This is a genomic window from Serratia sp. FGI94, assembly GCF_000330865.1.
Classification (GTDB): Bacteria; Pseudomonadota; Gammaproteobacteria; order Enterobacterales; family Enterobacteriaceae; genus Serratia_B; species Serratia_B rubidaea.
The window spans coordinates 4,470,732-4,523,741 of the sequence record NC_020064.1 but is presented as its reverse complement, the minus strand read 5'-3'; the positions used below and the strand labels follow the sequence as shown (position 1 = coordinate 4,523,741).

Annotated in this window: 70 protein-coding genes, 1 tRNA gene and 2 rRNA genes (1 of these 73 cut by a window edge); 61 read left to right on the top strand and 12 right to left on the bottom strand. The window is 55.0% G+C overall.

Annotation, left to right across the window (positions count from 1 at the left end; translation table 11 throughout):
- Positions 1–34: 34 nt before the first annotated feature.
- Positions 35–667, bottom strand: a complete 633-nt coding sequence (crp, locus tag D781_RS20710; protein ID WP_004090925.1) for a cAMP-activated global transcriptional regulator CRP — start codon at positions 665–667, stop codon at positions 35–37.
- Between the two features lie 380 nt (positions 668–1,047).
- On the opposite strand from crp, the gene D781_RS20705 reads away from it, so the two are divergent.
- Positions 1,048–1,455, top strand: coding sequence for an OsmC family protein (locus tag D781_RS20705; protein WP_015962173.1), 408 nt, complete (start codon positions 1,048–1,050; stop codon positions 1,453–1,455).
- A gap of 32 nt (positions 1,456–1,487) precedes the next feature.
- On the opposite strand, the gene D781_RS20700 is transcribed toward D781_RS20705, so the two are convergent.
- The 3 genes from D781_RS20700 to D781_RS20690 form a co-directional block, all read right to left on the bottom strand.
- On the bottom strand, positions 1,488–2,357 hold the full coding sequence (locus D781_RS20700) for a phosphoribulokinase (protein WP_015962172.1): 870 nt from the start codon (positions 2,355–2,357) through the stop codon (positions 1,488–1,490).
- A 153-nt stretch (positions 2,358–2,510) separates the two neighbouring features.
- Entirely contained in the window at positions 2,511–2,744 is a 234-nt protein-coding gene (locus D781_RS20695) for a YheU family protein (protein WP_015962171.1), read from the bottom strand.
- 1 nt (position 2,745) lies between these two features.
- Positions 2,746–3,720 (bottom strand): hydrolase, encoded by a 975-nt coding sequence (locus tag D781_RS20690; RefSeq protein ID WP_015962170.1) that lies wholly within the window; start codon positions 3,718–3,720, stop codon positions 2,746–2,748.
- Between the two features lie 119 nt (positions 3,721–3,839).
- Here D781_RS20690 and D781_RS20685 point away from each other — a divergent pair, with 119 nt between their 5' ends.
- The 6 genes from D781_RS20685 to tauD all read left to right on the top strand — a co-directional run bounded on the left by D781_RS20685 (position 3,840) and on the right by tauD (position 8,800).
- On the top strand, positions 3,840–4,442 hold the full coding sequence (locus D781_RS20685; RefSeq protein ID WP_015962169.1) for a LysE family translocator: 603 nt from the start codon (positions 3,840–3,842) through the stop codon (positions 4,440–4,442).
- Between the two features lie 10 nt (positions 4,443–4,452).
- Positions 4,453–5,238: a PhzF family phenazine biosynthesis protein gene (locus D781_RS20680; RefSeq protein WP_015962168.1), complete on the top strand. Its 786-nt coding sequence runs from the start codon at positions 4,453–4,455 to the stop codon at positions 5,236–5,238.
- A gap of 112 nt (positions 5,239–5,350) precedes the next feature.
- A complete protein-coding gene (gene tauA / locus D781_RS20675) occupies positions 5,351–6,346 on the top strand; it encodes a taurine ABC transporter substrate-binding protein (RefSeq protein WP_015962167.1) in 996 nt (331 codons plus the stop codon).
- A 14-nt stretch (positions 6,347–6,360) separates the two neighbouring features.
- On the top strand, positions 6,361–7,128 hold the full coding sequence (gene tauB / locus D781_RS20670; protein ID WP_015962166.1) for a taurine ABC transporter ATP-binding subunit: 768 nt from the start codon (positions 6,361–6,363) through the stop codon (positions 7,126–7,128).
- Positions 7,125–7,955: a taurine ABC transporter permease TauC gene (tauC, locus tag D781_RS20665; protein ID WP_015962165.1), complete on the top strand. Its 831-nt coding sequence runs from the start codon at positions 7,125–7,127 to the stop codon at positions 7,953–7,955. Before tauB ends, tauC begins: the two co-directional genes overlap by 4 nt.
- Positions 7,952–8,800, top strand: a complete 849-nt coding sequence (gene tauD, locus D781_RS20660; RefSeq protein ID WP_015962164.1) for a taurine dioxygenase — start codon at positions 7,952–7,954, stop codon at positions 8,798–8,800. The genes tauC and tauD overlap by 4 nt, the downstream gene beginning before the upstream one ends.
- Positions 8,801–8,849: 49 nt before the next feature.
- On the opposite strand, the gene D781_RS20655 is transcribed toward tauD, so the two are convergent.
- The gene (locus tag D781_RS20655) at positions 8,850–10,769 is read right to left on the bottom strand and encodes an ABC transporter ATP-binding protein (RefSeq protein ID WP_015962163.1); all 1,920 of its coding nucleotides are present in this window, start codon (positions 10,767–10,769) and stop codon (positions 8,850–8,852) included.
- A 183-nt stretch (positions 10,770–10,952) separates the two neighbouring features.
- Between D781_RS20655 and kefG the strand changes: the two genes are divergently transcribed.
- The 4 genes from kefG (at position 10,953) to slyD (ending at position 14,241) form a co-directional block, all read left to right on the top strand.
- Positions 10,953–11,504, top strand: coding sequence for a glutathione-regulated potassium-efflux system ancillary protein KefG (gene kefG, locus D781_RS20650; RefSeq protein WP_015962162.1), 552 nt, complete (start codon positions 10,953–10,955; stop codon positions 11,502–11,504).
- A gap of 2 nt (positions 11,505–11,506) precedes the next feature.
- Positions 11,507–13,312, top strand: coding sequence for a glutathione-regulated potassium-efflux system protein KefB (gene kefB / locus D781_RS20645; RefSeq protein ID WP_015962161.1), 1,806 nt, complete (start codon positions 11,507–11,509; stop codon positions 13,310–13,312).
- A 15-nt stretch (positions 13,313–13,327) separates the two neighbouring features.
- Positions 13,328–13,531 (top strand): YheV family putative zinc ribbon protein, encoded by a 204-nt coding sequence (locus tag D781_RS20640; protein WP_015962160.1) that lies wholly within the window; start codon positions 13,328–13,330, stop codon positions 13,529–13,531.
- Between the two features lie 125 nt (positions 13,532–13,656).
- Positions 13,657–14,241: a peptidylprolyl isomerase gene (slyD, locus tag D781_RS20635; RefSeq protein ID WP_015962159.1), complete on the top strand. Its 585-nt coding sequence runs from the start codon at positions 13,657–13,659 to the stop codon at positions 14,239–14,241.
- Positions 14,242–14,307: 66 nt separating this feature from the next.
- Here the strand turns inward: slyD and D781_RS20630 are convergent, their stop codons facing one another.
- Positions 14,308–14,535: a SlyX family protein gene (locus tag D781_RS20630; protein WP_015962158.1), complete on the bottom strand. Its 228-nt coding sequence runs from the start codon at positions 14,533–14,535 to the stop codon at positions 14,308–14,310.
- A 327-nt stretch (positions 14,536–14,862) separates the two neighbouring features.
- Here D781_RS20630 and fkpA point away from each other — a divergent pair, with 327 nt between their 5' ends.
- The 42 genes from fkpA (at position 14,863) to D781_RS20430 (ending at position 38,470) form a co-directional block, all read left to right on the top strand.
- Complete coding sequence (fkpA, locus tag D781_RS20625; protein WP_015962157.1) at positions 14,863–15,684, top strand: FKBP-type peptidyl-prolyl cis-trans isomerase; 822 nt, start codon at positions 14,863–14,865, stop codon at positions 15,682–15,684.
- 313 nt (positions 15,685–15,997) lie between these two features.
- A complete protein-coding gene (locus D781_RS20620; protein WP_015962156.1) occupies positions 15,998–16,720 on the top strand; it encodes a transcriptional regulator in 723 nt (240 codons plus the stop codon).
- 2 nt (positions 16,721–16,722) lie between these two features.
- On the top strand, positions 16,723–17,109 hold the full coding sequence (gene tusD / locus D781_RS20615; RefSeq protein WP_041412257.1) for a sulfurtransferase complex subunit TusD: 387 nt from the start codon (positions 16,723–16,725) through the stop codon (positions 17,107–17,109).
- Between the two features lie 3 nt (positions 17,110–17,112).
- Positions 17,113–17,478 (top strand): sulfurtransferase complex subunit TusC, encoded by a 366-nt coding sequence (tusC, locus tag D781_RS20610; protein ID WP_102024989.1) that lies wholly within the window; start codon positions 17,113–17,115, stop codon positions 17,476–17,478.
- Between the two features lie 10 nt (positions 17,479–17,488).
- Positions 17,489–17,773 (top strand): sulfurtransferase complex subunit TusB, encoded by a 285-nt coding sequence (tusB, locus tag D781_RS20605; RefSeq protein WP_015962153.1) that lies wholly within the window; start codon positions 17,489–17,491, stop codon positions 17,771–17,773.
- Between the two features lie 143 nt (positions 17,774–17,916).
- Entirely contained in the window at positions 17,917–18,291 is a 375-nt protein-coding gene (rpsL, locus tag D781_RS23110) for a 30S ribosomal protein S12 (protein WP_004930426.1), read from the top strand.
- Positions 18,292–18,387: 96 nt separating this feature from the next.
- Entirely contained in the window at positions 18,388–18,858 is a 471-nt protein-coding gene (gene rpsG / locus D781_RS20595; RefSeq protein WP_004956203.1) for a 30S ribosomal protein S7, read from the top strand.
- 97 nt (positions 18,859–18,955) lie between these two features.
- A complete protein-coding gene (fusA, locus tag D781_RS20590) occupies positions 18,956–21,070 on the top strand; it encodes an elongation factor G (protein WP_015962152.1) in 2,115 nt (704 codons plus the stop codon).
- Positions 21,071–21,140: 70 nt separating this feature from the next.
- Positions 21,141–22,325 carry an elongation factor Tu gene (tuf, locus tag D781_RS20585; RefSeq protein ID WP_015344220.1) on the top strand — a complete coding sequence of 395 codons (1,185 nt, stop codon included), beginning with the start codon at positions 21,141–21,143 and terminating at the stop codon, positions 22,323–22,325.
- Positions 22,326–22,456: 131 nt separating this feature from the next.
- A complete protein-coding gene (bfd, locus tag D781_RS20580; RefSeq protein ID WP_015962151.1) occupies positions 22,457–22,651 on the top strand; it encodes a bacterioferritin-associated ferredoxin in 195 nt (64 codons plus the stop codon).
- Between the two features lie 74 nt (positions 22,652–22,725).
- Positions 22,726–23,205, top strand: coding sequence for a bacterioferritin (gene bfr, locus D781_RS20575; RefSeq protein WP_015962150.1), 480 nt, complete (start codon positions 22,726–22,728; stop codon positions 23,203–23,205).
- A gap of 354 nt (positions 23,206–23,559) precedes the next feature.
- On the top strand, positions 23,560–23,871 hold the full coding sequence (gene rpsJ / locus D781_RS20570; RefSeq protein WP_001181005.1) for a 30S ribosomal protein S10: 312 nt from the start codon (positions 23,560–23,562) through the stop codon (positions 23,869–23,871).
- 32 nt (positions 23,872–23,903) lie between these two features.
- Positions 23,904–24,533: a 50S ribosomal protein L3 gene (gene rplC, locus D781_RS20565; protein ID WP_015962149.1), complete on the top strand. Its 630-nt coding sequence runs from the start codon at positions 23,904–23,906 to the stop codon at positions 24,531–24,533.
- A 10-nt stretch (positions 24,534–24,543) separates the two neighbouring features.
- Positions 24,544–25,149, top strand: coding sequence for a 50S ribosomal protein L4 (gene rplD / locus D781_RS20560; protein WP_004956192.1), 606 nt, complete (start codon positions 24,544–24,546; stop codon positions 25,147–25,149).
- Positions 25,146–25,448 (top strand): 50S ribosomal protein L23, encoded by a 303-nt coding sequence (gene rplW, locus D781_RS20555; protein ID WP_015962148.1) that lies wholly within the window; start codon positions 25,146–25,148, stop codon positions 25,446–25,448. Before rplD ends, rplW begins: the two co-directional genes overlap by 4 nt.
- A gap of 18 nt (positions 25,449–25,466) precedes the next feature.
- On the top strand, positions 25,467–26,291 hold the full coding sequence (rplB, locus tag D781_RS20550; protein ID WP_015962147.1) for a 50S ribosomal protein L2: 825 nt from the start codon (positions 25,467–25,469) through the stop codon (positions 26,289–26,291).
- A gap of 14 nt (positions 26,292–26,305) precedes the next feature.
- On the top strand, positions 26,306–26,584 hold the full coding sequence (gene rpsS / locus D781_RS20545; RefSeq protein ID WP_015962146.1) for a 30S ribosomal protein S19: 279 nt from the start codon (positions 26,306–26,308) through the stop codon (positions 26,582–26,584).
- A 14-nt stretch (positions 26,585–26,598) separates the two neighbouring features.
- Positions 26,599–26,931 (top strand): 50S ribosomal protein L22, encoded by a 333-nt coding sequence (gene rplV, locus D781_RS20540; RefSeq protein ID WP_002223844.1) that lies wholly within the window; start codon positions 26,599–26,601, stop codon positions 26,929–26,931.
- 17 nt (positions 26,932–26,948) lie between these two features.
- Complete coding sequence (rpsC, locus tag D781_RS20535; protein ID WP_004956187.1) at positions 26,949–27,647, top strand: 30S ribosomal protein S3; 699 nt, start codon at positions 26,949–26,951, stop codon at positions 27,645–27,647.
- 12 nt (positions 27,648–27,659) lie between these two features.
- Positions 27,660–28,070, top strand: coding sequence for a 50S ribosomal protein L16 (gene rplP, locus D781_RS20530; protein ID WP_015962145.1), 411 nt, complete (start codon positions 27,660–27,662; stop codon positions 28,068–28,070).
- Complete coding sequence (rpmC, locus tag D781_RS20525; RefSeq protein WP_015962144.1) at positions 28,070–28,261, top strand: 50S ribosomal protein L29; 192 nt, start codon at positions 28,070–28,072, stop codon at positions 28,259–28,261. The genes rplP and rpmC overlap by 1 nt, the downstream gene beginning before the upstream one ends.
- Complete coding sequence (gene rpsQ / locus D781_RS20520; protein ID WP_015962143.1) at positions 28,261–28,515, top strand: 30S ribosomal protein S17; 255 nt, start codon at positions 28,261–28,263, stop codon at positions 28,513–28,515. The genes rpmC and rpsQ overlap by 1 nt, the downstream gene beginning before the upstream one ends.
- A 170-nt stretch (positions 28,516–28,685) precedes the next feature.
- On the top strand, positions 28,686–29,057 hold the full coding sequence (rplN, locus tag D781_RS20515; protein WP_000613954.1) for a 50S ribosomal protein L14: 372 nt from the start codon (positions 28,686–28,688) through the stop codon (positions 29,055–29,057).
- Positions 29,058–29,067: 10 nt separating this feature from the next.
- Complete coding sequence (gene rplX / locus D781_RS20510; protein WP_015962142.1) at positions 29,068–29,382, top strand: 50S ribosomal protein L24; 315 nt, start codon at positions 29,068–29,070, stop codon at positions 29,380–29,382.
- 14 nt (positions 29,383–29,396) lie between these two features.
- Complete coding sequence (rplE, locus tag D781_RS20505) at positions 29,397–29,936, top strand: 50S ribosomal protein L5 (protein ID WP_004956175.1); 540 nt, start codon at positions 29,397–29,399, stop codon at positions 29,934–29,936.
- A 14-nt stretch (positions 29,937–29,950) separates the two neighbouring features.
- Positions 29,951–30,256: a 30S ribosomal protein S14 gene (gene rpsN / locus D781_RS20500; RefSeq protein WP_004956173.1), complete on the top strand. Its 306-nt coding sequence runs from the start codon at positions 29,951–29,953 to the stop codon at positions 30,254–30,256.
- Positions 30,257–30,289: 33 nt separating this feature from the next.
- Positions 30,290–30,682 carry a 30S ribosomal protein S8 gene (gene rpsH, locus D781_RS20495; protein ID WP_004929753.1) on the top strand — a complete coding sequence of 131 codons (393 nt, stop codon included), beginning with the start codon at positions 30,290–30,292 and terminating at the stop codon, positions 30,680–30,682.
- A gap of 14 nt (positions 30,683–30,696) precedes the next feature.
- Positions 30,697–31,230 (top strand): 50S ribosomal protein L6, encoded by a 534-nt coding sequence (rplF, locus tag D781_RS20490; protein WP_015962141.1) that lies wholly within the window; start codon positions 30,697–30,699, stop codon positions 31,228–31,230.
- Positions 31,231–31,239: 9 nt separating this feature from the next.
- Positions 31,240–31,593: a 50S ribosomal protein L18 gene (rplR, locus tag D781_RS20485; RefSeq protein WP_015962140.1), complete on the top strand. Its 354-nt coding sequence runs from the start codon at positions 31,240–31,242 to the stop codon at positions 31,591–31,593.
- Positions 31,594–31,607: 14 nt separating this feature from the next.
- Positions 31,608–32,108, top strand: a complete 501-nt coding sequence (gene rpsE, locus D781_RS20480) for a 30S ribosomal protein S5 (RefSeq protein ID WP_015962139.1) — start codon at positions 31,608–31,610, stop codon at positions 32,106–32,108.
- A 6-nt stretch (positions 32,109–32,114) separates the two neighbouring features.
- The gene (rpmD, locus tag D781_RS23105) at positions 32,115–32,294 is read left to right on the top strand and encodes a 50S ribosomal protein L30 (protein ID WP_013573701.1); all 180 of its coding nucleotides are present in this window, start codon (positions 32,115–32,117) and stop codon (positions 32,292–32,294) included.
- 3 nt (positions 32,295–32,297) lie between these two features.
- Positions 32,298–32,732 (top strand): 50S ribosomal protein L15, encoded by a 435-nt coding sequence (gene rplO, locus D781_RS20475; protein WP_015962138.1) that lies wholly within the window; start codon positions 32,298–32,300, stop codon positions 32,730–32,732.
- Positions 32,733–32,740: 8 nt separating this feature from the next.
- Complete coding sequence (gene secY / locus D781_RS20470) at positions 32,741–34,072, top strand: preprotein translocase subunit SecY (RefSeq protein WP_015962137.1); 1,332 nt, start codon at positions 32,741–32,743, stop codon at positions 34,070–34,072.
- 34 nt (positions 34,073–34,106) lie between these two features.
- Positions 34,107–34,223 carry a 50S ribosomal protein L36 gene (rpmJ, locus tag D781_RS23100; protein WP_015962136.1) on the top strand — a complete coding sequence of 39 codons (117 nt, stop codon included), beginning with the start codon at positions 34,107–34,109 and terminating at the stop codon, positions 34,221–34,223.
- A gap of 146 nt (positions 34,224–34,369) precedes the next feature.
- Positions 34,370–34,726, top strand: a complete 357-nt coding sequence (rpsM, locus tag D781_RS20465; RefSeq protein WP_015962135.1) for a 30S ribosomal protein S13 — start codon at positions 34,370–34,372, stop codon at positions 34,724–34,726.
- 16 nt (positions 34,727–34,742) lie between these two features.
- Entirely contained in the window at positions 34,743–35,132 is a 390-nt protein-coding gene (gene rpsK / locus D781_RS20460) for a 30S ribosomal protein S11 (RefSeq protein WP_004929731.1), read from the top strand.
- Between the two features lie 30 nt (positions 35,133–35,162).
- Complete coding sequence (gene rpsD / locus D781_RS20455) at positions 35,163–35,783, top strand: 30S ribosomal protein S4 (protein ID WP_015962134.1); 621 nt, start codon at positions 35,163–35,165, stop codon at positions 35,781–35,783.
- 25 nt (positions 35,784–35,808) lie between these two features.
- Complete coding sequence (rpoA, locus tag D781_RS20450) at positions 35,809–36,798, top strand: DNA-directed RNA polymerase subunit alpha (protein ID WP_002919219.1); 990 nt, start codon at positions 35,809–35,811, stop codon at positions 36,796–36,798.
- 40 nt (positions 36,799–36,838) lie between these two features.
- Positions 36,839–37,228 (top strand): 50S ribosomal protein L17, encoded by a 390-nt coding sequence (gene rplQ, locus D781_RS20445; protein ID WP_015962133.1) that lies wholly within the window; start codon positions 36,839–36,841, stop codon positions 37,226–37,228.
- 146 nt (positions 37,229–37,374) lie between these two features.
- Positions 37,375–37,749, top strand: a complete 375-nt coding sequence (locus tag D781_RS20440; RefSeq protein WP_015962132.1) for a DUF1992 domain-containing protein — start codon at positions 37,375–37,377, stop codon at positions 37,747–37,749.
- Positions 37,749–38,189 carry a Zn(2+)-responsive transcriptional regulator gene (gene zntR, locus D781_RS20435; protein WP_015962131.1) on the top strand — a complete coding sequence of 147 codons (441 nt, stop codon included), beginning with the start codon at positions 37,749–37,751 and terminating at the stop codon, positions 38,187–38,189. The genes D781_RS20440 and zntR overlap by 1 nt, the downstream gene beginning before the upstream one ends.
- 74 nt (positions 38,190–38,263) lie before the next feature.
- Positions 38,264–38,470 (top strand): alternative ribosome-rescue factor A, encoded by a 207-nt coding sequence (locus tag D781_RS20430; RefSeq protein WP_015962130.1) that lies wholly within the window; start codon positions 38,264–38,266, stop codon positions 38,468–38,470.
- Between the two features lie 55 nt (positions 38,471–38,525).
- Here the strand turns inward: D781_RS20430 and mscL are convergent, their stop codons facing one another.
- The 5 genes from mscL to def form a co-directional block, all read right to left on the bottom strand.
- The gene (mscL, locus tag D781_RS20425; RefSeq protein WP_015962129.1) at positions 38,526–38,939 is read right to left on the bottom strand and encodes a large-conductance mechanosensitive channel protein MscL; all 414 of its coding nucleotides are present in this window, start codon (positions 38,937–38,939) and stop codon (positions 38,526–38,528) included.
- A 118-nt stretch (positions 38,940–39,057) separates the two neighbouring features.
- Positions 39,058–40,434: a Trk system potassium transporter TrkA gene (gene trkA, locus D781_RS20420; protein ID WP_015962128.1), complete on the bottom strand. Its 1,377-nt coding sequence runs from the start codon at positions 40,432–40,434 to the stop codon at positions 39,058–39,060.
- Positions 40,435–40,488: 54 nt separating this feature from the next.
- Positions 40,489–41,760, bottom strand: coding sequence for a 16S rRNA (cytosine(967)-C(5))-methyltransferase RsmB (gene rsmB / locus D781_RS20415; RefSeq protein ID WP_015962127.1), 1,272 nt, complete (start codon positions 41,758–41,760; stop codon positions 40,489–40,491).
- A gap of 73 nt (positions 41,761–41,833) precedes the next feature.
- The gene (gene fmt, locus D781_RS20410; protein ID WP_015962126.1) at positions 41,834–42,778 is read right to left on the bottom strand and encodes a methionyl-tRNA formyltransferase; all 945 of its coding nucleotides are present in this window, start codon (positions 42,776–42,778) and stop codon (positions 41,834–41,836) included.
- Positions 42,779–42,795: 17 nt separating this feature from the next.
- Positions 42,796–43,314 carry a peptide deformylase gene (gene def, locus D781_RS20405; protein WP_015962125.1) on the bottom strand — a complete coding sequence of 173 codons (519 nt, stop codon included), beginning with the start codon at positions 43,312–43,314 and terminating at the stop codon, positions 42,796–42,798.
- Between the two features lie 133 nt (positions 43,315–43,447).
- On the opposite strand from def, the gene dprA reads away from it, so the two are divergent.
- The 5 genes from dprA (at position 43,448) to aroE (ending at position 47,093) form a co-directional block, all read left to right on the top strand.
- Positions 43,448–44,569, top strand: a complete 1,122-nt coding sequence (gene dprA / locus D781_RS20400) for a DNA-protecting protein DprA (RefSeq protein ID WP_015962124.1) — start codon at positions 43,448–43,450, stop codon at positions 44,567–44,569.
- Positions 44,541–45,014 carry a DUF494 family protein Smg gene (gene smg, locus D781_RS20395; RefSeq protein ID WP_015962123.1) on the top strand — a complete coding sequence of 158 codons (474 nt, stop codon included), beginning with the start codon at positions 44,541–44,543 and terminating at the stop codon, positions 45,012–45,014. The genes dprA and smg overlap by 29 nt, the downstream gene beginning before the upstream one ends.
- 140 nt (positions 45,015–45,154) lie before the next feature.
- Positions 45,155–45,700 carry a type I DNA topoisomerase gene (locus D781_RS23095; RefSeq protein WP_015962122.1) on the top strand — a complete coding sequence of 182 codons (546 nt, stop codon included), beginning with the start codon at positions 45,155–45,157 and terminating at the stop codon, positions 45,698–45,700.
- A 7-nt stretch (positions 45,701–45,707) separates the two neighbouring features.
- On the top strand, positions 45,708–46,265 hold the full coding sequence (tsaC, locus tag D781_RS20385) for an L-threonylcarbamoyladenylate synthase type 1 TsaC (RefSeq protein ID WP_015962121.1): 558 nt from the start codon (positions 45,708–45,710) through the stop codon (positions 46,263–46,265).
- 9 nt (positions 46,266–46,274) lie between these two features.
- Entirely contained in the window at positions 46,275–47,093 is an 819-nt protein-coding gene (gene aroE / locus D781_RS20380) for a shikimate dehydrogenase (protein ID WP_015962120.1), read from the top strand.
- Positions 47,094–47,129: 36 nt separating this feature from the next.
- Here the strand turns inward: aroE and D781_RS20375 are convergent, their stop codons facing one another.
- Positions 47,130–47,672, bottom strand: a complete 543-nt coding sequence (locus D781_RS20375; protein WP_015962119.1) for a gamma carbonic anhydrase family protein — start codon at positions 47,670–47,672, stop codon at positions 47,130–47,132.
- A gap of 501 nt (positions 47,673–48,173) precedes the next feature.
- On the opposite strand from D781_RS20375, the gene D781_RS20370 reads away from it, so the two are divergent.
- The 3 genes from D781_RS20370 to D781_RS20360 all read left to right on the top strand — a co-directional run.
- Positions 48,174–49,715, top strand: a 16S ribosomal RNA gene (locus tag D781_RS20370).
- Between the two features lie 173 nt (positions 49,716–49,888).
- A tRNA-Glu gene (locus tag D781_RS20365) sits at positions 49,889–49,964 on the top strand.
- A 195-nt stretch (positions 49,965–50,159) separates the two neighbouring features.
- Positions 50,160–53,010: ribosomal RNA gene (locus tag D781_RS20360) — 23S ribosomal RNA — on the top strand; it runs 57 nt beyond the window's last position.
- The 16S and 23S rRNA genes sit together here with 1 tRNA gene alongside, the layout of an rRNA operon.

Genomic DNA, 53,010 nt, shown 5'->3' with positions numbered 1-53,010 from the left:
AAAAAACGGCGCGTATGCGCCGTTTTCTTATTAATTAACGCGTGCCATAAACGACGATGGTTTTGCCGTGTGCGGAGATCAGGTTTTGATCTTCCAGCATTTTCAGGATGCGGCCGACCGTTTCGCGTGAGCAGCCGACGATCTGACCAATTTCCTGACGTGTGATTTTAATTTGCATACCGTCAGGGTGGGTCATGGCGTCCGGCTGTTTCGCCAGGTTCAGCAGGGTCTGCGCAATGCGACCGGTAACGTCAAGGAAGGCGAGGTTACCCACTTTCTCCGAGGTGACCTGCAGGCGGCTGGCCATTTGCGCGGAAAGGCGCATCAGAATATCCGGGTTGACCTGGATCAGCTGGCGGAATTTCTTATAGGAAATTTCAGCTACTTCACAGGCGGTTTTTGCTCTCACCCAGGCGCTGCGCTCCTGACCTTCTTCAAATAATCCAAGCTCGCCGATGAAATCCCCCTGGTTGAGGTAGGACAGGATCATCTCTTTACCTTCTTCATCTTTAATCAGCACCGCAACGGAGCCTTTCACGATGTAGTAGAGCGTTTCGGCCTTTTCACCTTGGTGAATCAGCGTACTTTTGGATGGATATTTGTGGATATGGCAATGAGACAGGAACCATTCGAGAGTCGGGTCTGTTTGCGGTTTGCCGAGAACCATTCGCTATTATCCTCTGTTGTAATCGCTGCCTTGTAACACAGGGATCAAAGATCCCTGTTAAACGCGTTGATAACCGGTAATGCATGCGGGCTATAAACAGGTTTTGAGGCGTGCCGTAAAATACGCTATTGCCCTTAGCATATTAACTTGCTGACGGTGCTGCAAGCTACATTCTGTTAACATCTCGCTGAAGATGCGTTTCCTTGGGCAGATCCCTGAAAAATCGGTGTCCAAAAAAGAGTTATTGCGGATTGTTTGTAGCATAGAGTGAGGCGAGTGTCTTCTGTTGTCTCGCTTCAGCATGACCAGCATCAGGTTCCGTTGCCAGTTTTAGTGCGAAAGCGTAGTCTGATTTTAAGAAATTAACCGGAGTGAGCAATATGCAGGCAAGAGTGAAATGGGTGGAAGGATTGACCTTCCTCGGTGAGTCCGCGTCGGGCCATCAGGTGTTAATGGACGGGAATGCCGGGGAAAAAGCGCCGAGCCCGATGGAGATGGTGCTGATGTCGGTGGGCGGCTGCAGCGCGATCGACGTGGTGTCGATTCTGCAAAAAGGCCGCAACGACGTGCGCGACTGTGAGGTAAAACTCAGCTCACAGCGCCGGGAAGAGGCGCCGCGCACCTTTACCGCGATCAATCTGCATTTTATCGTCAGCGGTAAAGGGTTGAGCGACAAGGTGGTGGAGCGGGCGGTCAATCTGTCCGCCGAAAAGTACTGCTCGGTATCGCTGATGCTGAGCCAGGCGGCAACGGTGACCCACAGCTTTGAAATCCGCGCCGTGGAATAAGTTCACCCGGCGTGCGCCGGGTGCTAAGCCCGCTATTCGATCTTTTTCCCTTCCAGCAGGCGCTGCACCAGCGGCGCCATAATCAGTTCCATCGCCAGCCCCATCTTGCCGCCCGGCACCACCAGCGTATTGATATGCGAGATAAATGACCCCTGCAACATCGCCAGCAGATAGGGGAAGTCGATCTGATCCAACCCGCGGAAGTGAATCACCACAAAGCTTTCATCCAGCGAAGGGATGGCTTTGGCGGCGAACGGGTTGGAGGTGTCGACCGTCGGCACCCGCTGGAAGTTGATATGGGTGCGGGAAAACTGCGGCGTGATGTAGTTGATGTAGTCTTCCATCGAGCGCACCACCGAATCCATGACCGCTTCGCGCGAATGGCCGCGTTCGCCGGTATCGCGGATCAGCTTTTGGATCCACTCCAGGTTAACGATGGGCACCACCCCGACCAGCAGATCGACATGGCGAGCCACGTCGTGCTGGTCGGTCACCACGCCACCGTGCAGGCCTTCATAAAACAGCACGTCGGTCGGCGATGGCAGCGGTTCCCACGGCGTGAAGGTGCCGGGCACCTGGTTGTAGGGCACCGCTTCGTCATAGGTATGTAGGTATTTGCGCGAGCGGCCGCTGCCGCTTTTGCCGTATTCGATAAAGCTCTGCTCCAGCAGGCCGAAATCGTTGGCCTCCGGGCCGAAGTAGCTGATATGGCGGCCGAGGTCGCGCGCTTTACGGATCGCGGCGTCCATTTCCGGCCGGGTATAGCGATGGAAGCTGTCGCCTTCCAACTGCGCGGCGCGGATATCCAACTGCTGGAATATTTTGCGGAACGCCACGCTGGTGGTGGTGGTGCCGGCGCCGCTGGAGCCGGTCACCGCGATTACGGGATGTTTGGCGGACATACTTGGGTTACTCCGTAGTAATAAAGCGCGCGTATCAGAGAATAATTTTTAGTGTGGTTGATACGTTTTTGCCAGCGGCAAGCTGCGCGAGTTGGTTTGCAAGATGTCCATTGTTACCTGATTTTTGTCGCCAGTCATAGGGCGCCGGCGCGATTAACTCTCCTGCCGGCCGGCGCGCAGCTGTCCGCGGGGCATGATATTGACGGTTTCATGCAGCTCCGACCAAACCAGCACCACCTCGCCGCTCTGCAGCTGGCGGCGCACGTCGGCCACCTTCTGCTCCAGCGAGCGTTCATGCTCGCCGTAGTCGGTGCCTTCGCGCAGCACGAAGGCTTCAATCAGGTTATTCAACGTACTGCTGTCCAGTTCTTTCCAGGGAATAATCACGTTATTTATCCAGATAAGGTGTAAGCCAGGCGGGAATGCGCTGTTCCAGCCACATTTTCGGTTTGTGCAGCGTGCCGCCGACAAAGCCGACGTGGCCGCCGCACTCGGTCAGCTGATACTCGATATTGGGCGGCAGCGCGCTCAGATCGGGGATCACCGCGTCGGTCATAAAGGGGTCGTCTTTGGCGTGAATGATCAGCAGTGGCGTTTGGATTTCCGGCAGCAGCGGCAGCGCGCTGCAGCGCCGGTAGTAATCGGTGGCGTCGCGGAAGCCGTGAATGCGCGCGGTAATGGCGTCGTCAAAGTCGCGTATCCGGCGCAGCCCTTTGAGCTGCGGCAGCCGCAGCGGCAGCGACGCCGGGTCGCGCAGCAGCTTGCGGGTGGCGTTCTGCTTGAGCTGGCCGAGCAGGTAATGCTGATAGACGCGGGAGAAGCCCTGCTCCATACGCAGGGAGCACGGCTCCAGCATCAGCGGCGCGCTGACCACCACGGCGGCGTCCAGCAGGCTTGCCTGGCGCTGCTGCGCCAGATAGCAGGCCAGCATATTGCCGCCGAGAGAAACGCCGACCGCGGCGGTGGGGGCGGCGCCATGGGTATCCCGCAGCCAGCGCAGGAAAAAGCGCGCGTCTTCCGTTTCGCCGGAATGATAAATGCGCTGTTTGCGGTTGGGCACGCCGCTGCAGCCGCGAAAGTGCATCACCACGCCCAGCCAGCCCTTTTCACGCCAGGCGTGCAGCAGGCCGTGGGCATAGGGGCTGTAGAAGCTGCCTTCCAGGCCGTGGAACAGCACCACCCGGGGCTTATCGCCCGCGTTTGCGGGGTCCTCGCTCCAGGCCAGATCGACGAAATCGCCGTCGGGCAGCTCCAGCCGCTGCCAGTGTGGTTGCAGCAGCACGCGGCGGCGCACCAGCCGCGGCAATAGGGTTTGCAGATGCGGGTTGCTGGCCCCGCTCAGGGGACGAAAGGTTTCATGCATAAGGTGAATAAAAATCTTGTTGGCGACTATTGTGTGATCAATAGCGCACTGTTAGCTTCAATGTCATCTGTTAACCATCATACTGCAAAAATCGCGCATGGGTGAGGAGCGCCCGTTTCATGGAATTAAGTTTGTTTCTTTCGCTGCTGGGCTTCCTGTGGGTGGCCGCGATTACCCCTGGCCCGAACAACATGCTGCTCACCACCTCTGGCGCCAATTTTGGCTTTATGCGCTCGCTGTGGCTGATGATGGGCATCATGCTTGGCATGCAGAGCATTTTGCTGCTGGTGGCGTTCGGCGTCGGCAGCCTGATCCTGGTCTACCCTTCATTACACCTGATTCTGAAAATCCTCGGCAGCATCTACCTGCTGTGGCTGGCGTGGAAAGTGGCGACCGCCGCCTATGAGAAACTGGAGACCGATATTGCGCCGCCCAGGCCGGTACGGCTGTATCAGGGCTGGCTGCTGCAGTTTCTCAACCCCAAGGCCTGGCTGATGGCACTGGGCGCGGTGGCCAGCTTTAGCCTGGAGGGGGAGCGATATAACGCGTCGGTCGTGGCCATCGCGGTGGGGATTTTTGTGGTCAATATCATTGCCGGGATCGTCTGGCTTGGATTCGGCACCGTGATCGGCCGCCTGCTGCGCAGCAAGAAGGCCTGGGTGATCTTTAATGTTTCCATGGGGTTGCTGACCGCGGCCTGCGCGCTGCTGATCTGGCATTAAGGAGTAAACCATGAGCGAAAATTACTTTCACGTTGACGCCTTTACCGGCGCGGGGCTGCGTGGCAATCCGGCGGGCGTGTATCTGCTGAAACAGCCGCTGGAGACGGCGCAGCTGCAGGCGATCGCCAATGAGTTGCAGCTGCCGGAGACCAGCTTTGTCTGGGACGACGGTGATGTGCTGAGCATCCGCTGGTTTACGCCGCAGCGCGAGGTGGACCTGTGCGGACACGGCACGCTGGCGGCGGCGCATGTGATGTTCAACGTGGTGAACCCGGGGCTGAACGATCTGCGTTTTCGCTCCGCCAGCGGCGAACTGTATGTCAAACGCGACAGCGAAGAGGCTGAGCGGCTGATTCTGGATTTCCCCAGCCGGGCGCCGCAGCGCGTCGCGCCGCCGGCCGCGGTGACGCAGCTGCTGGGCGTTACGCCGCAGGAGACCTGGCAGGCCACGGCGCTGCTGGTGGTGCTGGAGAGTGAAGCGCAGGTGAGGGCGCTGCAGCCGGACATTCCGGCGCTGATTGCCGCCGCCGGCCGGGCGGTGATCGTCACCGCGCCGGGTGAGACGGTGGATTTTGTTTCCCGTTACTTCACGCTGGACGGTGGAGAAGACCCGGTGACCGGCTCCGCCCACTGTACGCTGATGCCGTATTGGAGCGCGCGTCTGGGGCGCCATACGCTGCGGGCCAGGCAGATATCCGCCCGTGGCGGCGAACTGTTCTGCCGCCAACACGGCGAACGCACCCTGCTCGGCGGCCACGCCAGGATCTTTTTACGCGGGGAAATTCTCAGCGGATAGTGCGATTTATATCGCGATAAGTAATAAAGAAGACTTTTTTATTCTTTTACGCCTGGATACGCTCAGATAAAACTGTTGGCAACTGAACAGATCGTTATCAACGGAGCAGAATATGGCGGGCAAATTCTTTTCTCTACGCGGCGCGGCGCTGTTGGCGCTGTCGCTGACGGCGGCCAGCGCACAGGCGGTCGATGTGACCGTCGCCTACCAAACCTCGGCGGAGCCCGCCAAAGTGGCGCAGGCGGAAAACAGTTTTGCCAAACAGTCCGGCGCCAAGGTCGACTGGCGTAAGTTTGACAGCGGTTCCAGCGTGCTGCGCGCGCTGGCCTCCGGCGATGTGCAAATCGGCAATATCGGCTCCAGCCCGCTGGCGGTGGCCGCCAGCCAAAAACTGCCGATTGAGGTGTTCCTGATCGCCTCGCAGCTCGGCAGCTCGGAAGCGCTGGTGGTGAAAAACACCATCGCTTCACCAAAAGATCTGATCGGCAAACGCATTGCGGTGCCGTTTATCTCAACCACCCATTACAGCCTGCTGGCTTCGCTGAAGCATTGGGGCATCAAGCCTGAGCAGGTGAAAATCCTCAATCTGCAGCCGCCGGCCATTGCCGCCGCCTGGCAGCGCGGCGATATCGACGGCGCGTACGTCTGGGCGCCGGTGGTGAACGAACTGGCGAAAAACGGCAAGGTGCTGGCCGATTCGGCGCAGGTGGGCGAGTGGGGCGCGCCGACGCTGGATGTCTGGGTGGTGCGTAAGGATTTCGCCCGGCAGCATCCTGAGGTGGTGAGCGCGTTTGCCGCCAGCTCGCTGGCGGCGCAAAAGGCCTACCTGAACGATCCCGCCGCTTGGCTTGGGGATAAAGAACATCTCGCCACGCTGGCGCGGCTGAGTGGGGTGCCGGAAGCGCAGGTGCCGGCATTGGTGCAGGGCAACCGCTATCTGCCGGCGGCGGAGCAGGTGAGTCAGCTGGGTCAGCCGGTCAGTAAGGCGATTCACGATACCGCAGAGTTTCTGAAGCAGCAGGGAAAAATCCCGCAGGTTGACGCGGATTACAGCGCCTATGTTACCGACCGTTTCGTGAAGCAGCTGCAGGCTGCGCCGCAGTCGTAAGGGGGGGGGGAGAGATGCTAAACGTCAGCCATCTGTCGGCGGAGTATCAGGGGCGTCCGGCGCTGCGCGATGTGTCGTTCCAGATCGACAGCGGCGAGCTGGTGGTGGTGCTGGGGCCGTCGGGCTGCGGCAAAACCACCCTGCTGAATCTGATTGCCGGCTTTATGTCGCCGGCGGCGGGCAGCATTACGCTGGACGGCCGGCCGGTCAACGGCCCCGGCGCCGAGCGCGGCGTGGTGTTTCAGCATGAGGGCCTGCTGCCGTGGCGCAACGTGGCGGATAACGTCGAGTTTGGTCTGCAGCTGGCGGGCATCGGCAAGACGCAGCGGCGGGCGGTGGCGCAGGATATGCTGCGCCGTGTCGGCCTGGCCGGCTATGAGCAACATTTTATCTGGCAGCTGTCCGGCGGGATGCGTCAGCGCGTCGGGATCGCCCGCGCACTGGCGGCGGATCCGCGTCTGCTGCTGCTGGATGAGCCGTTCGGCGCGCTGGATGCCTTTACCCGCGAGCAGATGCAGGAGCTGCTGCTCAACATCTGGCGTGATACCGGCAAGCAGGTGCTGCTGATTACGCACGATATTGAAGAGGCGGTCTTTTTAGCCAGCGAGCTGCTGCTGCTGTCACCGGGGCCGGGGCAGGTGGTTGAGCGCCTGTCGCTCGACTTCGGCCGCCGCTACGCCGCCGGTGAAGCGTGCCGTACGATCAAGTCGGACCCTGAGTTTATCGCCCGGCGCGAATATGTGCTCGGCAAGGTCTTCCAACAGCGCGAGGCATTATTATGAGCCTGCATTCCACCTTGAAAGCGACCGTGACGCCGGCGTCGCCGCGCCGTTTTACGCTGCCGCGCCGCGTCTGGCTCAGCGCATCAACGCTGCTGGCGGTGCTGGCGCTGTGGTGGGCGGTGACGGCGCTGGGGCTGATCGACCCGCTGTTTCTGCCGGCGCCGCAGCAGGTACTGCGCCAGCTGATAACCATCGCCGGCCCGCAGGGGTTTATGGACGCCACGCTGTGGCAGCATTTGGGCGCGAGCCTGGGGCGCATTTTGCTGGCGCTGCTGGCGGCGGTGCTGATCGGGATCCCGGTCGGCATTGCGATGGGGCTGAACGACACGGTGCGCGGCATCCTCGACCCGCTGATTGAGATTTACCGCCCGGTGCCGCCGCTGGCCTATCTGCCGCTGATGGTGATTTGGTTCGGCATTGGCGAAACGTCGAAAATTCTGCTGATTTATCTGGCGATTTTTGCTCCGGTCGCGCTGTCGACCGTGGCCGGCGTGCGCAGCGTGGCGCAGGTGCGGGTGCGCGCCGCACGAGCGCTGGGGGCTAACCGCTGGCAGGTGCTGCGCTTTGTGGTGTTGCCGAGCGCGCTGCCGGAAATTCTGACCGGGATCCGCATCGGGCTGGGCGTGGGCTGGTCGACGCTGGTGGCGGCGGAACTGATCGCCGCGACGCGCGGTTTAGGTTTTATGGTGCAGTCCGCCGGTGAGTTTCTGGCGACCGATGTGGTGCTGGCCGGCATCGGCGTGATTGCGATTATTGCATTTGGTTTAGAGCTGGGATTGCGCGCTCTGCAGCGCCGTCTGACCCCGTGGCATGGAGTACAACAATGAACGAACGTCTGGTGATTACCCCGTTAGGGCCGCATATCGGCGCGCTGGTGGAGAATGTTCAGCTGGCGCGGCCGTTGGGCGACGGGCAGTTTGAGCAGCTGTATCACGCGCTGCTCAAACATCAGGTGCTGTTTTTCCGTAATCAGCCGATTACGCCGCTGCAGCAGCGCGATCTGGCCGGGCGCTTCGGCGATCTGCACATTCACCCGGTCTATCCGCACGCCAGCGATGTGGAGGAAATTATCGTGCTGGACACCCACGATAATAATCCGCCGGACAACGATAACTGGCACACCGACGTCACCTTTATCGAAAACCCGCCGCTGGGGGCGATTCTGGCGGCCAAAACGCTGCCGGCCGCCGGCGGCGACACCCTGTGGGCCAGCGGCATTGCCGCCTATGACGCGCTGTCGGCGCCGTTCAAACAGCTGCTGAGCGGCCTGCAGGCGGAGCATGACTTCACGAAATCATTCCCGGAATATAAGCACCGCGGCAGCGAGGAGGAGCATCAGCGCTGGCAACAGGCGGTGCAGAAAAACCCGCCGCTGCTGCACCCGGTGATCCGCACCCATCCGGTAAGCGGCCGCCAGGCGCTGTTCGTCAATGAGGGCTTTACCACGCGGATTGTCGATCTGTCGGCGAAAGAGAGCGAGGCGTTGCTGAGCTTCCTGTTTGCCCATATCACCAAGCCGGAGTTTCAGGTGCGCTGGCGCTGGCAGGAAAATGATATCGCCATCTGGGACAACCGCGTGACGCAGCACTACGCCAACGCGGATTACCTGCCGCAGCGGCGCATTATGCACCGGGCGACAATGCTGGGCGATAAGCCGTTTTACCGCGCCTGAGGAACCGCGCGGCTCATTGCTATGTGCCGCGCGGTGATGTGGGTTGCGTTTAACTCTCGGCGTCGAACGCCTGGGTCAGCTGTTCCAGCTGTTCCTGCGCCTCCAGCCAGGTCATTTCCGTTTCTTCCAGCGCGGATTTGGCCTGGCTTTGCCGTTGCAGGCAGTCGGTCAGTTCGGCCTTGCGGCTGATGTCGTACAGCGCGGAGTCCGCCAGCTGTTCTTCCACCTGCGCCAGCTCGGCGCCCAGCTTTTCCATCTGCTGTTCCAGTTTGGCGATCTGCTTGCGCAGCGGCTGGGTTTGCGTGCGGAACTCGGCGGCGCGGCGCTTTTGATCCTTACGCGCCTGCGCGCTGTTGCCGCCATCCTGTTTCGGCGCGGCGTCCTGCTGCGCCTGCTGTTTTTGCAGATCGCTGAGCCACTGCTGGTAATCCTCCAGATCGCCGGCGAACGGCTCGACCTGGCCGTCGTGCACCAGGTACAGATCGTCGGTGGTTGAACGCAGCAGGTGACGGTCGTGCGACACCACCACCAACGCGCCTTCGAAGTCGATCAGCGCTTCGGTCAGCGCCTGACGCATATCCAGATCCAGATGGTTGGTCGGTTCATCGAGCAGCAGCAGGTTAGGGCGCTGCCAGACGATCAGCGCCAGTACCAGGCGGGCTTTCTCCCCGCCGGAGAAGCGGCCGGTCGCCTCGTTCACTTTGTCGCCCTGGAAGCCGAAGCCGCCGAGGTAGTCGCGTAGCTGCTGTTCCAGCACGCGTGGCGCCATGCGGCTCAGGTGCTGCAGCGGCGATTCGTCGGCGCGCAGGAATTCCAGCTGATGCTGGGCGAAGTAGCCTAGCTTGATGCCTTTCGCCAGGCCTATTTCACCGCTGAGCGGCGCCAGTTCGTCCGCCAGCAGCTTAATCAGGGTGGATTTGCCGGCGCCGTTGCGCCCCAGCAGGCCGATGCGCGAGCCAGGCACCAGGTTCAGTTTGATTGACTGCAGGATCACTTTATCGCCGTAGCCGGCGCTGACTTTTTCCATCCGCAGCAGCGGGTTGGGCAGGCTCTCCGGCTCGCGGAAGCTGAAGCTGAACGGGTTGTCGACGTGCGCCGGCGCGATCAGCTCCATGCGTTCGAGCATCTTGATGCGGCTCTGCGCCTGCTTGGCTTTGGTGGCCTTGGCGCGGAACCGTTCGATATAGCTCTGCAGATGTGCCACCTTTTCCTGCTGAGTCTGGTACAGCGACTGCTGCTGCGCCAGCTTGGTGGCGCGCTGGCGTTCGAACGAGGAGTAGTTACCGGTGTACTCGTTAATGGTCTGCTGTTCGATGTGCAGGATTTTATCGACGATCGGATCGAGGAAGTCGCGGTCGTGCGAAATCAGCACCAGCGTGCCGGGGTAGCTTTTCAGCCAGCGTTCCAGCCAGATGACCGCGTCCAGATCCAGGTGGTTGGTCGGTTCATCGAGCAGCAGCAGGTCGGAACGGCACAGCAGCGCCTGCGCCAGGTTGAGACGCATGCGCCAGCCGCCGGAGAACGCGCGCACCGGGCTTTGTAGCTGTTCGTTGGAAAAGCCGAGGCCGTGCAGCAGGCTGGCGGCGCGGGCGCGGATGGTCCAGGCGTCAATGGCGTCCAGCTTACCGTGCAGCGTGGCGATGGCATTGCCGTCGTTACGTTCGTTGGCCAGCTGCAGCTCCGCTTCCAACTGGCGGAATTCGCGGTCGCCGTCAATCACATACTCCAGCGCCGGTACATCCAGCGCCGGCGTTTCCTGGTTCACCCAGGCCAGCGCCCAACTGCCGGGGAAGGTGTAGCTGCCGCCGTCGGCGGAGAGTTCACCCTTTAGCAGCGACAGCAGGGTCGATTTGCCGCAGCCGTTTTTACCCACCAGACCGACTTTCTGCCCGGGGTTAACCGTGGCCGTGGCGTTGTCCAGCAAGACGCGGGTACCGCGTCGGATTTGTAACGATGAGAATACAATCATAAAGCGCCGTTCTCTGTGTGGTCCCTTACTGCGAATTATTGCCGCGTCGATGCGACTCGAATAATGTAGGAGATATGTTAAATTATCATCAACGTAACAGACCGCAGCGAGCGTGCTGTTTTAAACTATGCGCAGCATGGTAACGGAAAACCGTTGCTCTGACGACGCTATTGGAGGGGAACGATGTTGCAGCCGGCCAAGGTTTTGCTGCTGTATGCCCATCCGGAATCTCATGACTCGGTGGCTAACCGGGTTTTGCTCAAGCCGGCGCAGCAGATGGATAATGTCACCGTACATGATTTGTACGCGCACTACCCCGACTTCTTTATCGATATTCATCATGAGCAGCAGTTGCTGCGTGAACACCAGGTCATTGTTTTTCAACATCCTTTATACACCTACAGCTGCCCGGCGCTGCTGAAGGAGTGGCTGGATCGGGTGCTGTCGCGCGGTTTTGCCAGCGGCGTGGGCGGCGATGCGCTGGCGGGCAAATACTGGCGTTCGGTGATCACCACCGGCGAGCCGGAAGGCGCCTACCGCCTGGGCGGCTACAACCGCTATCCGATCGAAGATATTTTACGTCCCTTCGAGCTGACCGCCGCAATGTGCCATATGCACTGGCTGACGCCGATCGTCGTTTACTGGGCGCGTCGGCAAAAGCCGGAGGTGCTGGCCAGCCACGCCGCCGCCTACGGCGACTGGCTGCGTAATCCTTTGCCGCAACGGAGGGCCTGATCATGGAAGGTTCCGCATTACTGACCGCCGGGCTGCTGTTCCTGTTCGCCGCCGTGGTAACGGTGCCGATTGCCCGTCGTCTGGGAATTGGCGCGGTGCTGGGCTACCTGATTGCCGGTATCGCCATCGGCCCCTGGGGGCTGGGATTTATCCGCGACGTCGAAGAGATTCTGCACTTCTCCGAACTCGGCGTGGTGTTCCTGATGTTTATCATCGGCCTGGAGCTGAATCCCTCCAAGCTGTGGGCGCTGCGGCGCTCGATTTTTGGCGTGGGCACCGGCCAGGTGGCGATCAGCGCCGTTATTCTGGGCGCGCTGCTGTACTTCAGCCATTTTGCCTGGCAGGCGGCGGTGATCGGCGGCATCGGTTTGGCGATGTCCTCCACGGCGATGGCGCTGCAGCTGATGCGTGAAAAGGGTATGAACCGCCATGAGGGCGGCCAGTTGGGGTTTTCGGTGCTGCTGTTCCAGGATATGGCGGTGATCCCGGCGCTGGCGTTGATCCCGATTCTGGCCGGCGGCAGCAGCAGCGACGACTGGGCGAGAATCGCCATGAAGGTGGCGGCCTTCGGCGGGATGCTGCTGGGCGGCCGTTACCTGCTGCGGCCGCTGTTCCGCTATATTGCGGCCTCCGGCGTACGTGAGATTTTTACCGCCGCCGCGCTGTTGGTGGTGTTGGGCTCGGCGCTGTTTATGGATGCGCTGGGGCTGTCGATGGCGCTGGGCACCTTCATCGCCGGGGTGCTGCTGGCGGAAAGCGAGTATCGCCACGAGCTGGAGATCGCCATCGAGCCGTTTAAAGGGCTGTTATTGGGGCTGTTCTTTATTTCCGTCGGCATGGCGTTGAATATCGGCGTACTCTATACCCATCTGCTTGAGGTGGTCGTCGGCGTTCTGCTGCTGGTGGCGGTGAAATACGGCGTGCTGTACGCGCTGGCGCGCATCTTCGGCCTGCGCCGTTCGGTGCGGCTGCAGTTTTCCGGCGTGCTGAGCCAGGGCGGCGAATTCGCGTTTGTGCTGTTTTCGGCGGCGGCGACGCAAAAGGTGCTGCAGAGCGACCAGTTGGCGCTGCTGCTGGTGATCGTCACGCTGTCGATGATGACTACGCCGCTGCTGATGCAGGCGATCGACCGTATTTTGGCCCGCCGCTATAACGCCCGCGACGACGTGGAGGAGACGCCGTACGTCGAGGATGATGAGCCGCAGGTGATCATTGCCGGCTTCGGACGCTTTGGGCAGGTGATCGGCCGCCTGCTGATGGCCAATAAAATGCGGATTACCGTGTTGGAGCGCGACGTCAGCGCCGTCGCGATGCTGCGCCGCTACGGCTATAAAGTGTATTACGGCGACGCTACCGAGCTGGAGCTGCTGCGCGCCGCCGGCGCCGAGAAGGCGAAGTCGATCGTCATCGCCTGCAGCGACCCGGAAGACACCCTGGCGATTGTGCATCTCTGCCAGCAGCACTTCCCCAACCTGGCGATCCTGGCGCGCGCCCGCGGCCGCGTGGAAGCGCATGAGCTGTTGCAGGCCGGTGTGCAGTATTTCAGCCGCGAGACGTTCTCCAGCGCTCTGGAACTGGGGCGCAAGACGCTGATGACGCTGGGAATGCATCCGCATCAGGCCTTTCGCGCCCAGCAGCACTTCCGCCGGCTGGATATGCGCATGCTGCGTGAATTAATGCCGCCGCATCAGGGCGATGTGGCGCAGATTTCCCGTCTGAAAGAGGCGCGGCGCGAGCTGGAAGAGCTGTTCCACCGCGAAATGCAAAAAGAGAGCCGCCAGTTTGACGGCTGGGATGAATATGAATAAGTGGGAGCAACAAGCATGTCTGTAACTCGTAAGCGTTTTATCGCCGGTGCGGTTTGCCCGAGCTGTAATGCGATGGATACGCTGGCCGTCTGGCGCGAAGATCAGGTTGAAGTGGTGGAGTGCGTGAAGTGCGGCCATCATCAGCGCCAGACGGAGCAACAGGTGGAAAAACACGTGCGTCCGCAAGAGCAGGTTATCGGGATTTTCCAGCCGGAATAGCGCCGTTTGCCGCGATTTTTTATGCTGGAGGGTACAGCGGAGTAGATTTCCGTTACAATCTACCCGTTAGAGTTGCTGCCGGCGCAGGTTGGCGCAGCTGAAAGTATCCAACGGTAGGAGATATCATGAAAGTAGCAAAAGACTCGGTAGTCAGCCTGGCTTACCAAGTACGTACAGAAGACGGTGTTTTGGTTGATGAGTCTCCGGTGAGTGCACCGCTGGACTATCTGCACGGGCATGGTTCTCTGATTGCAGGTCTGGAAAAAGCGCTCGAAGGCCACGCGGTGGGCGATCGTTTCGACGTTCACGTTGGCGCTAACGAAGCCTACGGCAACTATGATGAAAACCTGGTGCAGCGCGTACCAAAAGACGTTTTCATGGGCGTTGACGAGCTGCAGGTTGGCATGCGTTTCCTGGCTGATACCGATCAGGGTCCGGTTCCGGTTGAAATCACCGAAGTGGACGGCGATCACGTGGTGGTTGACGGTAACCACATGCTGGCGGGCCAGAACCTGAACTTCAACGTTGAAGTCGTGGCTATCCGTGAAGCGACGGCGGAAGAACTGGCGCACGGCCACGTTCACGGCGAGCACGATCATCACCACGAGCACGGCGACGGTTGCTGCGGCGGTCACGGCCACGATCATGGTCACGACCACGCTGAAGACAAAAAAGGCGGTTGCGGCAACGGCGGTTGCGGCTGCCACTAAGCGCGCAGCGCGCTGCAGGAAAAGGTCGCTTCGGCGGCCTTTTTTTATGCTCCTGCGGTGCCGCGGTCAGTAGTGGGGAGGCGGCGTCTCTTCCGATTGCGAGGCAATCATGGAAGGCTGGGCGGCGCGCAGTTTATCGGTAAGCAGATGCAGATGCTCGCGCATTTTCAGCAGCTCCAGCTGCTGCTGGACCACCGTCTGGTTCAGCTCTTCGATGGTGACTTCCTGAAAAGCCTGGCGGCTTTCCAACTCTTCCAGCCGTTGTAACAGGCTTTCATTGCCGGCGTTGTGCATGGCGGTGACCTCTGACACTGTTAAATCTTGATTGCTGGCGTTATGGTAACAGCTGCGGCGCGTTTTGCGCTGTGCTATTTAGCTGAGGCGGGGTGTAAAAGCGCACCTGACGGGGCCGTTTTATGTCATGGTGCCGCAGTGGCTCAAGAAAAGTCTGATTTATCATGCGGGTAAAAATGAGAGGAAACTTCTCTTTGAATACGAAGTCACACTTTGACTCGATTGGTTACCTGTGCGACTGTCTTGTTTTCTTGCAGCCCGCTATAGTAGCCCGGTTATCTTACTTAATGATTGTTTGGGGCACCGCTTCAGACACTGGAGAAATGGATGAAATCTTTGTTTAAAGTCACGCTTCTGGCAACCACCATGGCTTTTGCTCTGAATGCGACTCAGGCTATGGCCGCCGATGCGGCAAAACCTGCTGATGCCGCCGCTGCGCCAAGCACCGGCAAATTCAAGAACGATGACGAACAAGCGGCTTACGCGCTGGGCGCGTCCCTGGGCCGTTACATGGACAACTCTCTCAAAGAGCAAGAAAAACTGGGTATCAAACTGGATAAAGACCAGTTGATCGCCGGCGTTCAGGACGCTTTCGCCAACAAGAGCAAGCTGAATGACGCGGATATTGAGAAAACCCTGCAGGGCTTCGAAGCGCGCGTGAAGTCTTCCGCTCAGGCGAAGATGGAGCAGGACGCGAAAGAGAACGAAGAGAAAGGCGCGAAATACCGTGACACCTTCGCCAAAGAAAAAGGCGTGAAGAAAACGGAATCCGGCCTGCTGTACCAGGTAGAGAAACCAGGTACCGGCAATGCGCCGAAAGATAGCGACACCGTGGTGGTGAACTACAAGGGCACCCTGATTGACGGTAAAGAGTTTGATAACTCCTACACCCGCGGCGAGCCGCTGTCATTCCGTCTGGACGGCGTGATCCCTGGCTGGACTGAAGGCCTGAAGCACATCAAGAAGGGCGGTAAAATCAAGCTGGTTATCCCACCGGCGCTGGCCTACGGTAAAACCGGCGTTCCGGGCATCCCGGCCAACTCCACCCTGGTGTTCGACGTTGAGCTGCTGGACGTGAAAGCCACGCCGAAAGCCGACGCCAAAGCAGAAAAACCTGCTGCTGCGGACGCTAAAGCAAAAGCGAAATAAGCGCTCCCTGTACGCCACCGCCGCGATTGTATCGCGGCGGTTTTCGTTTATTTCCCCGTCATCCGTTCTCATCGCGCCACAACTTTCTCTGCCTCCGCGCCCTGATCACTTGACGCCCGCCGGGCATGAGCTTAACGTCAATACCACGTGAAAATGAAAGGATTTGGTTTCGGTCGCGCTGACCGGATCGGATTCAGACAATTATGTCCTGCGTCTGCCCCTTTAGGGCGTGTATCTAAAACTGTTTTCGACCTGCACGAGCCGTTTTAGCTGCGCCCCCTGGCACAGGCGATTTATGAGGGTGGTATCTCCGATGTCTAATTCGCTTTTATCCAGCGAAGCCGGCGAGCTTGATTTGCTCAATGAGCGTCCGTTTAACCAGACGGATTATGAAATCCTGAAGTCTTATGAGGCGGTGGTCGATGGTCTGGCGATGCTGATCGGCTCGCACTGTGAGATCGTGCTGCATTCGCTGGAGGATTTGAAATGCTCTGCGGTGCGCATTGCCAACGGTGAGCATACCGGCCGGCAGATCGGCTCGCCGATAACCGATCTGGCGCTGCGTATGCTGCATGACATGGCCGGCGATGACAGCAGCGTTTCCAAAGCCTATTTCACCCGCGCCAAAAGCGGCGTGCTGATGAAATCGGTCACCATCGCTATTCGCAACCGCGAACAGCGCGTGATCGGCCTGCTGTGCATCAATATGAACCTCGACGTGCCGTTCTCTCAGGTGATGCAAAGCTTTATGCCGCCGGAAACTCAGGAGATCGCCTCGTCGGTGAACTTCGCCTCGTCGGTGGACGATCTGGTGGCGCAAACGCTGGAGTTCACCATTGAAGAAGTGAACGCCGACCGTAACGTCTCCAACAACGCCAAGAACCGGCAGGTGGTGCTGAACCTGTATGAGAAGGGGATTTTTGATATCAAGGACGCGATCAATCAGGTGGCTGACCGGCTGAATATCTCCAAGCACACCGTGTATTTGTACATCCGCCAGTTTAAAAGCGGCGATCTGCTGGGTAATGAACGGTGACGCTGAGTTATTGCCTGTTGGTCACCGGGCCGGCTTACGGTACGCAGCAGGCCAGCAGCGCCTATCAGTTCGCCCAGGCGCTGCTGGCGGCCGGACACCGGTTGAGCAGCGTGTTTTTCTACCGGGAAGGGGTGCTGAACGCCAACCGGCTGAGCGCGCCGGCCAGCGATGAGTTTGATCTGGTGCGCGCCTGGAGCGAGCTGGCGCAGCAGCATCACGTCACGCTGAACGTCTGCGTGGCGGCGGCGCTGCGCCGCGGCGTGACCGATGAACATGAGGCGCGCGAGCAGGGACTGGCGGCGGCGAACCTGCAGCCCGGCTTTACGCTCAGCGGGCTGGGCGCCCTGGCGGAAGCCGCGCTCAGCTGCGACCGCATGGTACAGTTTTAAGAGATGACGATGAAACGAGTGGCCTTTGTCTTTACCCAGGCGCCGCACGGCAACGCCTCCGGGCGGGAAGGGCTTGACGCTCTGCTCGCGACGTCGGCGCTGAGCGAGCAGCTGGGCGTATTTTTTATCGGCGACGGCGTGCTGCAGCTGCTGCCGGGCCAGCAGCCGGAAAAGGTGCTGGGGCGCAACTACATCGCGACCTTCGGCGTCTTGCCGCTGTATGACGTTGAGCAATGTTATCTGTGCGAGGCGTCGCTGCAGGCGCGCGGTCTGGCGCAGGTTGAGAACTGGGTGCTGGACGCCGAGGTGCTGGCGCCTGAATCCCTGCGACAAAAACTGGCCGCCTTCGACGTGGTGATGACTTTTTAGGAATGTCCCGATGCTGTTTACCCTGAGCCGTTCTCCCGCGCAGTGCGACCTGCCGACGCTGCTGCGTCAGGCGTCGCCCGGCGATGCGCTGCTGCTGCTGCAGGACGGCGTTCTGGCCGCGCTGGCCGGCGCCCACCTTGATTTGCTGCTCGCCGCCCCCATCTCTCTTTACGCGCTGCGCAATGACCTGGAGGCGCGGGGACTGAGTGGTCATATTTCGCACAAAGTCACCGTCATTGACTATAATCACTTCGTTGAATTAACCACAGTGCATCGCAGCCAAATGGCCTGGTAATGACGACGATGCTGTATATTTCTTGACACCTCTTCGGGTCGGCAATAAAATTCTGCGTCCTCGTACTTTGCCAATAGTGCATACGAGGGGATTTATCACATGTTTACGAAGCTAGTACGAAGCAAAAACCAGGAGCTTTTTTAATGGCAACAATTAACCAGCTGGTTCGCAAACCACGCTCTGTGAAGGCTGCTAAAAGCAACGTTCCAGCGCTGGAAGCCTGCCCGCAAAAACGTGGTGTATGTACCCGCGTATATACCACCACTCCGAAAAAACCAAACTCCGCACTGCGTAAAGTATGCCGTGTGCGTTTGACCAACGGTTTCGAAGTGACTTCCTACATCGGTGGTGAAGGTCACAACCTGCAGGAGCACTCCGTGATCCTGATCCGCGGCGGTCGTGTTAAAGACTTGCCAGGTGTGCGTTACCACACCGTTCGCGGCGCACTTGACTGCTCCGGTGTTAAAGACCGTAAGCAAGCTCGTTCCAAGTACGGCGTGAAGAAGCCAAAGGCTTAATGGTTCTCCGTTAAGTAAGGCCAAACGTTTTAACTTTAATGTCAAAATAAACTCGTAGAGTTTTGGACAATCCTGAATTAACAACGGAGTATTTCCATGCCACGTCGTCGCGTAATCGGCCAACGTAAAATTCTGCCAGATCCTAAGTTCGGATCTGAGCTGCTGGCCAAATTTGTAAATATCCTGATGGTAGACGGTAAAAAATCTACCGCAGAAGCAATCGTCTATACCGCGCTGGAGACCCTGGCTCAGCGTTCTGGTAAAGATCACCTGGAAGCTTTTGAAGTAGCTCTGGACAACGTTCGCCCGACTGTCGAAGTTAAGTCGCGCCGCGTTGGTGGTTCTACTTACCAAGTACCAGTTGAAGTTCGTCCGGTTCGTCGCAATGCTCTGGCAATGCGCTGGATCGTTGATGCTGCTCGTAAACGCGGTGATAAATCCATGGCTCTGCGCCTGGCGAACGAACTGTCTGACGCAGCAGAGAACAAAGGTTCTGCTGTTAAGAAGCGTGAAGACGTTCACCGCATGGCCGAAGCCAACAAGGCGTTCGCGCACTACCGCTGGTAATCACCACGCTGTAGTTATGCTAACCAAGCGGGCGCTTCAAGAAGCTCACCCGCTTGGGTTAACTGAACTTGAACGCCTAAGGCAATAGAGGAATCAAATGGCTCGTACAACACCTATTGCACGCTACCGCAACATCGGTATCAGTGCACACATCGACGCCGGTAAAACCACCACTACCGAACGTATCCTGTTCTACACCGGTGTAAACCATAAACTCGGTGAAGTTCATGACGGCGCTGCCACCATGGACTGGATGGAACAGGAGCAGGAGCGTGGTATTACCATCACTTCTGCAGCGACAACTGCTTTCTGGTCTGGTATGGCCAAGCAGTATGAACCGCACCGCGTAAACATCATCGACACCCCGGGACACGTTGACTTCACCATCGAAGTAGAACGTTCCATGCGTGTGTTGGATGGCGCAGTGATGGTTTACTGTGCTGTTGGTGGTGTTCAGCCACAGTCTGAAACCGTATGGCGTCAGGCTAACAAATACAAAGTTCCACGTATCGCGTTCGTTAACAAAATGGACCGTATGGGTGCGAACTTCCTGAAAGTTGTTGACCAGATCAAAACCCGTCTGGGCGCAACTCCAGTTCCACTGCAGCTGGCGATCGGCGCTGAAGAAGCGTTCACCGGCGTTGTTGACCTGGTGAAAATGAAAGCCATCAACTGGAACGACGCTGACGCGGGCGTAACCTTCGAATACGAAGATATCCCTGCTGATATGGTCGAACTGGCTGACGAATGGCACCAGAACCTGATCGAATCCGCAGCTGAAGCCTCTGAAGAGCTGATGGAAAAATACCTGGGCGGCGACGAGCTGACCGAGGAAGAGATCAAGTCTGCACTGCGTCAGCGCGTGCTGAACAACGAAATCATCCTGGTAACCTGTGGTTCTGCATTTAAGAACAAAGGTGTTCAGGCGATGCTGGATGCGGTAATCGATTACCTGCCATCCCCAGTCGATGTTCCTGCGATCAACGGTATGCTGGACGACGGTAAAGACACGCCGGCTGAGCGTCACGCTGACGACAAAGAGCCGTTTGCTGCTCTGGCGTTCAAAATCGCTACCGACCCGTTCGTAGGTAACCTGACCTTCTTCCGCGTTTACTCCGGTGTGGTTAACTCCGGCGATACCGTGCTGAACTCCGTGAAAGCTGCACGTGAGCGTTTCGGCCGTATCGTTCAGATGCACGCCAACAAACGTGAAGAGATCAAAGAAGTTCGCGCGGGCGACATCGCCGCGGCTATCGGTCTGAAAGACGTAACCACGGGTGATACCCTGTGTGATCCAGATGCGCCGATCATTCTGGAGCGTATGGAATTCCCTGAGCCGGTAATCTCCATCGCCGTTGAGCCGAAAACCAAAGCTGACCAGGAAAAAATGGGTCTGGCTCTGGGCCGTCTGGCTAAAGAAGACCCGTCATTCCGCGTATGGACTGATGAAGAATCTAACCAGACCATCATCGCTGGTATGGGTGAGCTGCACCTCGACATCATCGTTGACCGTATGAAGCGTGAGTTCAACGTTGAAGCGAACGTCGGTAAACCACAGGTTGCTTATCGCGAAGCGATTCGCTCCAAAGTTACCGATATCGAAGGTAAGCACGCCAAGCAGTCTGGTGGTCGTGGTCAGTACGGTCACGTTGTGATCGACATGTACCCACTGGAGCCGGGCTCTAACCCTAAAGGTTACGAGTTCGTCAACGACATCAAGGGCGGTGTAATTCCAACCGAATACATCCCTGCCGTTGATAAAGGCCTCCAGGAGCAGCTGAAAGCTGGTCCGCTGGCTGGTTACCCAGTTGTAGATCTCGGCGTGCGTCTGCACTTCGGTTCTTACCACGACGTTGACTCCTCTGAACTGGCGTTTAAACTGGCCGCTTCCATTGCCTTTAAAGATGGCTTTAAGAAAGCGAACCCAGTTCTGCTTGAGCCTATCATGAAGGTTGAAGTGGAAACTCCAGAAGAGAACACTGGTGACGTCATCGGTGACCTGAGCCGTCGTCGTGGTATGCTGCGCGGTCAGGAATCTGAAGTAACTGGCGTTAAGATCCACGCTGAAGTACCGCTGTCTGAAATGTTCGGATATGCAACTCAGCTGCGTTCTCTGACCAAAGGTCGTGCATCATACACCATGGAATTCCTGAAGTATGATGATGCGCCGAACAACGTTGCTCAGGCCGTTATTGAAGCCCGTGGTAAATAAGCCTTAGGGTTAAAACCAAAGTCCCGTGCTCTCTCCTTATGGGGAGAGCGCTATAGTAAGGAATATAGCCGTGTCTAAAGAAAAATTTGAACGTACAAAACCGCACGTTAACGTTGGTACTATCGGCCACGTTGACCACGGTAAAACTACCCTGACTGCAGCAATCACTACCGTACTGGCTAAAACCTACGGCGGTGCTGCTCGCGCATTCGACCAGATCGATAACGCGCCAGAAGAAAAAGCTCGTGGTATCACCATCAACACTTCTCACGTTGAGTATGACACCCCGACTCGTCACTACGCGCACGTTGACTGCCCAGGGCACGCCGACTACGTGAAAAACATGATCACCGGTGCAGCGCAGATGGACGGCGCAATCCTGGTAGTAGCAGCGACTGACGGCCCAATGCCTCAGACCCGTGAGCACATCCTGCTGGGCCGCCAGGTAGGCGTACCTTACATCATCGTATTCATGAACAAATGCGACATGGTAGATGATGAAGAGCTGCTGGAACTGGTAGAGATGGAAGTTCGCGAACTGCTGTCTGCTTACGACTTCCCAGGCGACGACCTGCCGGTAATCCGTGGTTCCGCGCTGAAAGCGCTGGAAGGCGAAGCCGAGTGGGAAGCGAAAATCGTTGAGCTGGCAGAAGCGCTGGACAGCTACATCCCAGAGCCAGAGCGTGCTGTAGACAAGCCGTTCCTGCTGCCAATCGAAGACGTATTCTCCATCTCTGGTCGTGGCACCGTTGTTACCGGTCGTGTAGAGCGCGGTATCATCAAAGTTGGTGAAGAAGTAGAAATCGTAGGTATCAAAGACACCGTTAAGTCTACCTGTACTGGCGTAGAAATGTTCCGCAAACTGCTGGACGAAGGCCGTGCTGGTGAGAACGTAGGTGTTCTGCTGCGTGGTATCAAGCGTGAAGAAATCGAACGTGGTCAGGTACTGGCGAAGCCAGGTTCAATCAAGCCGCACACCCAGTTCGAATCTGAAGTGTACATTCTGTCCAAAGACGAAGGCGGCCGTCATACTCCGTTCTTCAAAGGCTACCGTCCACAGTTCTACTTCCGTACAACTGACGTGACCGGTACCATCGAACTGCCAGAAGGCGTAGAGATGGTAATGCCAGGCGACAACGTGAACATGAAAGTTACTCTGATTCACCCAATCGCAATGGACGACGGTCTGCGTTTCGCAATCCGTGAAGGCGGCCGTACCGTAGGCGCGGGCGTTGTTGCTAAAGTTATCGCTTAATCGCTGATAATTTATCAACACAATAAAGAGGGCACTTCGGTGCCCTTTTTTTATACAAATTGTGCAAATCTTAATTGAAATAAAAAGCATTCTTATTTAGACTTACTCAAAGGTTAAGAAGTGAGTCTCCTATGTACGTATGCCTGTGTAATGCCGTGACTGACAAAGCGATTCGTAAAGCGGTGCGTCAGCACAACCCCCATACCATGAAGCAGCTGCGAGACCTGGTGCCGATTGGTAGTGACTGCGGGAAATGCATTCGCCAGGCACGCCAGATTATGGTGGAGGAACGCGCAGCCATTATTCATATGCATGAAGTTGCCTAACAGAAGGTAAGGTCATTTTTTGACTCTTGACGCACAGGTTCTACACTTTTAGAACTGGTCAGGAGGAATACCTTATGAAAGGCGATAAAAAGATCATTGCGCATCTCAACAAACTGCTCGGCAACGAGTTGGTTGCCATCAATCAATACTTCCTACACGCCCGCATGTTCAAGAATTGGGGCTTAATGCGCCTCAACGACAAGGAATATCACGAGTCCATTGATGAAATGAAGCACGCCGATCGCTATATCGAGCGCATTTTGTTTCTGGAAGGCATCCCGAATTTACAAGATCTCGGCAAACTGAATATCGGTGAAGATATTGAGGAGATGCTGCGCTCGGATCTGGCGCTGGAGTTGGATGGCGCCAAGAATTTGCGTGAAGGCATCGCCTACGCCGACTCCATCCATGACTATGTCAGCCGCGATCTGATGATTGAGATTCTGGCGGATGAAGAAGAGCATATCGACTGGCTGGAAACCGAGCTGGACCTTATCCAGCGGCTGGGTATTCAAAATTACGCACAGGCCCAGGTGCTGGAGCGTAAAGAGTGACGTAACCCGTCGCCTGCCACTGAACCGCCGGCAGCCTGGTTGCCGGCAGGGCAGGGGAGCGCCCGCCGTTTTGTTTCCATCCGCATCAATCCCCATCCATGTCACGAAAACGCCGATATTCTGCGCATATTTTCATCTGCGCCTTGCTTTGACGCTCATTTTGCGTATAATGCGCGGGCTTACCTAATCTTGGTAGCCTGATTTTAGCGAATCAGTCGATCGGCAGCCATTTGTGCCTTTCGAACAATACTCCCGATATGGGAGTTATATGTTGACGATTACACTCCCCCATCAATCGAAATGGGTGTGAGGAGTAATTATTTACGTTTATAAAATAATTGGAGCTCTGGTCTCATGCAGAACCAAAGAATCCGTATCCGCCTGAAAGCGTTTGATCATCGTCTGATCGATCAATCAACCGCGGAAATCGTCGAGACTGCTAAGCGCACTGGTGCGCAAGTCCGTGGTCCGATCCCGCTGCCGACCCGCAAAGAGCGTTTTACCGTTCTGATCTCTCCGCACGTCAACAAAGACGCGCGCGATCAGTACGAAATCCGTACTCACAAGCGTCTGGTTGACATCGTTGAGCCAACCGAGAAAACCGTTGATGCTCTGATGCGTCTGGATCTGGCTGCCGGTGTAGACGTGCAGATCAGCCTGGGTTAATCAGGTCATTGAGCGATTGAGAGGTTGAAACAATGATTGGTTTAGTCGGTAAAAAAGTGGGCATGACTCGCATCTTCACTGAAGAAGGCGTTTCCATCCCAGTAACCGTAATCGAAATTGAAGCGAACCGCGTAACTCAGGTTAAGAGCCTGGATAACGACGGATACAGTGCCATTCAGGTCACCACCGGTAGCAAAAAAGCGAACCGCGTGACCAAGCCTGAAGCTGGCCATTTCGCTAAAGCTGGCGTTGAAGCTGGCCGTGGTTTGTGGGAATTCCGCCTGGAAGAAGGTCAGGAATACACTGCAGGTCAGGAAATTAGCGTAGAAATCTTCGCTGACGTTAAAAAAGTTGACGTAACCGGTACTTCTAAAGGTAAAGGTTTTGCTGGCACTGTTAAGCGCTGGAACTTCCGTACCCAAGACGCTACCCACGGCAACTCCTTGTCTCACCGCGTTCCGGGTTCTATCGGTCAGAACCAGACTCCGGGCAAAGTGTTCAAAGGCAAGAAAATGGCAGGCCACCTGGGTGACGAACGCGTAACCGTTCAGAGCCTGGACGTAGTACGTGTTGACGCTGAGCGCAACCTGCTGCTGGTAAAAGGTGCTGTTCCGGGTGCAACCGGTGGCAACCTGATCGTTAAACCAGCTGTGAAGGCGTAAGGGGATAGCAATGGAATTAGTATTGAAAGACGCGCAAAGCGCGCTGACTGTTTCCGAAACTACCTTCGGTCGTGATTTCAACGAAGCGCTGGTACACCAGGTTGTTGTTGCTTATGCAGCAGGTGCCCGTCAAGGTACTCGTGCTCAGAAGACCCGTGCTGAAGTGACCGGTTCCGGTAAGAAACCGTGGCGCCAGAAAGGTACTGGCCGTGCGCGTTCAGGTTCTGTTAAGAGCCCGATCTGGCGTTCCGGTGGTGTGACCTTCGCTGCGAAGCCACAAGACCACAGTCAGAAAGTTAACAAAAAGATGTACCGCGGCGCGCTGAAAAGCATCCTGTCCGAACTGGTACGTCAAGATCGTCTGATCGTTGTCGAAAAGTTCTCTGTTGAAGCGCCTAAAACTAAGCTGCTGGCACAGAAACTGAAAGATATGGCCCTGGAAGACGTGCTGATTGTAACCGGCGAAGTCGATGAGAATCTGTTCCTGGCTGCCCGCAACCTGTACAAGGTTGACGTGCGCGATGTAGCAGGTATCGATCCAGTTAGCCTGATCGCCTTCGACAAAGTGGTTATGACTGCTGATGCTGTGAAGCAAGTTGAGGAGATGCTGGCATGATCCGTGAAGAACGTTTGCTGAAAGTGCTGCGTGCACCGCACGTATCTGAGAAAGCATCTGCAGCGATGGAAAAATCAAACACCATCGTACTCAAAGTTGCCAAAGACGCGACCAAAGCAGAAATCAAAGCTGCAGTGCAGAAACTGTTTGAAGTCGAAGTCAAAGACGTGAGCACCCTGGTTGTTAAAGGGAAAGTGAAGCGTCACGGTCAGCGTATCGGTCGTCGTAGCGACTGGAAAAAAGCTTACGTCACCCTGAAAGAAGGCCAGAATCTGGACTTCATCAGCGGCGCAGAGTAAGTCGGAGGAGTAAGAACAATGGCAATTGTTAAATGTAAACCTACATCTCCGGGTCGTCGCCACGTTGTTAAAGTGGTTAACCCTGAGCTGCACAAGGGTAAACCTTATGCCCCGCTGCTGGAAAAACTGAGCAAAAGCGGTGGTCGTAACAACAATGGCCGTATCACCACCCGTCATATCGGTGGTGGCCACAAACAACACTATCGTCTGGTTGACTTCAAACGCAACAAAGACGGCGTGTCTGCAGTGGTTGAGCGTCTGGAGTACGATCCGAACCGTTCCGCGAACATCGCGCTGGTTCTGTACAAAGACGGCGAACGCCGTTACATCCTGGCGCCGAAAGGCCTGAAAGCTGGTGACCAGATCCAATCTGGTGTTGATGCTGCGATCAAAGTGGGCAACGCCCTGCCAATGCGCAACATCCCAGTGGGTTCAACGGTTCACAACGTAGAAATGAAACCAGGTAAAGGCGGCCAGATGGCGCGTTCTGCCGGTGCCTACGTTCAGATCGTTGCTCGTGATGGTTCCTACGTAACTCTGCGTCTGCGCTCTGGCGAAATGCGTAAAGTTCCTGCAGATTGCCGCGCCACCCTGGGTGAAGTCGGTAACTCAGAACACATGCTGCGCGTCCTGGGTAAAGCAGGTGCTGCACGTTGGCGTGGTGTTCGTCCTACCGTTCGCGGTACGGCGATGAACCCGGTAGATCACCCGCACGGTGGTGGTGAAGGTCGTAACTTTGGTAAGCACCCGGTTTCTCCGTGGGGCGTTCAGACCAAAGGTAAGAAGACCCGTAGCAACAAGCGTACTGATAAATTCATCGTACGTCGCCGTAGCAAAAAATAATTAGAGGATAAGCCATGCCACGTTCTCTCAAGAAAGGTCCTTTTATTGACCTGCACTTGCTGAAGAAGGTAGAGAAAGCGGTGGAAAGCGGTGACAAGAAGCCAGTGCGCACTTGGTCCCGTCGTTCAACGATCTTTCCTAACATGATCGGTTTGACCATCGCTGTCCATAATGGTCGTCAGCACGTACCAGTATTCGTTTCCGATGAAATGGTCGGTCACAAACTGGGTGAATTCGCGCCGACTCGTACTTATCGCGGCCATGCGGCTGATAAAAAAGCTAAAAAGCGCTAAGGTAGGAGGAAGAGATGGAAACTATCGCTAAACATCGCCACGCTCGTTCTTCTGCTCAGAAGGTTCGCCTTGTTGCTGACCTGATCCGCGGTAAGAAAGTGTCGCAAGCTCTGGAAACTTTGACCTACACCAACAAGAAAGCTGCTGGTCTGGTTAAAAAAGTACTGGAGTCTGCCATTGCTAACGCAGAACACAACGATGGCGCTGACATCGATGATCTGAAAGTTACGAAAATCTTCGTAGACGAAGGCCCAAGCATGAAGCGCATTATGCCGCGTGCGAAAGGTCGTGCAGATCGCATCCTGAAGCGCACCAGCCACATTACTGTGGTTGTGTCCGATCGCTGAGACTCTGGAGACTAGCAATGGGTCAGAAAGTACATCCTAATGGTATTCGCCTGGGTATTGTCAAACCTTGGAACTCTACCTGGTATGCGAATACCAAAGAATTCGCTGACAACCTGGACAGCGACTTTAAAGTTCGTCAATTCCTGACTAAGGAACTGGCTAAAGCGTCCGTATCTCGTATCGTTATCGAGCGTCCGGCTAAAAGCATTCGTGTAACCATTCACACTGCTCGCCCGGGTATCGTTATCGGTAAAAAAGGTGAAGACGTAGAAAAACTGCGCAAGGTCGTAGCGGACATCGCTGGCGTTCCTGCACAGATCAACATCGCCGAAGTCCGTAAACCGGAACTGGACGCTAAATTGGTTGCTGACAGCATCACTTCACAGCTGGAACGTCGCGTCATGTTCCGTCGTGCTATGAAGCGTGCTGTACAGAACGCAATGCGTCTGGGCGCTAAAGGCATCAAAGTTGAAGTAAGCGGCCGTCTTGGCGGTGCTGAAATCGCACGTACCGAATGGTACCGCGAAGGTCGTGTTCCATTGCACACTCTGCGTGCGGACATCGACTACAACACGTCTGAAGCGCACACCACTTATGGTGTAATCGGCGTTAAGGTATGGATCTTCAAAGGTGAGATCCTGGGTGGTATGGCTGCAGTTGAACAACCGGAACCGGCTGCTCAACCTAAAAAGCAGCAGCGTAAAGGCCGCAAGTAAGGAGAGTCGCTGATGTTACAACCAAAGCGTACAAAATTCCGTAAGGTGCACAAGGGCCGCAACCGTGGTCTGGCGCAAGGTACGGATGTTAGCTTCGGCACTTTCGGTCTGAAAGCTGTTGGCCGTGGCCGTCTGACTGCTCGTCAAATCGAAGCAGCACGTCGTGCAATGACTCGTGCAGTTAAGCGTCAAGGTAAAATCTGGATCCGTGTATTCCCGGACAAACCAATTACCGAGAAGCCGCTGGAAGTTCGTATGGGTAAAGGTAAGGGTAACGTGGAGTACTGGGTTGCTCTGATCCAGCCTGGTAAAGTCCTGTACGAAATGGACGGTGTGTCTGAAGAGCTGGCCCGTGAGGCATTCAAGCTGGCAGCAGCGAAACTGCCGATCAAAACCACCTTTGTAACCAAGACGGTGATGTAATGAAAGCACAAGAGCTGCGTGAAAAAAGCGTTGAAGAGCTGAACACTGAGCTGCTCAACCTGCTGCGTGAGCAATTCAACTTGCGCATGCAAGCGGCGAGTGGCCAGCTGCAACAAACTCACCTGTTGAAACAAGTGCGTCGTGATGTCGCACGCGTTAAGACTTTACTGACTGAGAAGGCGGGTGCGTAATGACCGATAAAATCCGTACTCTGCAGGGTCGTGTTGTTAGCGATAAAATGGAGAAATCCATCGTTGTTGCTATCGAACGTTTCGTGAAGCACCCGATCTACGGGAAATTCATCAAGCGTACGACTAAATTGCACGTACATGACGAGAACAACGAATGTGGCGCTGGCGACGTGGTGGAAATCCGCGAATGCCGTCCACTGTCTAAGACTAAGTCCTGGACGTTGGTTCGCGTTGTAGAGAAAGCGATTCTGTAATAGAGTAGCTGGCTCTCACTTGATAAACGGCTCAGAAAATGAGCCGTTTATTTTTTCTACCCATCCTAAGGAAGCGGTGTTATAATGCTGCGCCCTCAGTTATGGGGCTTTTCAACGACCTAAATTTCTTAGGTCTTTAAAGTAGTAGTTGACATTAGCGGAGCACTAAAATGATCCAAGAACAGACTATGCTGAACGTCGCCGATAACTCCGGTGCTCGTCGCGTAATGTGTATCAAGGTTCTAGGTGGCTCGCACCGTCGCTACGCAGGCGTCGGCGATATCATCAAGATTACCATCAAGGAAGCAATTCCACGTGGTAAGGTGAAGAAAGGCGATGTGCTGAAGGCGGTAGTGGTGCGCACCAAGAAGGGTGTACGTCGCCCGGACGGTTCTGTCATTCGCTTCGATGGAAATGCATGCGTTATTTTGAACAATAACAGCGAGCAACCTATCGGTACGCGTATTTTTGGGCCGGTAACTCGTGAACTGCGTAATGAGAAGTTCATGAAAATTATCTCTCTGGCACCAGAAGTACTCTAAGGAGCGAACCATGGCAGCGAAAATCCGTCGTGATGACGAAGTTATCGTGCTTACCGGGAAAGACAAAGGTAAACGCGGTAAAGTAAAAAATGTCCTGTCTGCTGGTAAGGTCATTGTTGAAGGTATCAACCTGGTTAAGAAACACCAGAAGCCGGTTCCGGCTCTGAACCAACCAGGCGGCATCGTTGAAAAAGAAGCTGCAATTCAGGTTTCTAACGTTGCTATCTTCAACGCGGCAACCGGCAAGGCTGACCGTGTAGGCTTTAGATTCGAAGACGGCAAAAAAGTCCGTTTCTTCAAGTCTAACAGCGAAACTATCAAGTAATTTGGAGTAATACGATGGCGAAACTGCATGATTACTACAAAGACGAGGTAGTTAAACAACTGATGTCTCAGTTTAACTACAATTCTGTCATGCAAGTCCCTCGGGTCGAGAAGATCACCCTGAACATGGGTGTTGGTGAAGCGATCGCTGACAAGAAACTGCTGGACAACGCAGCAGCTGACCTGGCAGCAATCTCCGGCCAAAAGCCGTTGATCACCAAAGCTCGCAAATCTGTTGCAGGCTTCAAAATCCGTCAGGGCTATCCAATCGGCTGCAAAGTAACTCTGCGTGGCGAACGCATGTGGGAGTTCTTTGAGCGTCTGATTTCCATTGCTGTACCACGTATCCGTGACTTCCGTGGCCTGTCCGCCAAGTCATTCGATGGCCGTGGTAACTACAGCATGGGTGTGCGTGAGCAAATCATCTTCCCAGAGATCGACTACGATAAAGTCGATCGCGTACGTGGTCTGGATATTACCATCACCACTACTGCGAACTCTGATGATGAAGGCCGCGCGCTGCTGGCTGCTTTTAACTTCCCGTTCCGCAAGTAAGGCAGGGTTAACTTATGGCTAAGCAATCAATGAAAGCACGCGAAGTAAAGCGCGTGAAATTAGCTGACAAGTTCTTTGCTAAACGCGCTGAACTGAAAGCTATCATCTCTGATGTGAACGCGTCCGATGAAGATCGTTGGAACGCTGTTCTCAAGCTGCAAACTCTGCCGCGTGATTCCAGCCCGTCTCGTCAGCGTAACCGCTGCCGCCAAACTGGCCGTCCACATGGTTATGTGGGCAAATTCGGGTTGAGCCGTATTAAGCTGCGTGAAGCCGCCATGCGCGGTGAAGTACCAGGCTTGAAAAAGGCTAGCTGGTAATTGTCACCAATTGAATCACGGGAGTAAAGACAGATGAGCATGCAAGATCCGATCGCGGATATGCTGACCCGTATCCGTAACGGTCAAGCCGCGAACAAAGTTGCGGTCACCATGCCTTCCTCCAAGCTGAAAGTGGCAATTGCCAACGTGCTGAAGGAAGAAGGTTTTATTGAAGATTTCAAAATCGAAGGCGACGCCAAGCCTGTTCTGGAACTGGTACTGAAGTACTTCCAGGGCAAAGCTGTGGTAGAGAGCATTCAGCGTATCAGCCGTCCAGGTCTGCGCATCTATAAGAAAAAAGATGAGCTGCCAAAAGTTATGGCCGGTTTGGGTATCGCTGTCGTTTCTACCTCTAAAGGTGTTATGACCGATCGTGCAGCTCGCCAGGCTGGTCTGGGTGGCGAGATTATCTGCTACGTAGCTTAATTCGGGAGGAAAGAATGTCTCGTGTTGCAAAAGCACCCGTCGTCATTCCTGCCGGCGTAGAGGTAAAACTCAACGGTCAGGTTATTTCGATTAAGGGTAAAAACGGCGAGCTGACTCGTACAGTCCACGATGCCGTTATCGTTAAGCAAGAAGAAAACGCACTGACTTTCGCTCCGCGCGAAGGTTTCGCGAACGCTTGGGCCCAGGCGGGCACCACGCGCGCTCTGCTGAACGCAATGGTTATCGGTGTTACCGAAGGCTTCTCCAAGAAGCTTCAACTGGTAGGTGTTGGTTATCGCGCAGCGGTCAAAGGCAATGTGATTAACCTGTCATTAGGTTTCTCACACCCGGTTGACCATCAGCTGCCAGCAGGTGTTACTGCTGAATGCCCAAGCCAAACTGAAATCGTGCTGAAAGGCGCTGATAAGCAGGTTATTGGCCAGGTTGCTGCAGAGCTGCGTGCCTACCGTCGTCCTGAGCCTTACAAAGGCAAGGGTGTCCGTTACGCCGACGAAGTCGTGCGTACCAAAGAGGCTAAGAAGAAGTAAGGTAACACTATGGATAAGAAATCTGCTCGTATCCGTCGTGCGACCCGCGCACGCCGCAAGCTCAAAGAACTGGGTGCAACTCGCCTGGTGGTACATCGTACCCCGCGTCACATTTACGCACAGGTAATTGCTGCAAATGGTTCTGAAGTTCTGGTAGCCGCTTCTACTGTAGAAAAAGCTATCACTGAGCAACTGAAGTATTCCGGTAACAAAGACGCAGCAGCAGCAGTAGGTAAAGCTATCGCTGAGCGCGCGTTGGAAAAAGGCATCAAAGATGTTTCCTTTGACCGTTCCGGTTTCCAATATCATGGTCGAGTCCAGGCACTGGCAGATGCTGCCCGTGAAGCTGGCCTTCAGTTCTAAGGAAGAGGTTTAAGATGGCTCACATCGAAAAACAAGCTGGCGAACTGCAGGAAAAGCTGATCGCGGTAAACCGCGTATCTAAAACCGTAAAAGGTGGCCGTATTTTCAGCTTTACCGCACTGACTGTCGTTGGTGATGGTAACGGTCGCGTTGGTTTTGGCTACGGCAAAGCACGCGAAGTTCCGGCAGCGATCCAGAAAGCGATGGAAAAAGCCCGTCGCAACATGATGAATGTCGCGCTGAACAGCGGCACCCTGCAGCACCCTGTTAAAGGTGTTCACACGGGTTCTCGTGTGTTCATGCAGCCGGCTTCAGAAGGTACCGGTATCATCGCCGGTGGTGCAATGCGCGCCGTTCTGGAAGTCGCAGGGGTACACAACGTATTGGCTAAAGCTTATGGTTCCACCAACCCGATCAACGTGGTTCGTGCAACTATCGATGCTCTGGCAAATATGAAGTCTCCTGAAATGGTCGCTGCCAAGCGTGGTAAATCCGTTGCAGACATTCTGGGGTAATTGACCATGGCTAAGACTATTAAAGTTACACAAACTCGCAGTTCCATTGGCCGTCTGCCGAAGCATAAAGCTACGCTGCTGGGCCTGGGTCTACGTCGCATTGGTCACACCGTTGAGCGCGAGGATACTCCTGCTGTACGCGGTATGATCAACCTGGTTTCCTACATGGTTAAAGTTGAGGAGTAACAGATGCGTTTAAATACTCTGTCTCCGGCTGAAGGTGCCAAGCATGCGCCGAAGCGTGTAGGTCGTGGTATTGGTTCTGGCCTGGGTAAAACCGGCGGCCGTGGTCACAAAGGTCAGAAGTCTCGTTCTGGCGGTGGCGTACGTCGTGGTTTCGAAGGTGGTCAGATGCCTCTGTACCGTCGTTTGCCGAAATTCGGCTTCACTTCACGCAAAGCGATGATCACGGCAGAAGTACGTCTGTCTGAACTGGCTCTGATTGAAGGCGATGTTATCGACCTGAACACGCTGAAAGCCGCTAACGTTGTTGGTACCCAGATCGAATTCGTGAAAGTTATGCTTTCTGGCGAAATCGCTCGTCCGGTTACCCTGCGTGGTCTGCGTGTCACCAAAGGCGCTCGTGCTGCTATCGAAGCTGCTGGCGGTAAAATTGAGGAATAAGTGAGCTGATGGCTAAGCAACCAGGATTAGATTTTCAAAGTGCTAAAGGTGGGCTCGGCGAGCTGAAGCGCAGACTTTTGTTTGTTATCGGCGCGCTGATTGTCTTCCGTATCGGCTCTTTCATTCCGATTCCTGGTATCGATGCCACTGTGCTTGCCAAATTGCTCGAACAGCAGAGAGGCACTATCATTGAAATGTTTAACATGTTCTCTGGTGGTGCCCTCAGCCGTGCTTCTATCTTTGCGCTGGGGATCATGCCGTATATTTCGGCCTCGATCATTATCCAGCTGTTGACGGTGGTTCATCCGGCGTTGGCGGAAATAAAGAAAGAAGGGGAGGCTGGCCGTCGCAAGATTAGCCAGTATACCCGCTACGGCACGCTGGTATTGGCCATATTCCAGTCGATCGGTATTGCTACCGGTCTGCCGAATATGCCTGGTATGCAAGGCCTGGTGATTAATCCAGGCTTTGCGTTCTACTTTACTGCGGTTGTGAGCCTGGTGACCGGGACAATGTTCCTGATGTGGCTGGGTGAGCAGATTACTGAACGCGGTATCGGCAACGGTATCTCGATCATTATCTTCGCGGGTATTGTAGCGGGCTTACCGCCGGCAATTGGTCATACTATCGAGCAAGCCCGGCAAGGCGACCTGCACTTCCTCCTGTTGCTGCTGGTAGCAGTATTGGTGTTTGCAGTGACCTTCTTTGTCGTCTTCATGGAGCGTGGTCAACGTCGTATCGTCGTTAACTATGCGAAGCGTCAACAAGGTCGTCGCGTTTATGCAGCACAGAGTACGCACTTACCGTTGAAAGTGAACATGGCGGGCGTTATCCCGGCGATCTTCGCTTCCAGCATTATCCTGTTCCCGGCCACGATCGCATCTTGGTTTGGGGGAGGTACCGGTTGGAACTGGCTGACAACAATTTCGATGTATTTGCAGCCTGGACAGCCGCTTTATGTGTTACTCTATGCGTCTGCAATCATCTTCTTCTGTTTCTTCTACACGGCGTTGGTTTTCAACCCGCGTGAAACAGCAGATAACCTGAAGAAGTCCGGTGCCTTCGTACCAGGAATTCGTCCGGGAGAACAAACGGCGAAGTACATCGATAAAGTAATGACGCGTTTAACCCTGGTGGGCGCGATGTACATTACTTTCATCTGCCTGATCCCGGAGTTCATGCGTGATGCAATGAAAGTACCATTCTACTTTGGTGGTACCTCGCTACTGATCGTGGTTGTCGTCATCATGGACTTTATGGCTCAAGTGCAAACTCTGATGATGTCAAGTCAGTACGAGTCTGCATTGAAGAAAGCAAACCTGAAAGGCTATAACCGCTAGTCGGGTTTTGTTTGAGAAGTTACGGAGAGTAAAAATGAAAGTTCGTGCTTCCGTCAAGAAATTATGTCGTAACTGCAAAATCGTTAAGCGTAACGGTGTTATCCGCGTGATTTGCAGCGTCGAGCCGAAGCATAAACAGCGTCAAGGCTGATTATCTCGCATATTTTTCTTGCAAAGTTGGGTTGAGCTGGCTAGATTAGCCAGCCAATCTTTTTTATGTAACTGTGACACTATTTGAGTATCCTGAAAACGGGCTTTTCAGAATGGTGTTGCTGTAAAACTAAGTAGGAGTGCATAGTGGCCCGTATAGCAGGCATTAACATTCCTGATCATAAACATACCGTAATCGCCTTAACGTCGATTTTCGGCATCGGCAAAACCCGCTCACAGGCTATCTGTGCTGCGACTGGTATTGCTGAACATGTTAAGATCAGTGAGCTGTCTGAAGAGCAGATTGAACAGCTGCGTGAAGCTGTCGCCAAATACACTGTTGAAGGTGATCTGCGCCGTGAAGTTACCCTGAGCATCAAGCGTCTGATGGACCTTGGTTGCTATCGTGGTTTGCGTCATCGTCGTGGTCTGCCAGTTCGCGGTCAGCGTACTAAGACTAACGCACGTACCCGTAAGGGTCCGCGTAAGCCGATCAAGAAATAATCGGGGTGATTGAATAATGGCAAAGGCACCTGTTCGTACACGTAAGCGTGTAAGAAAGCAAGTCTCTGACGGCGTGGCTCATATCCATGCTTCTTTCAACAACACCATCGTTACCATCACTGATCGTCAGGGTAATGCATTGGGTTGGGCAACTGCCGGTGGTTCCGGTTTCCGTGGTTCTCGTAAGTCCACTCCGTTCGCAGCACAGGTTGCCGCTGAACGTTGTGCAGACGCAGTAAAAGAATACGGTATCAAGAACCTGGAAGTTATGGTTAAAGGACCTGGTCCTGGTCGTGAGTCTACTATCCGCGCTCTGAACGCGGCTGGTTTCCGCATCACTAACATTACTGATGTGACTCCGATCCCTCATAACGGTTGTCGTCCGCCGAAAAAGCGCCGCGTATAACGCAGCTTTTAGGTTTGTTGGAGAAAGAAAATGGCAAGATATTTGGGTCCTAAGCTCAAGCTGAGCCGTCGTGAGGGCACAGACCTGTTCCTTAAGTCTGGCGTTCGCGCGATCGATTCAAAATGCAAAATTGAACAACCGCCTGGTCAGCACGGTGCGCGTAAACCGCGTCTGTCTGATTACGGTGTGCAGTTGCGTGAGAAGCAAAAAGTTCGCCGTATCTACGGTGTGCTGGAGCGTCAATTCCGCAACTATTACAAAGAAGCAGCACGTCTGAAAGGCAACACCGGTGAAAACCTGTTGCAACTGCTGGAAGGTCGTCTGGACAACGTCGTTTACCGCATGGGCTTCGGCGCCACGCGTGCAGAAGCACGTCAGCTGGTTAGCCACAAAGCTATCATGGTAAATGGTCGCGTTGTTAACATCGCTTCTTATCAGGTATCTCCGAATGACGTAGTCAGCATCCGCGAGAAAGCGAAAAAGCAGTCTCGTGTTAAGGCCGCTTTGGAGCTGGCTGAGCAGCGTGAAAAGCCGACTTGGCTGGAAGTTGATGCTGCCAAGATGGAAGGCGTGTTCAAGCGTATGCCTGAACGTACCGATCTGTCTGCGGACATTAACGAACACCTGATCGTCGAGCTTTACTCCAAGTAAAGCTTAGTACCAAAGAGAGGACACAATGCAGGGTTCTGTGACAGAGTTTCTAAAACCGCGCCTGGTAGATATCGAGCAAGTCAGTTCGACGCACGCCAAGGTGACCCTTGAGCCTTTAGAGCGTGGCTTTGGCCATACTCTTGGCAACGCACTGCGCCGTATTCTGCTTTCATCTATGCCGGGTTGCGCGGTGACCGAGGTTGAGATTGATGGTGTACTGCATGAGTACAGCACCAAAGAAGGCGTACAGGAAGACATCCTGGAAATCCTGCTCAACCTGAAAGGGCTGGCGGTGAGAGTTCAAGGCAAAGATGAAGTTATTCTTACCCTGAATAAATCTGGCATTGGCCCTGTGACCGCTGCCGACATCACCCATGATGGTGATGTCGAAATCGTCAAGCCGCAGCACGTTATCTGCCACCTGACCGATGAAAACGCTGCTATCAGCATGCGTATCAAAGTTCAGCGTGGTCGTGGTTATGTGCCGGCTTCTGCCCGAATTCATTCGGAAGAAGATGAGCGCCCGATCGGTCGTCTGTTGGTTGACGCCTGCTACAGCCCTGTAGAGCGTATTGCCTACAATGTTGAAGCTGCGCGTGTAGAACAGCGTACTGACCTGGACAAGCTGGTCATCGAAATGGAAACCAATGGCACGATCGATCCTGAAGAGGCGATCCGCCGTGCGGCAACCATTCTGGCAGAACAACTGGAAGCTTTCGTTGACTTACGTGATGTACGTCAGCCGGAAGTGAAAGAAGAGAAACCAGAATTCGATCCGATCCTGCTGCGCCCTGTTGACGATCTGGAATTGACTGTCCGCTCTGCTAACTGCCTCAAGGCAGAAGCTATCCACTACATCGGTGATCTGGTACAGCGTACCGAGGTTGAGTTGCTGAAAACGCCGAACCTGGGTAAAAAATCTCTTACCGAGATTAAAGACGTGCTGGCCTCACGTGGTCTGTCTCTGGGCATGCGCCTGGAAAACTGGCCGCCGGCAAGCATTGCTGACGAGTAACCGGATCACAGGTTAAGGTTTTACTGAGAAGGATAAGGTCATGCGCCATCGTAAGAGTGGTCGTCAACTGAACCGTAACAGCAGCCATCGCCAGGCTATGTTCCGTAACATGGCCGGCTCTTTGGTTCGTCATGAAATCATCAAGACGACCCTGCCAAAAGCGAAAGAGCTGCGTCGCGTTGTTGAGCCGCTGATTACTCTTGCCAAGACCGACAGCGTAGCTAATCGTCGTCTGGCATTCGCCCGTACTCGTGATAACGAGATCGTGGCAAAACTGTTTAACGAGCTGGGCCCGCGTTTCGCGAGCCGTGCCGGTGGTTACACTCGCATTCTGAAGTGTGGCTTCCGCGCAGGCGACAACGCGCCGATGGCATACATCGAGCTGGTTGATCGTGCTGAGTCTCAAGCAGAAGCAGCAACTGCAGAGTAATCTGTAGAAGCGTAAAAAAACCGGGCTTGCCCGGTTTTTTTACGCCTATTCACAGCCAATTGTGCTGCCCTCCGGTTATCTGCTTTAAGATCCCCCTCCCTATCCGCTATGCTAGCGGCAAAGATTGCATGCTGAGGAATCATACAATGTGGTTACTCGATGAGTGGGCTGAACGCCATATTCGTGACGCGCAAGATAACGGTGAGTTTGAGAACTTACCAGGCCAAGGCAAACCGCTGGAGCTTGACGATGACAGTGCGGTGCCGGCAGAACTGCGTTCCGGCTTTCGCCTGTTAAAGAACGCCGGTTATCTGCCGCCGGAATTAGAGGCCCGTAAGGAAGCGTTGACCATTGCTGCCTTGCTGCAGGAAATTAACAGCGAACACCCTGACTACGTTGCATTGAGCAAGCGCATGGCGCTGTTGGAATATCGTTTGCAGCAAGCCGGGATGAGTACCGATTTCCTGCATGGTGAGTACCATCAGGTGATTAATGGTAAATTTGGGCCGGAGGAAAGCTAATGTTTAAAATTGGCCAGCTCGCCAAGCTCGCTGGCGTTACGCCGGATACCGTGCGTTATTATGAAAAGCAGGGCATGATGGCGCATAACGTGCGGACCGAAGGGGGTTACCGCCTGTATAGTGAGCAGGACTTACAACGCCTGCGCTTTATTCGTTATGCCAAGCAGTTGGGCTTTACCCTGGAAACTATCGCCGAACTGCTGTCGATCCGCGTGGATCCTGAACATCACACCTGCCAGGAGTCAAAATCCATTGTGGATGCGCGTTTGCAGGAAGTGGAGCAGAAACTGCTGGAGCTGACGCGGATGCGGGAGTCATTACGGCGCTTGAGCGATGCCTGCTGCGGCAGCGCACATACCAGCACCTATTGCTCTATTCTTGAAGCCCTGGAACAGGGGGCCAGCGACAGCAGCGACAAAAAAGCGGGGCATCACTGCTGAACCGCTGTTATTTGTTTCTTTTCGGCGCTATTATCTGCCCGATTTATATCCATCCTAATATCAGGAGTAATACCATGACGAAATACCGTCACACCAAAGGCAAGATACAAGACAATGCGCTTGAAGCGTTATTGCACGACCCCTTATTCCGCCAGCGGGTGGAGAAGAATAGCAAAGGGAAAGGCAGCTACCGGCGTAAAGAAAAACACGGCAAAGGGGCAAACTGGGAGGCCAGTGGTAAGCAATCAAGCGATTATTTACCACTGGCTTTCTGGTTTTAAGGCATAAAAAAGCCCTCGTCAGCGAGGGCTTTTTTGAACAATAACGGGAGTGTACTTAGGCTTTCGGCTGATCTTTGGCTAACAGATCGCGAATTTCCGTCAGCAGCTTCTCTTCCGCGCTTGGTGCTGGCGGAGCCGCCGGTTTTTCTTCCTGTTTGCGGCGCATTTTGTTCATCAGCTTAATCGCCAGGAAAATAGCGAAGGCCACAATGACAAAATCAAATACCGTCTGGATAAAGGCGCCGTAGTTCATCACTACCGCCGGGATTTCACCCTGCGCTTCGCGTAATACCAAGTGGAACTGTTTGAAATCGACACCGCCGATCAGTAAACCCAGCGGCGGCATGATGATATCGGCAACGAATGACGATACGATCTTACCGAACGCAGCACCAATAATGACACCAACGGCCAGGTCAACAACATTGCCACGCATGGCAAATTCGCGGAACTCTTTCAACATACTCATAGAACACCCCTCGCAAAATTAATAACTCAAGTTTAACAAAGCAACTTCCCTTTGCCACAATTCGCAGAGAAAAGTTTGTATCTTGTCTCTTACGTTTCTCAAACAGACTACACAATAGCTACAGGAAGAATGGACTCGGCTGGAATAAACGCTCGACGTCCGGTACAAATTTTTTATCGGTGATGAACATAATGACGTGGTCACCTTGCTCAATTTTACTATTACCGCTGGCGATAATGACATCGTCGCCACGCACGATAGCGCCAATGGTGGTGCCTGGCGGCAGTTTAATTTCTTCTACGCTACGGCCGACCACTTTGGAGGTGCTTTCGTCGCCGTGAGCAATGGCTTCAATAGCTTCAGCAACGCCGCGACGCAGTGAGGAAACGCTGACGATGTCCGCTTTACGCACGTGACCCAGCAAGGCGGAGATGGTCGCCTGCTGCGGTGAAATGGCAATATCGATCACGCTGCCCTGCACCAGGTCGACATAGGCACGGCGCTGTATCAGCACCATGACCTTTTTGGCGCCCAGACGCTTGGCCAGCATGGCGGACATGATATTGGCTTCATCATCGTTGGTTATGGCGATAAACACGTCGACCTGATCGACATGCTCTTCTGCCAGCAGCTCCTGATCGGACGCATCGCCATAAAAGACAATGGTGTCGTGCAGCTGTTCCGCCAGTTCTGCCGCCCGCTGTTGATTACGTTCGATCAGTTTGACGTTGTAATCCTTTTCCAGCTTGGCAGCCAGGCCGGCGCCGACGTTACCGCCGCCGACGATCATAATGCGCTTGTAAGGTTTTTCCAGCCGCTGCAGTTCACTCATTACCGCACGGATATGCTGCGATGCCGCGACGAAGAACACCTCGTCACCGGCTTCGATAATCGTCGAGCCTTGCGGGCGGATAGGGCGATCCTGGCGGAAAATGGCGGCAACGCGTGTATCGATATGCGGCATATGCTCGCGCATCGAGGACAGTGCATTGCCCACCAACGGGCCGCCGTAATAGGCTTTCACTGCGGCAATGCTAACCTTGCCCTCGGCAAAGTTGACCACCTGCAGGGCGCCGGGATACTCAATCAGCTTGTAGATATAGTCGATAACCAGCTGTTCCGGTGAGATCAGATGATCGATCGGCACCGCTTCCGGCAGGAAGAGCTTCTCAGATTCACGGATATATTCTGGAGCACGGATGCGCGCGATGCGGTTTGGCGTATTAAACAGCGAATAGGCGATCTGACAGGCCACCATATTGGTCTCATCCGAATTGGTGACGGCAACCAGCATATCGGCGTCTTCCGCGCCGGCCTCACGCAGCACGCGCGGGTAGGAACCGTGCCCCTGCACCACGCGTAGGTCGAATTTGTCCTGCAGCTGACGCAGGCGGTTCGTATCGGTATCTACCACGGTGATATCGTTATTTTCACCAACCAGGTTTTCCGCCAGTGTCCCGCCGACCTGGCCCGCGCCAAGGATAATTATTTTCATCGTGTTCTCTGCTTCACACTGCAAGGCTGAGGGCGTAATGCTACGCCCGGAGAATTACATTTTAATCAGCTTAGCGTAAAAGAAGCCATCGCCATCTTCAGGGTGAGGAAGGTTCTGCCGTTCGACACCGACCAGGCTGGCGTCGTTATGGCGCTGTAGGAAGGCCTGCAACTGCTGGCTATTTTCTTGCGGTAAGATCGAACAGGTGGCATAAACCATCACGCCGCCGCTCTTCAGGTGTGGCCAAATGGCATCAAGAATTTCCGCCTGCAGGTTAGCCAGTTCGGCGATGTCGCTATCGCGGCGCAGCCATTTAATATCCGGATGACGGCGAATCACGCCGGTGGCGGAGCAAGGGGCGTCCAACAGAATGCGATCAAACTGTTTATCACCGCACCACTGCTGCGGCGTACGACCATCGCCCTGTTTGACCTCGGCGTGGCACTGTAAACGCTGCAGGTTTTCTTTTACCCGGCTCAGACGTTGCTCATCAATATCCACGGCCATAACGTGTGCCTGCGGCGCCGCTTCCAGGATATGGGTGGTTTTACCGCCGGGAGCCGCGCACAGGTCCAGGATCTGCTCGCCATCCTGCGGATCCAGCAGATCGACGCAGCCTTGCGCGGAGGCATCCTGCACCGTGGCCCAGCCGTCGGCAAAGCCCGGCAGGCTGCTAACCGCACACGGAGTGAGTAAGCGCACCGCGTCAGGGTATTCCCCATGCGCGACGGCCTCAATCCCGGCCTGCGCCAGCAGCTGCAGATAGTCATCGCGACTGTGGTGACGGCGGTTAACCCGCAGCCACATCGGCGGCTTTTGATTATTGGCGTCGACGATCTGCTGCCACTGTTCAGGGTAAGCCTGTTGAATGCGCTTCAGCAGCCAGCTGGGGTGCAGGTAGCGGCTGTCATGATTGGCCGCACGTTGCATCAGCGCCTCTTGCTGGCGCTGGAACTGGCGCAGTACGCCGTTGATTAATCCTTTAAGCTGCGGACGTTTCAGCGCCACCGCACCATTGACCGTTTCCGCCAGGGCCGCGTGGGCCGGAATGCGGGTATACAGCAGTTGGTACATACCAACCATCAACAGGTAGTGCAGCGTACGCTGCTTGCCGACCATCGGTTTCGCCATCAGCTGTTGGATGCACCATTCCAGCTGCGGCAGCACGCGCAGTGTGCCGAAGCACAGTTCCTGCAGCAGGGCGCGGTCCTTATCGGAAATTTTGTTATTCAGTGCCGGCAGCAGGGTGCTGAGCGATTGCCCCTGATCCAACACATGGCCGATGGTTTGAGCAGCGATGCTGCGGAGGTTGTAATTATTTTTCATAGGCTAAAGCTGGATGACATCGGCTTGAGGAAAATAAACGGCCCGACGTGGTCTGTCGGGCTGTGAAGATGATTTACAGGCGATTACCTGGCGTAAACCATTCGCGGCGTGAATTTAACAAATCCTGAGCCGACATCGGTTTTTTGCCCGCCGGCTGCAGCTGCGTCAGGCATAAAATACCCTCGGCGGTGGCGACCTGAATACCGTGCTTGTCCGCCTGCAAGATGGTGCCGGGTTCTGCACCGTTACCGCCTGTCAGCGCCTGGGCTTGCCACACTTTCACCGGCTGTTCATCAACGGTGAAATAGCTGATCGGCCACGGGTTGAAGGCTCGAACACAACGTTCCAGCTGTGCGGCGGACAGGCGCCAGTCCAAACGCGCCTCCTCTTTACTCAGCTTTTCGGCGTAGGTCACCAGCGCTTCGTCCTGAACCTCGCGTTGCGCCGTACCGTCCGCCATCTGCTGCAGCGTGGCCAGCAGCCCCTGCGGGCCGAGTTCGGCCAGCTTGTCATACAGGCTGGCGCTGGTGTCCGTAGCCTCTATCGGGCAAGCGATTTTATGCATCATATCGCCGGTATCCAGGCCGACATCCATCTGCATGATGGTTACGCCGGTTTCCCGATCGCCCGCCCACAGCGCGCGTTGAATCGGGGCTGCGCCACGCCAGCGTGGCAGCAGTGAACCATGTACGTTGATGCAGCCAAGGCGCGGCATATCTAACACCGCCTTTGGCAGGATCAGGCCGTACGCCACCACCACCATGACATCAGCCTGAAGGTCGGCGACCAGGTGCTGGTTTTCTTCCGGACGCAGTGATTTGGGTTGGAATACGGGTAACTGATGCTGCTGTGCCAGCACCTTTACCGGGCTTGGCGTCAGCTTGTTGCCGCGGCCGGCCGGCCGGTCAGGTTGGGTAAATACGCCGACGACCTGATGCCCGGAAGACAACAGCGCGTCAAGATGACGCGCTGCGAAGTCTGGCGTGCCGGCAAAGATAATCCGTAAAGAATCAGACACGATGTTTCCCTGCTTGGTTAGGCGCGCGCTTGCTGTTTGGCCAGCTTATCCAGCTTCTCGACCTTTTGGCGAATACGCTGACGCTTCAGCGGCGACAGATAATCGACAAACAGTTTACCGATCAGGTGGTCCATCTCATGCTGAATGCAGATGGCCAGCAGATCGTCGGCTTCCAGTTCGAAGGTTTTGCCGTTGTAATCCAGCGCGCGGATTTTCACTTTCTCGGCGCGTGGCACCAGAGCACGTTGCTCAGGGATGGACAGACAGCCTTCTTCAATACCGGTTTCACCGCTCTTTTCCAACAGTTCCGGGTTGATCAACACCAGGCGTTGATCGCGGGTTTCGGAAACGTCAATGACGATGATACGTTGATGGATGTCCACCTGAGTCGCAGCCAGACCAATGCCTTCCTCTGCGTACATGGTTTCGAACATATCATCCACGATACGCTGGATATCCGCATTGACTTCTTTTACCGGGGCTGCAACTTTGCGCAGCCGCTCGTCTGGGAAATGTAATACCTGCAAGACTGACATATATCTTTAGATCTGTATCCGAGTAATAAAGGGGGTATAGCTTCTATTCTAGACATTTCCAGCTCTGATTGACAGCATCGTCTACCAATTGCACGGATTGGCAATACCGCCGAGAACAGCGAGGGAATGCGCGATGACGCCTGCGGAAATAGGGCTGAGACTATCTTGGGTGAACGGACTGGACGCATCGCTGGCCAGTGAACTGCAGCAGCAGATGATTAGCGCCGGCGGTGAGTCGTCACGCCATTTGCGCGCCCTGGGGCTGAGCGCCAAGCAACGCCGGCAGTTCAACCAGGCTGACCCGGCGGCGCTGGCGGCGACATTGGCCTGGCTGGAGCTGCCGGGGCGTCATATGCTGACCTACGGTTCGCCGCACTATCCGTCGCATTTACAGGCCTTGGCCGATGCGCCGTTCCTGCTGCTGGTTGAAGGCAGCCTTGAGGCGCTGCAACAGCCGCAGATCGCCATGGTTGGCAGCCGTAACGCCAGCCATTATGGTGCACGCTGGGGGCATGAGTTTGCCGTGGGATTGGTCCAGCAGGGTTATGCCGTGACCAGCGGGCTGGCCTTGGGCGTGGACGGTATCTGTCATCGCGGCGCATTGGCCGCACAGGGAACGACGCTGGCGGTGCTGGGCAGCGGCTTGGCGAACGTTTACCCGAGCCGCCACCGTAGGCTGGCTGCGCAGATCGTGGAGCAGGGCGGAGCGCTGATCTCTGAATATCTGGTGACGGCGATGCCGTTGCCGGCGCATTTTCCTCGCCGTAATCGTATCATCAGCGGCCTGAGCTTGGGCGTATTGGTGGTAGAGGCCGCGCTGCGCAGCGGTTCATTGATTACCGCGCGTCTGGCGCTGGATCAGGGGCGTGACGTTTTTGCCTTGCCCGGTGCATTAGGCAACCCGATGAGCGCCGGTCCGCACTGGCTGATTCAGCAGGGCGCCTGCCTGGTGACGCAGCCGCAGGAGATCGCACAACTGCTGGGAAGCGGGCTGAACTGGCTACCTATGGATGAAAAAACAACTATTTCTGCATCAGACGTCGAAGTTGAATTGCCATTTGCCGATGTGTTGGCTAACGTAGGAGATGAGGTGACACCTGTTGACGTCGTCGCTGAACGTGCCGGCCAACCTGTGCCAGAGGTGGTAATGCAATTACTCGAACTGGAGTTAGCAGGATGGATCGCAGCTGTACCCGGCGGCTATGTCCGAATAAGGAGGGCAAGCCATGTTCGACGTACTCATGTACTTATTTGAAACTTATATCCACAATGAACCAGAGATGCGCGTCGACCAGGATAAACTGACGAACGATCTCGCCGAGGCGGGATTTCATCGTGAGGATATCTACAACGCTTTGAATTGGCTTGAAAAACTTGCAGATCTGCAAGAAGGTGAAAATGCGCCGTACTTTATGAGTGCCGATCCGCTTGCCATGCGGTTCTACACGGAAGAAGAAAGTATGCGTCTTGACGCCGGTTGCCGTGGTTTTCTCCTTTTCCTTGAACAGATTCAGGTATTGAACCTCGAAACCCGAGAAATGGTTATCGACCGTGTTATGGCTTTGGATAATACGGAATTCGATCTCGAAGATCTGAAATGGGTGGTGCTGATGGTGTTGTTTAATATCCCCGGATATGAAAGCGCCTACCAGCAAATGGAAGAACTGCTGTTTGAAGTCAACGAAGGTTATCTGCACTGAGCCGATACCACGCGCATGCCCGTTATACTTCAAGCTGCAGGCTTATCGGTTTCCTCCGGTCTATACGCTGAGTATATGACCGGGGGATTGCTTGTGGCCGTCTTCCTGCAACGTGAATTATTTAGGGCATAAAAGAAGTTATGACAAAAGCAGCGCTTTTTGCCGCCAGGCAAAATGAACCCTGTCCGGAATGCGGGGCTGAACTGGTGATCCGCAGCGGTCGCCATGGTCCTTTCCTTGGTTGTTCCCAATATCCAGACTGCCAGTATATCCGCCCGCTGAAGGCGCAGGCGGACGGCCATATCGTCAAAGTGCTGGAGGGACAAGAGTGCCCGAAATGTCAGGCGACCCTGGTATTGCGTCAGGGGCGCTACGGCATGTTTATCGGCTGTAGCCACTATCCTGAATGCGATCACACCGAGGTGATCGATAAACCGGACGAAACTTCTATTACCTGTCCGCAATGCGGGCAGGGCAAATTGCTGCAGCGTAAATCACGCTATGGCAAAGTTTTTCACTCCTGCGATCGCTATCCAGAATGCCAGTTTGCTCTTAACAACAAACCCATCGCCGGGGAATGTGCCTATTGCCATTATCCGCTGCTAATGGAAAAACGCACGGCGAAAGGCCCTGTCCTTTGCTGCGCCAGCAAACTGTGCGGAAAGCCCGTCGCAATCACAGAATAACGACACTATGAGCTCAGAATTCACCGCCATCATTAATGCACTGAACAATCAACAGGTCGTCGCCTATCCTACCGAGGCTGTGTTTGGCCTGGGTTGCGATCCTGATAGCGATCAAGCGTTGCACAAGCTGTTGGATTTAAAACAGCGCCCGTGGGAAAAGGGTTTGATCCTGATTGCCGCCGACTACCAGCAGCTGCTGCCTTATATCGACGACAGCCGCCTTACGCCATCGCAACGTGAAACGATCTTTGCCAGCTGGCCTGGTCCGGTTACGTGGGTTATCCCGGCCAAACCGACTACGCCGCGTCTGTTGACCGGGCGTTTCGATTCGCTGGCGGTGCGCGTCAGCGACCACCCGCTGGTGCAGCGGCTATGCCGCGAGTTTGGCAAACCGCTGGTATCAACCAGCGCCAATCTTAGCGGTCAGCCGCCGTGCCGCCATGCGGCAGAAGTCACGCAGCAGTTCGGCGAAAGGTTCCCGGTGCTGTCGGGCAATGTGGGCGGACGTCAGAATCCGTCGGAAATCAGAGATGCGTTGACCGGTGAGCAGATCCGGCAGGGCTGAGGGGAACACATGGAGCCGTTTGTAGTTTTTGGCAATCCTATTGCGCACAGCAAGTCACCGCGTATTCATGCGCTGTTTGCGGAACAAACGGGTATAGAGCATCTCTACGGCACCGTTTTAGCGCCGTTGGACGGTTTTGCGGCCAGTCTGCAGGCATTTATCGAGGCAGGTGGCAGAGGCGCGAACGTTACCGTGCCTTTTAAAGAGCAGGCTTATCGACTGGCTAATGAGTTAACGGAACGCGCGCAGATGGCCGGGGCGGTGAATACGCTTAAGATTCAGGCTGATGGTCAGCTGTTGGGCGACAACACCGACGGTATTGGTTTGCTGAGCGATCTGGAACGGCAGCGCTTGATCGCGCCTGGCGATCGTATTTTGCTGGTGGGCGCTGGCGGTGCTGCGCGCGGGGCGATCCTGCCGCTCCTGTCTTTTGGTTGTTCAGTTGTGATTACCAACCGCACTTTCAGCCGCGCGCAAGAACTGGCGCAGGCGTTCCAGCATTTGGGCGAGATTGCGGCTTTACCGTTGGATCAATGCGATCAAACCGACTATGAGCTGGTGATCAATGCCACCGCCTCCGGCCTGGGCGGCGAAGTGCCGGCCTTGCCGGCGAAAGTACTCGGGGCGTCAACGCGTTGCTATGACATGTTCTACCAACGCGGTCTGACGCCGTTCCTCGACTGGGCGACGCAACGAGGCGTAACGCACTATGCTGATGGTTTAGGCATGCTGGTGGGGCAGGCGGCCCATGCGTTTTTGCTGTGGCATGGCGTGATGCCGGAGATTGAGCCGGTGTTGCGGCAGCTGCGTCAGGAAACTGCCGGCTAATTCACTTCCCCGTTCCTGTCAGGGAACGGGGACATTTCAAATATCTTCCGACAGATAGTCGTTTTTCCAGTCGACGTAGTTATTTGACGAGTAACGCAGTCCTTCCAATTCGGCGGGCGTTAATGGACGCACCTGACGTGCCGGGCTGCCCATATATAAGTAGCCGCTGGTCAGACGCTTGCCGGGCGCCACCAAACTGCCGGCGCCGATCATTACGTCATCTTCTATAATGGCGCCATCCAACAGGATCGATCCCATCCCGACTAAAACGCGGTTGCCGATGGCGCAGCCGTGCAGCATCGCTTTATGCCCGACGGTAACGTCTTCGCCGATCAGCAGCGGGTAGCCCTCGGGGTTGTGTGCGGATTTATGGGTGACGTGCAACACGCTGCCATCTTGTATATTGCTGCGGGCGCCGATCTTCACCGCATTCACATCGCCGCGAATGGCAACCAGCGGCCAGATACTGACATCGTCGGCCAGTTCAACGTTGCCGATCACCACGCTGGAAGGATCGATCATCACGCGCTGACCGATTTGCGGAGTGTAATGAAGATAAGAACGAACTGCTTCAGACATGCTAAGGCCTCACATCGGGATCGTATTTACCGGCAATACTAGACGCTGGCGATGGAATTACAACCAATCCCATACGGCGATCCTGCTAAAAACGGCCCCGATCGCATAAGATCCACGCGAAAGGGCGGAAAAGTGCGCAAACGATAAGAAAAGATCAAAAAAGGGGTTGTGCAAAAAACTCGGATCCCTATAATGCGCCTCCATCGACACGGCGCAAGTGATTCACTTCACACAGCGACCGAGACGAAAGAGAAAAAATCCTGAAAAAACGGGTTGACTCTGAAAGAGGAAAGCGTAATATACGCCACCTCGAGTTAGCAAGCGAAAGCGCGTAACTCACTGCTCTTTAACAATTTATCAGACAATCTGTGTGGGCACTCACAAGACGATATCCAGCATCTTCGGATGCAAAAAATATCAAGTCTTGAAGAGTGACTAACTGAAGTAAAATTCATGCAGTAATCTTTGAGCAACAGCTATTAACTTAGCGAATCAAGCTTTTAATTGAAGAGTTTGATCATGGCTCAGATTGAACGCTGGCGGCAGGCCTAACACATGCAAGTCGAGCGGCAGCGGGAGGAAGCTTGCTTCCTCGCCGGCGAGCGGCGGACGGGTGAGTAATGTCTGGGGATCTGCCCGATGGAGGGGGATAACCACTGGAAACGGTGGCTAATACCGCATAACGTCGCAAGACCAAAGTGGGGGACCTTCGGGCCTCACACCATCGGATGAACCCAGATGGGATTAGCTAGTAGGTGGGGTAATGGCTCACCTAGGCGACGATCCCTAGCTGGTCTGAGAGGATGACCAGCCACACTGGAACTGAGACACGGTCCAGACTCCTACGGGAGGCAGCAGTGGGGAATATTGCACAATGGGCGCAAGCCTGATGCAGCCATGCCGCGTGTGTGAAGAAGGCCTTCGGGTTGTAAAGCACTTTCAGCGAGGAGGAAGGTGGTGAACTTAATACGCTCATCAATTGACGTTACTCGCAGAAGAAGCACCGGCTAACTCCGTGCCAGCAGCCGCGGTAATACGGAGGGTGCAAGCGTTAATCGGAATTACTGGGCGTAAAGCGCACGCAGGCGGTTTGTTAAGTCAGATGTGAAATCCCCGAGCTTAACTTGGGAACTGCATTTGAAACTGGCAAGCTAGAGTCTCGTAGAGGGGGGTAGAATTCCAGGTGTAGCGGTGAAATGCGTAGAGATCTGGAGGAATACCGGTGGCGAAGGCGGCCCCCTGGACGAAGACTGACGCTCAGGTGCGAAAGCGTGGGGAGCAAACAGGATTAGATACCCTGGTAGTCCACGCCGTAAACGATGTCGATTTGGAGGTTGTGCCCTTGAGGCGTGGCTTCCGGAGCTAACGCGTTAAATCGACCGCCTGGGGAGTACGGCCGCAAGGTTAAAACTCAAATGAATTGACGGGGGCCCGCACAAGCGGTGGAGCATGTGGTTTAATTCGATGCAACGCGAAGAACCTTACCTACTCTTGACATCCAGAGAACTTTCCAGAGATGGATTGGTGCCTTCGGGAACTCTGAGACAGGTGCTGCATGGCTGTCGTCAGCTCGTGTTGTGAAATGTTGGGTTAAGTCCCGCAACGAGCGCAACCCTTATCCTTTGTTGCCAGCGGTTAGGCCGGGAACTCAAAGGAGACTGCCAGTGATAAACTGGAGGAAGGTGGGGATGACGTCAAGTCATCATGGCCCTTACGAGTAGGGCTACACACGTGCTACAATGGCGTATACAAAGAGAAGCGAACCTGCGAAGGCAAGCGGACCTCATAAAGTACGTCGTAGTCCGGATTGGAGTCTGCAACTCGACTCCATGAAGTCGGAATCGCTAGTAATCGTAGATCAGAATGCTACGGTGAATACGTTCCCGGGCCTTGTACACACCGCCCGTCACACCATGGGAGTGGGTTGCAAAAGAAGTAGGTAGCTTAACCTTCGGGAGGGCGCTTACCACTTTGTGATTCATGACTGGGGTGAAGTCGTAACAAGGTAACCGTAGGGGAACCTGCGGTTGGATCACCTCCTTACCGAAAGATATCCTGACTGTGCAGTGTCCACACAGATTGTCTGATGAAAAGAACGAGCAAAGCGTCGATGCGTTGGGGGTACGGTGACAAGTAACAATGTCGCTCGATTTTCCTGGGAAAATCTCACCCTTACACGAAATTAGCGAATCAGTGATTCGCTAAGAAAATTTCGTGTCCCCTTCGTCTAGAGGCCTAGGACACCGCCCTTTCACGGCGGTAACAGGGGTTCGAATCCCCTAGGGGACGCCACTTGCTGATATCGGGTGAAAGACGGTATCAAACGATATCTCAAAACTGACTTGCGAGTCATGTTTGAGATATTTGCTCTTTAACAATCTGGAACAAGCTGAAAATTGAAACGATTGAACGCTTCTTGACGTAAGAAGTGGTTCAACGAGTCTCTCAAATGTTTGCAGCGCGAAGTGAAACATCTTCGGGTTGTGAGGTTAAGTGACTAAGCGTACACGGTGGATGCCTAGGCAGTCAGAGGCGATGAAGGGCGTGCTAATCTGCGAAAAGCGTCGGTAAGGTGATATGAACCGTTATAACCGACGATACCCGAATGGGGAAACCCAGTGTGTTTCGACACACTATCCTGTCATGAATACATAGTGGCAGGAGGCGAACCGGGGGAACTGAAACATCTAAGTACCCCGAGGAAAAGAAATCAACCGAGATTCCCCCAGTAGCGGCGAGCGAACGGGGAAGAGCCCAGAACCTGAATCGGCTTGTGTGTCAGTGGAAGCGTCTGGAAAGTCGCACAGTAAAGGGTGATAGTCCCGTACACGAAGATGCACAGGTCGTGAGTTCGATGAGTAGGGCGGGACACGTGTTATCCTGTCTGAATATGGGGGGACCATCCTCCAAGGCTAAATACTCCTGACTGACCGATAGTGAACCAGTACCGTGAGGGAAAGGCGAAAAGAACCCCGGCGAGGGGAGTGAAATAGAACCTGAAACCGTGTACGTACAAGCAGTGGGAGCACCTTCGTGGTGTGACTGCGTACCTTTTGTATAATGGGTCAGCGACTTATATTTTGTAGCAAGGTTAACCGAATAGGGGAGCCGTAGGGAAACCGAGTCTTAACTGGGCGTCTAGTTGCAAGGTATAGACCCGAAACCCGGTGATCTAGCCATGGGCAGGTTGAAGGTTGGGTAACACTAACTGGAGGACCGAACCGACTAATGTTGAAAAATTAGCGGATGACTTGTGGCTGGGGGTGAAAGGCCAATCAAACCGGGAGATAGCTGGTTCTCCCCGAAAGCTATTTAGGTAGCGCCTCGTGAACTCATCTTCGGGGGTAGAGCACTGTTTCGGCTAGGGGGCCATCCCGGCTTACCAAACCGATGCAAACTCCGAATACCGAAGAATGTTATCACGGGAGACACACGGCGGGTGCTAACGTCCGTCGTGAAGAGGGAAACAACCCAGACCGCCAGCTAAGGTCCCAAAGTCATGGTTAAGTGGGAAACGATGTGGGAAGGCACAGACAGCCAGGATGTTGGCTTAGAAGCAGCCATCATTTAAAGAAAGCGTAATAGCTCACTGGTCGAGTCGGCCTGCGCGGAAGATGTAACGGGGCTAAACCATGCACCGAAGCTGCGGCAGCGACGCTTAGGCGTTGTTGGGTAGGGGAGCGTTCTGTAAGCCGTTGAAGGTGGCCTGCGAGGGTTGCTGGAGGTATCAGAAGTGCGAATGCTGACATAAGTAACGATAAAGCGGGTGAAAAACCCGCTCGCCGGAAGACCAAGGGTTCCTGTCCAACGTTAATCGGGGCAGGGTGAGTCGACCCCTAAGGCGAGGCTGAAAAGCGTAGTCGATGGGAAACAGGTTAATATTCCTGTACTTGGTGTTACTGCGAAGGGGGGACGGAGAAGGCTAGGCTAGCCGAGCGACGGTTGTCTCGGTTTAAGCGTGTAGGGGGGTGTTCCTGGTAAATCCGGAACGCTGTTAACCCTGAGGCGTGATGACGATGCACTACGGTGCAGAAGTAGTTGATGCCAAGCTTCCAGGAAAAGCCTCTAAGCTCCAGGTAACATCAAATCGTACCCCAAACCGACACAGGTGGTCAGGTAGAGAATACCAAGGCGCTTGAGAGAACTCGGGTGAAGGAACTAGGCAAAATGGTGCCGTAACTTCGGGAGAAGGCACGCTGGCGCGTAGGTGAAGTCCCTTGCGGATGGAGCTGAAGCCAGTCGCAGATACCAGCTGGCTGCAACTGTTTAATAAAAACACAGCACTGTGCAAACACGAAAGTGGACGTATACGGTGTGACGCCTGCCCGGTGCCGGAAGGTTAATTGATGGGGTTATCCGTAAGGAGAAGCTCTTGATCGAAGCCCCGGTAAACGGCGGCCGTAACTATAACGGTCCTAAGGTAGCGAAATTCCTTGTCGGGTAAGTTCCGACCTGCACGAATGGCGTAATGATGGCCAGGCTGTCTCCACCCGAGACTCAGTGAAATTGAACTCGCTGTGAAGATGCAGTGTACCCGCGGCAAGACGGAAAGACCCCGTGAACCTTTACTATAGCTTGACACTGAACATTGAGCCTTGATGTGTAGGATAGGTGGGAGGCTTTGAAGTGTGGACGCCAGTCTGCATGGAGCCATCCTTGAAATACCACCCTTTAATGTTTGATGTTCTAACTCGGCCCCGTAATCCGGGGTGAGGACAGTGTCTGGTGGGTAGTTTGACTGGGGCGGTCTCCTCCCAAAGAGTAACGGAGGAGCACGAAGGTTAGCTAATCACGGTCGGACATCGTGAGGTTAGTGCAAAGGCATAAGCTAGCTTGACTGCGAGAGTGACGGCTCGAGCAGGTGCGAAAGCAGGTCTTAGTGATCCGGTGGTTCTGAATGGAAGGGCCATCGCTCAACGGATAAAAGGTACTCCGGGGATAACAGGCTGATACCGCCCAAGAGTTCATATCGACGGCGGTGTTTGGCACCTCGATGTCGGCTCATCACATCCTGGGGCTGAAGTAGGTCCCAAGGGTATGGCTGTTCGCCATTTAAAGTGGTACGCGAGCTGGGTTTAGAACGTCGTGAGACAGTTCGGTCCCTATCTGCCGTGGGCGTTGGAAGATTGAGAGGGGTTGCTCCTAGTACGAGAGGACCGGAGTGAACGCACCACTGGTGTTCGGGTTGTCATGCCAATGGCACTGCCCGGTAGCTAAGTGCGGAAAAGATAAGCGCTGAAAGCATCTAAGCGCGAAACTTGCCTCAAGATGAGTCTTCCCTGGGACTTCGAGTCCCCTGAAGGAACGTTTAAGACTAAGACGTTGATAGGCTGGGTGT

Excerpts from the sequence above, each read along its gene's own strand:
- crp (WP_004090925.1), bottom strand. The coding sequence starts at position 667 with ATGGTTCTCGGCAAACCGCAAACAGACCCGACTCTCGAATGGTTCCTG.
- D781_RS20705 (WP_015962173.1), top strand. The coding sequence starts at position 1,048 with ATGCAGGCAAGAGTGAAATGGGTGGAAGGATTGACCTTCCTCGGTGAG.
- D781_RS20700 (WP_015962172.1), bottom strand. The coding sequence starts at position 2,357 with ATGTCCGCCAAACATCCCGTAATCGCGGTGACCGGCTCCAGCGGCGCC.
- D781_RS20690 (WP_015962170.1), bottom strand. The coding sequence starts at position 3,720 with ATGCATGAAACCTTTCGTCCCCTGAGCGGGGCCAGCAACCCGCATCTG.
- D781_RS20685 (WP_015962169.1), top strand. The coding sequence starts at position 3,840 with ATGGAATTAAGTTTGTTTCTTTCGCTGCTGGGCTTCCTGTGGGTGGCC.
- D781_RS20680 (WP_015962168.1), top strand. The coding sequence starts at position 4,453 with ATGAGCGAAAATTACTTTCACGTTGACGCCTTTACCGGCGCGGGGCTG.
- tauA (WP_015962167.1), top strand. The coding sequence starts at position 5,351 with ATGGCGGGCAAATTCTTTTCTCTACGCGGCGCGGCGCTGTTGGCGCTG.
- tauB (WP_015962166.1), top strand. The coding sequence starts at position 6,361 with ATGCTAAACGTCAGCCATCTGTCGGCGGAGTATCAGGGGCGTCCGGCG.
- tauC (WP_015962165.1), top strand. The coding sequence starts at position 7,125 with ATGAGCCTGCATTCCACCTTGAAAGCGACCGTGACGCCGGCGTCGCCG.
- tauD (WP_015962164.1), top strand. The coding sequence starts at position 7,952 with ATGAACGAACGTCTGGTGATTACCCCGTTAGGGCCGCATATCGGCGCG.
- D781_RS20655 (WP_015962163.1), bottom strand. The coding sequence starts at position 10,769 with ATGATTGTATTCTCATCGTTACAAATCCGACGCGGTACCCGCGTCTTG.
- kefG (WP_015962162.1), top strand. The coding sequence starts at position 10,953 with ATGTTGCAGCCGGCCAAGGTTTTGCTGCTGTATGCCCATCCGGAATCT.
- kefB (WP_015962161.1), top strand. The coding sequence starts at position 11,507 with ATGGAAGGTTCCGCATTACTGACCGCCGGGCTGCTGTTCCTGTTCGCC.
- D781_RS20640 (WP_015962160.1), top strand. The coding sequence starts at position 13,328 with ATGTCTGTAACTCGTAAGCGTTTTATCGCCGGTGCGGTTTGCCCGAGC.
- slyD (WP_015962159.1), top strand. The coding sequence starts at position 13,657 with ATGAAAGTAGCAAAAGACTCGGTAGTCAGCCTGGCTTACCAAGTACGT.
- D781_RS20630 (WP_015962158.1), bottom strand. The coding sequence starts at position 14,535 with ATGCACAACGCCGGCAATGAAAGCCTGTTACAACGGCTGGAAGAGTTG.
- fkpA (WP_015962157.1), top strand. The coding sequence starts at position 14,863 with ATGAAATCTTTGTTTAAAGTCACGCTTCTGGCAACCACCATGGCTTTT.
- D781_RS20620 (WP_015962156.1), top strand. The coding sequence starts at position 15,998 with ATGTCTAATTCGCTTTTATCCAGCGAAGCCGGCGAGCTTGATTTGCTC.
- tusC (WP_102024989.1), top strand. The coding sequence starts at position 17,113 with ATGACGATGAAACGAGTGGCCTTTGTCTTTACCCAGGCGCCGCACGGC.
- tusB (WP_015962153.1), top strand. The coding sequence starts at position 17,489 with ATGCTGTTTACCCTGAGCCGTTCTCCCGCGCAGTGCGACCTGCCGACG.
- rpsL (WP_004930426.1), top strand. The coding sequence starts at position 17,917 with ATGGCAACAATTAACCAGCTGGTTCGCAAACCACGCTCTGTGAAGGCT.
- rpsG (WP_004956203.1), top strand. The coding sequence starts at position 18,388 with ATGCCACGTCGTCGCGTAATCGGCCAACGTAAAATTCTGCCAGATCCT.
- fusA (WP_015962152.1), top strand. The coding sequence starts at position 18,956 with ATGGCTCGTACAACACCTATTGCACGCTACCGCAACATCGGTATCAGT.
- bfd (WP_015962151.1), top strand. The coding sequence starts at position 22,457 with ATGTACGTATGCCTGTGTAATGCCGTGACTGACAAAGCGATTCGTAAA.
- bfr (WP_015962150.1), top strand. The coding sequence starts at position 22,726 with ATGAAAGGCGATAAAAAGATCATTGCGCATCTCAACAAACTGCTCGGC.
- rpsJ (WP_001181005.1), top strand. The coding sequence starts at position 23,560 with ATGCAGAACCAAAGAATCCGTATCCGCCTGAAAGCGTTTGATCATCGT.
- rplC (WP_015962149.1), top strand. The coding sequence starts at position 23,904 with ATGATTGGTTTAGTCGGTAAAAAAGTGGGCATGACTCGCATCTTCACT.
- rplD (WP_004956192.1), top strand. The coding sequence starts at position 24,544 with ATGGAATTAGTATTGAAAGACGCGCAAAGCGCGCTGACTGTTTCCGAA.
- rplW (WP_015962148.1), top strand. The coding sequence starts at position 25,146 with ATGATCCGTGAAGAACGTTTGCTGAAAGTGCTGCGTGCACCGCACGTA.
- rplB (WP_015962147.1), top strand. The coding sequence starts at position 25,467 with ATGGCAATTGTTAAATGTAAACCTACATCTCCGGGTCGTCGCCACGTT.
- rpsS (WP_015962146.1), top strand. The coding sequence starts at position 26,306 with ATGCCACGTTCTCTCAAGAAAGGTCCTTTTATTGACCTGCACTTGCTG.
- rplV (WP_002223844.1), top strand. The coding sequence starts at position 26,599 with ATGGAAACTATCGCTAAACATCGCCACGCTCGTTCTTCTGCTCAGAAG.
- rpsC (WP_004956187.1), top strand. The coding sequence starts at position 26,949 with ATGGGTCAGAAAGTACATCCTAATGGTATTCGCCTGGGTATTGTCAAA.
- rplP (WP_015962145.1), top strand. The coding sequence starts at position 27,660 with ATGTTACAACCAAAGCGTACAAAATTCCGTAAGGTGCACAAGGGCCGC.
- rpmC (WP_015962144.1), top strand. The coding sequence starts at position 28,070 with ATGAAAGCACAAGAGCTGCGTGAAAAAAGCGTTGAAGAGCTGAACACT.
- rpsQ (WP_015962143.1), top strand. The coding sequence starts at position 28,261 with ATGACCGATAAAATCCGTACTCTGCAGGGTCGTGTTGTTAGCGATAAA.
- rplN (WP_000613954.1), top strand. The coding sequence starts at position 28,686 with ATGATCCAAGAACAGACTATGCTGAACGTCGCCGATAACTCCGGTGCT.
- rplX (WP_015962142.1), top strand. The coding sequence starts at position 29,068 with ATGGCAGCGAAAATCCGTCGTGATGACGAAGTTATCGTGCTTACCGGG.
- rplE (WP_004956175.1), top strand. The coding sequence starts at position 29,397 with ATGGCGAAACTGCATGATTACTACAAAGACGAGGTAGTTAAACAACTG.
- rpsN (WP_004956173.1), top strand. The coding sequence starts at position 29,951 with ATGGCTAAGCAATCAATGAAAGCACGCGAAGTAAAGCGCGTGAAATTA.
- rpsH (WP_004929753.1), top strand. The coding sequence starts at position 30,290 with ATGAGCATGCAAGATCCGATCGCGGATATGCTGACCCGTATCCGTAAC.
- rplF (WP_015962141.1), top strand. The coding sequence starts at position 30,697 with ATGTCTCGTGTTGCAAAAGCACCCGTCGTCATTCCTGCCGGCGTAGAG.
- rplR (WP_015962140.1), top strand. The coding sequence starts at position 31,240 with ATGGATAAGAAATCTGCTCGTATCCGTCGTGCGACCCGCGCACGCCGC.
- rpsE (WP_015962139.1), top strand. The coding sequence starts at position 31,608 with ATGGCTCACATCGAAAAACAAGCTGGCGAACTGCAGGAAAAGCTGATC.
- rpmD (WP_013573701.1), top strand. The coding sequence starts at position 32,115 with ATGGCTAAGACTATTAAAGTTACACAAACTCGCAGTTCCATTGGCCGT.
- rplO (WP_015962138.1), top strand. The coding sequence starts at position 32,298 with ATGCGTTTAAATACTCTGTCTCCGGCTGAAGGTGCCAAGCATGCGCCG.
- secY (WP_015962137.1), top strand. The coding sequence starts at position 32,741 with ATGGCTAAGCAACCAGGATTAGATTTTCAAAGTGCTAAAGGTGGGCTC.
- rpmJ (WP_015962136.1), top strand. The coding sequence starts at position 34,107 with ATGAAAGTTCGTGCTTCCGTCAAGAAATTATGTCGTAACTGCAAAATC.
- rpsK (WP_004929731.1), top strand. The coding sequence starts at position 34,743 with ATGGCAAAGGCACCTGTTCGTACACGTAAGCGTGTAAGAAAGCAAGTC.
- rpsD (WP_015962134.1), top strand. The coding sequence starts at position 35,163 with ATGGCAAGATATTTGGGTCCTAAGCTCAAGCTGAGCCGTCGTGAGGGC.
- rpoA (WP_002919219.1), top strand. The coding sequence starts at position 35,809 with ATGCAGGGTTCTGTGACAGAGTTTCTAAAACCGCGCCTGGTAGATATC.
- rplQ (WP_015962133.1), top strand. The coding sequence starts at position 36,839 with ATGCGCCATCGTAAGAGTGGTCGTCAACTGAACCGTAACAGCAGCCAT.
- D781_RS20440 (WP_015962132.1), top strand. The coding sequence starts at position 37,375 with ATGTGGTTACTCGATGAGTGGGCTGAACGCCATATTCGTGACGCGCAA.
- zntR (WP_015962131.1), top strand. The coding sequence starts at position 37,749 with ATGTTTAAAATTGGCCAGCTCGCCAAGCTCGCTGGCGTTACGCCGGAT.
- D781_RS20430 (WP_015962130.1), top strand. The coding sequence starts at position 38,264 with ATGACGAAATACCGTCACACCAAAGGCAAGATACAAGACAATGCGCTT.
- mscL (WP_015962129.1), bottom strand. The coding sequence starts at position 38,939 with ATGAGTATGTTGAAAGAGTTCCGCGAATTTGCCATGCGTGGCAATGTT.
- trkA (WP_015962128.1), bottom strand. The coding sequence starts at position 40,434 with ATGAAAATAATTATCCTTGGCGCGGGCCAGGTCGGCGGGACACTGGCG.
- rsmB (WP_015962127.1), bottom strand. The coding sequence starts at position 41,760 with ATGAAAAATAATTACAACCTCCGCAGCATCGCTGCTCAAACCATCGGC.
- def (WP_015962125.1), bottom strand. The coding sequence starts at position 43,314 with ATGTCAGTCTTGCAGGTATTACATTTCCCAGACGAGCGGCTGCGCAAA.
- dprA (WP_015962124.1), top strand. The coding sequence starts at position 43,448 with ATGACGCCTGCGGAAATAGGGCTGAGACTATCTTGGGTGAACGGACTG.
- smg (WP_015962123.1), top strand. The coding sequence starts at position 44,541 with ATGTTCGACGTACTCATGTACTTATTTGAAACTTATATCCACAATGAA.
- D781_RS23095 (WP_015962122.1), top strand. The coding sequence starts at position 45,155 with ATGACAAAAGCAGCGCTTTTTGCCGCCAGGCAAAATGAACCCTGTCCG.
- tsaC (WP_015962121.1), top strand. The coding sequence starts at position 45,708 with ATGAGCTCAGAATTCACCGCCATCATTAATGCACTGAACAATCAACAG.
- aroE (WP_015962120.1), top strand. The coding sequence starts at position 46,275 with ATGGAGCCGTTTGTAGTTTTTGGCAATCCTATTGCGCACAGCAAGTCA.
- D781_RS20375 (WP_015962119.1), bottom strand. The coding sequence starts at position 47,672 with ATGTCTGAAGCAGTTCGTTCTTATCTTCATTACACTCCGCAAATCGGT.